The sequence below is a fragment of the Streptomyces corchorusii genome (assembly GCF_001514055.1).
In the GTDB taxonomy this organism is placed as follows: domain Bacteria; phylum Actinomycetota; class Actinomycetes; order Streptomycetales; family Streptomycetaceae; genus Streptomyces; species Streptomyces olivaceoviridis.
On sequence record NZ_KQ948368.1, the window covers coordinates 1 to 57,350 of the forward strand.

The 57,350-nt window shown below is 69.6% G+C and carries 46 protein-coding genes and 8 pseudogenes (1 of these 54 running past the window's edge); 22 read left to right on the top strand and 32 right to left on the bottom strand.

Going from position 1 to position 57,350, the window contains the following annotated elements:
• Positions 1 to 4: 4 nt before the first annotated feature.
• Both AQJ11_RS35560 and AQJ11_RS35565 read right to left on the bottom strand, forming a co-directional pair.
• Positions 5 to 184, bottom strand: a pseudogene (locus AQJ11_RS35560) (non-reducing end alpha-L-arabinofuranosidase family hydrolase); the annotation flags it as partial.
• Positions 185 to 526: 342 nt separating this feature from the next.
• Complete coding sequence (locus AQJ11_RS35565) at positions 527 to 1,723, bottom strand: alpha/beta hydrolase family protein (RefSeq protein ID WP_059266019.1); 1,197 nt, start codon at positions 1,721 to 1,723, stop codon at positions 527 to 529.
• Positions 1,724 to 2,065: 342 nt separating this feature from the next.
• On the opposite strand from AQJ11_RS35565, the gene AQJ11_RS50095 reads away from it, so the two are divergent.
• Positions 2,066 to 2,236 (top strand): hypothetical protein, encoded by a 171-nt coding sequence (locus AQJ11_RS50095; RefSeq protein WP_167360895.1) that lies wholly within the window; start codon positions 2,066 to 2,068, stop codon positions 2,234 to 2,236.
• A 421-nt stretch (positions 2,237 to 2,657) separates the two neighbouring features.
• Here the strand turns inward: AQJ11_RS50095 and AQJ11_RS35575 are convergent, their stop codons facing one another.
• A complete protein-coding gene (locus AQJ11_RS35575; protein WP_059266021.1) occupies positions 2,658 to 3,221 on the bottom strand; it encodes a GNAT family N-acetyltransferase in 564 nt (187 codons plus the stop codon).
• Between the two features lie 262 nt (positions 3,222 to 3,483).
• Between AQJ11_RS35575 and AQJ11_RS35580 the strand changes: the two genes are divergently transcribed.
• The 3 genes and pseudogenes from AQJ11_RS35580 to AQJ11_RS50510 form a co-directional block, all read left to right on the top strand.
• The gene (locus AQJ11_RS35580; protein ID WP_059266022.1) at positions 3,484 to 3,969 is read left to right on the top strand and encodes a DUF3761 domain-containing protein; all 486 of its coding nucleotides are present in this window, start codon (positions 3,484 to 3,486) and stop codon (positions 3,967 to 3,969) included.
• 461 nt (positions 3,970 to 4,430) lie between these two features.
• On the top strand, positions 4,431 to 5,849 hold the full coding sequence (locus tag AQJ11_RS35585; protein ID WP_244218520.1) for an FG-GAP-like repeat-containing protein: 1,419 nt from the start codon (positions 4,431 to 4,433) through the stop codon (positions 5,847 to 5,849).
• Between the two features lie 215 nt (positions 5,850 to 6,064).
• Positions 6,065 to 6,243: pseudogene (locus AQJ11_RS50510) on the top strand (Tn3 family transposase); the annotation flags it as partial.
• 139 nt (positions 6,244 to 6,382) lie between these two features.
• Here AQJ11_RS50510 and AQJ11_RS35590 read toward each other — a convergent pair.
• The gene (locus tag AQJ11_RS35590; protein WP_079082549.1) at positions 6,383 to 6,955 is read right to left on the bottom strand and encodes a TetR/AcrR family transcriptional regulator; all 573 of its coding nucleotides are present in this window, start codon (positions 6,953 to 6,955) and stop codon (positions 6,383 to 6,385) included.
• A 145-nt stretch (positions 6,956 to 7,100) separates the two neighbouring features.
• Here AQJ11_RS35590 and AQJ11_RS35595 point away from each other — a divergent pair, with 145 nt between their 5' ends.
• The 3 genes from AQJ11_RS35595 (at position 7,101) to AQJ11_RS47105 (ending at position 11,752) form a co-directional block, all read left to right on the top strand.
• Positions 7,101 to 7,838, top strand: coding sequence for an SDR family oxidoreductase (locus tag AQJ11_RS35595; RefSeq protein ID WP_059266023.1), 738 nt, complete (start codon positions 7,101 to 7,103; stop codon positions 7,836 to 7,838).
• Between the two features lie 468 nt (positions 7,839 to 8,306).
• Positions 8,307 to 8,843 carry a GNAT family N-acetyltransferase gene (locus tag AQJ11_RS35600; protein WP_059266024.1) on the top strand — a complete coding sequence of 179 codons (537 nt, stop codon included), beginning with the start codon at positions 8,307 to 8,309 and terminating at the stop codon, positions 8,841 to 8,843.
• A gap of 182 nt (positions 8,844 to 9,025) precedes the next feature.
• A complete protein-coding gene (locus tag AQJ11_RS47105) occupies positions 9,026 to 11,752 on the top strand; it encodes a lamin tail domain-containing protein (protein WP_244218521.1) in 2,727 nt (908 codons plus the stop codon).
• Between the two features lie 785 nt (positions 11,753 to 12,537).
• Here AQJ11_RS47105 and AQJ11_RS35610 read toward each other — a convergent pair.
• Complete coding sequence (locus tag AQJ11_RS35610; protein WP_014669727.1) at positions 12,538 to 13,197, bottom strand: response regulator; 660 nt, start codon at positions 13,195 to 13,197, stop codon at positions 12,538 to 12,540.
• The gene (locus AQJ11_RS35615) at positions 13,194 to 14,507 is read right to left on the bottom strand and encodes a sensor histidine kinase (RefSeq protein WP_079082551.1); all 1,314 of its coding nucleotides are present in this window, start codon (positions 14,505 to 14,507) and stop codon (positions 13,194 to 13,196) included. Before AQJ11_RS35615 ends, AQJ11_RS35610 begins: the two co-directional genes overlap by 4 nt.
• Before the next feature lie 133 nt (positions 14,508 to 14,640).
• Between AQJ11_RS35615 and AQJ11_RS35620 the strand changes: the two genes are divergently transcribed.
• Complete coding sequence (locus AQJ11_RS35620; RefSeq protein ID WP_208616698.1) at positions 14,641 to 15,549, top strand: ABC transporter ATP-binding protein; 909 nt, start codon at positions 14,641 to 14,643, stop codon at positions 15,547 to 15,549.
• Positions 15,546 to 16,406, top strand: coding sequence for an ABC transporter permease (locus tag AQJ11_RS35625; protein WP_059266026.1), 861 nt, complete (start codon positions 15,546 to 15,548; stop codon positions 16,404 to 16,406). The genes AQJ11_RS35620 and AQJ11_RS35625 overlap by 4 nt, the downstream gene beginning before the upstream one ends.
• A 1,067-nt stretch (positions 16,407 to 17,473) precedes the next feature.
• On the opposite strand, the gene AQJ11_RS35630 is transcribed toward AQJ11_RS35625, so the two are convergent.
• On the bottom strand, positions 17,474 to 18,007 hold the full coding sequence (locus AQJ11_RS35630; protein ID WP_059266027.1) for a 2'-5' RNA ligase family protein: 534 nt from the start codon (positions 18,005 to 18,007) through the stop codon (positions 17,474 to 17,476).
• A gap of 49 nt (positions 18,008 to 18,056) precedes the next feature.
• Entirely contained in the window at positions 18,057 to 18,998 is a 942-nt protein-coding gene (locus tag AQJ11_RS35635; RefSeq protein ID WP_059266028.1) for a LysR family transcriptional regulator, read from the bottom strand.
• Positions 18,999 to 19,082: 84 nt separating this feature from the next.
• On the opposite strand from AQJ11_RS35635, the gene AQJ11_RS35640 reads away from it, so the two are divergent.
• A complete protein-coding gene (locus tag AQJ11_RS35640) occupies positions 19,083 to 20,003 on the top strand; it encodes a PhzF family phenazine biosynthesis isomerase (RefSeq protein WP_059266029.1) in 921 nt (306 codons plus the stop codon).
• Positions 20,004 to 20,087: 84 nt separating this feature from the next.
• Here the strand turns inward: AQJ11_RS35640 and AQJ11_RS51670 are convergent.
• The 5 genes and pseudogenes from AQJ11_RS51670 to AQJ11_RS35660 all read right to left on the bottom strand — a co-directional run.
• Positions 20,088 to 20,207, bottom strand: a pseudogene (locus tag AQJ11_RS51670) (transposase); the annotation flags it as partial.
• 50 nt (positions 20,208 to 20,257) lie between these two features.
• Positions 20,258 to 20,422: pseudogene (locus AQJ11_RS52530) on the bottom strand (universal stress protein); the annotation flags it as partial.
• 578 nt (positions 20,423 to 21,000) lie between these two features.
• Entirely contained in the window at positions 21,001 to 21,336 is a 336-nt protein-coding gene (locus AQJ11_RS35650; RefSeq protein WP_059266031.1) for a carboxymuconolactone decarboxylase family protein, read from the bottom strand.
• Positions 21,336 to 21,890: a hypothetical protein gene (locus AQJ11_RS35655; protein WP_059266032.1), complete on the bottom strand. Its 555-nt coding sequence runs from the start codon at positions 21,888 to 21,890 to the stop codon at positions 21,336 to 21,338. The genes AQJ11_RS35650 and AQJ11_RS35655 overlap by 1 nt, the downstream gene beginning before the upstream one ends.
• Positions 21,891 to 22,287: 397 nt before the next feature.
• A complete protein-coding gene (locus tag AQJ11_RS35660) occupies positions 22,288 to 23,502 on the bottom strand; it encodes an MFS transporter (RefSeq protein WP_244218522.1) in 1,215 nt (404 codons plus the stop codon).
• A 70-nt stretch (positions 23,503 to 23,572) separates the two neighbouring features.
• Between AQJ11_RS35660 and AQJ11_RS35665 the strand changes: the two genes are divergently transcribed.
• The gene (locus AQJ11_RS35665) at positions 23,573 to 24,460 is read left to right on the top strand and encodes a LysR family transcriptional regulator (RefSeq protein ID WP_244218523.1); all 888 of its coding nucleotides are present in this window, start codon (positions 23,573 to 23,575) and stop codon (positions 24,458 to 24,460) included.
• Positions 24,461 to 25,157: 697 nt separating this feature from the next.
• On the opposite strand, the pseudogene AQJ11_RS47130 reads toward AQJ11_RS35665, so the two are convergent.
• Together AQJ11_RS47130 and AQJ11_RS35675 are read right to left on the bottom strand one after the other, a co-directional pair.
• Positions 25,158 to 25,916 (bottom strand): annotated as a pseudogene (locus AQJ11_RS47130) (IS5 family transposase); the annotation flags it as partial.
• Positions 25,917 to 26,009: 93 nt separating this feature from the next.
• Complete coding sequence (locus AQJ11_RS35675; RefSeq protein ID WP_059266135.1) at positions 26,010 to 26,537, bottom strand: DapH/DapD/GlmU-related protein; 528 nt, start codon at positions 26,535 to 26,537, stop codon at positions 26,010 to 26,012.
• A 113-nt stretch (positions 26,538 to 26,650) separates the two neighbouring features.
• Here AQJ11_RS35675 and AQJ11_RS35680 point away from each other — a divergent pair, with 113 nt between their 5' ends.
• Positions 26,651 to 27,580, top strand: a complete 930-nt coding sequence (locus AQJ11_RS35680; protein WP_059266035.1) for a LysR family transcriptional regulator — start codon at positions 26,651 to 26,653, stop codon at positions 27,578 to 27,580.
• 30 nt (positions 27,581 to 27,610) lie between these two features.
• On the opposite strand, the gene AQJ11_RS35685 is transcribed toward AQJ11_RS35680, so the two are convergent.
• From AQJ11_RS35685 to AQJ11_RS35700, 4 genes are all read right to left on the bottom strand, one after another.
• Positions 27,611 to 28,060, bottom strand: coding sequence for a hypothetical protein (locus AQJ11_RS35685; protein ID WP_059266036.1), 450 nt, complete (start codon positions 28,058 to 28,060; stop codon positions 27,611 to 27,613).
• Positions 28,061 to 28,320: 260 nt separating this feature from the next.
• Positions 28,321 to 28,887, bottom strand: a complete 567-nt coding sequence (locus AQJ11_RS51675; RefSeq protein WP_244218524.1) for a hypothetical protein — start codon at positions 28,885 to 28,887, stop codon at positions 28,321 to 28,323.
• Entirely contained in the window at positions 28,884 to 29,240 is a 357-nt protein-coding gene (locus AQJ11_RS35695; protein WP_159061740.1) for a hypothetical protein, read from the bottom strand. The genes AQJ11_RS51675 and AQJ11_RS35695 overlap by 4 nt, the downstream gene beginning before the upstream one ends.
• Positions 29,241 to 29,427: 187 nt before the next feature.
• Positions 29,428 to 30,183, bottom strand: a complete 756-nt coding sequence (locus AQJ11_RS35700; RefSeq protein WP_059266038.1) for a hypothetical protein — start codon at positions 30,181 to 30,183, stop codon at positions 29,428 to 29,430.
• Positions 30,184 to 30,942: 759 nt separating this feature from the next.
• Between AQJ11_RS35700 and AQJ11_RS35710 the strand changes: the two genes are divergently transcribed.
• Positions 30,943 to 31,434 (top strand): nucleotidyltransferase domain-containing protein, encoded by a 492-nt coding sequence (locus AQJ11_RS35710; protein ID WP_208616702.1) that lies wholly within the window; start codon positions 30,943 to 30,945, stop codon positions 31,432 to 31,434.
• A 925-nt stretch (positions 31,435 to 32,359) separates the two neighbouring features.
• Here AQJ11_RS35710 and AQJ11_RS50520 read toward each other — a convergent pair.
• Together AQJ11_RS50520 and AQJ11_RS35720 are read right to left on the bottom strand one after the other, a co-directional pair.
• Positions 32,360 to 32,569, bottom strand: coding sequence for a hypothetical protein (locus AQJ11_RS50520; protein ID WP_063807723.1), 210 nt, complete (start codon positions 32,567 to 32,569; stop codon positions 32,360 to 32,362).
• Between the two features lie 83 nt (positions 32,570 to 32,652).
• The gene (locus AQJ11_RS35720) at positions 32,653 to 32,841 is read right to left on the bottom strand and encodes a hypothetical protein (RefSeq protein WP_059266041.1); all 189 of its coding nucleotides are present in this window, start codon (positions 32,839 to 32,841) and stop codon (positions 32,653 to 32,655) included.
• 626 nt (positions 32,842 to 33,467) lie between these two features.
• On the opposite strand from AQJ11_RS35720, the gene AQJ11_RS35725 reads away from it, so the two are divergent.
• The 4 genes from AQJ11_RS35725 (at position 33,468) to AQJ11_RS35740 (ending at position 36,019) form a co-directional block, all read left to right on the top strand.
• Positions 33,468 to 34,193, top strand: coding sequence for an alpha/beta fold hydrolase (locus AQJ11_RS35725; RefSeq protein ID WP_041664824.1), 726 nt, complete (start codon positions 33,468 to 33,470; stop codon positions 34,191 to 34,193).
• 215 nt (positions 34,194 to 34,408) lie between these two features.
• The gene (locus AQJ11_RS35730; RefSeq protein ID WP_059266042.1) at positions 34,409 to 35,011 is read left to right on the top strand and encodes a sulfite oxidase-like oxidoreductase; all 603 of its coding nucleotides are present in this window, start codon (positions 34,409 to 34,411) and stop codon (positions 35,009 to 35,011) included.
• Positions 35,008 to 35,706: a ferredoxin reductase gene (locus AQJ11_RS35735; protein ID WP_079082555.1), complete on the top strand. Its 699-nt coding sequence runs from the start codon at positions 35,008 to 35,010 to the stop codon at positions 35,704 to 35,706. The genes AQJ11_RS35730 and AQJ11_RS35735 overlap by 4 nt, the downstream gene beginning before the upstream one ends.
• 37 nt (positions 35,707 to 35,743) lie before the next feature.
• On the top strand, positions 35,744 to 36,019 hold the full coding sequence (locus AQJ11_RS35740; protein ID WP_059266044.1) for a DUF6510 family protein: 276 nt from the start codon (positions 35,744 to 35,746) through the stop codon (positions 36,017 to 36,019).
• Positions 36,020 to 36,076: 57 nt separating this feature from the next.
• Here the strand turns inward: AQJ11_RS35740 and AQJ11_RS47150 are convergent.
• The 5 genes and pseudogenes from AQJ11_RS47150 to AQJ11_RS35760 all read right to left on the bottom strand — a co-directional run.
• Positions 36,077 to 36,409: pseudogene (locus tag AQJ11_RS47150) on the bottom strand (leucine zipper domain-containing protein); the annotation flags it as partial.
• Positions 36,406 to 37,626: pseudogene (locus AQJ11_RS35745) on the bottom strand (relaxase domain-containing protein). The pseudogenes AQJ11_RS47150 and AQJ11_RS35745, both read right to left, overlap by 4 nt.
• 200 nt (positions 37,627 to 37,826) lie before the next feature.
• A complete protein-coding gene (locus tag AQJ11_RS52230; protein ID WP_279616969.1) occupies positions 37,827 to 37,955 on the bottom strand; it encodes a hypothetical protein in 129 nt (42 codons plus the stop codon).
• A gap of 349 nt (positions 37,956 to 38,304) precedes the next feature.
• Positions 38,305 to 39,408, bottom strand: coding sequence for a PP2C family protein-serine/threonine phosphatase (locus AQJ11_RS35755; RefSeq protein WP_059266137.1), 1,104 nt, complete (start codon positions 39,406 to 39,408; stop codon positions 38,305 to 38,307).
• Positions 39,409 to 39,673: 265 nt separating this feature from the next.
• Positions 39,674 to 40,501 (bottom strand): helix-turn-helix domain-containing protein, encoded by an 828-nt coding sequence (locus tag AQJ11_RS35760; protein ID WP_059266047.1) that lies wholly within the window; start codon positions 40,499 to 40,501, stop codon positions 39,674 to 39,676.
• Positions 40,502 to 40,612: 111 nt separating this feature from the next.
• Between AQJ11_RS35760 and AQJ11_RS35765 the strand changes: the two genes are divergently transcribed.
• A complete protein-coding gene (locus AQJ11_RS35765; protein WP_059266048.1) occupies positions 40,613 to 41,389 on the top strand; it encodes an alpha/beta fold hydrolase in 777 nt (258 codons plus the stop codon).
• Between the two features lie 150 nt (positions 41,390 to 41,539).
• Here AQJ11_RS35765 and AQJ11_RS51685 read toward each other — a convergent pair.
• Positions 41,540 to 41,765 (bottom strand): annotated as a pseudogene (locus tag AQJ11_RS51685) (3-hydroxyacyl-CoA dehydrogenase family protein); the annotation flags it as partial.
• A 368-nt stretch (positions 41,766 to 42,133) separates the two neighbouring features.
• Here AQJ11_RS51685 and AQJ11_RS35775 point away from each other — a divergent pair.
• A complete protein-coding gene (locus tag AQJ11_RS35775; RefSeq protein ID WP_244218525.1) occupies positions 42,134 to 42,631 on the top strand; it encodes a nuclear transport factor 2 family protein in 498 nt (165 codons plus the stop codon).
• A gap of 194 nt (positions 42,632 to 42,825) precedes the next feature.
• Entirely contained in the window at positions 42,826 to 43,866 is a 1,041-nt protein-coding gene (locus tag AQJ11_RS35780) for a LacI family DNA-binding transcriptional regulator (RefSeq protein ID WP_059266050.1), read from the top strand.
• Between the two features lie 109 nt (positions 43,867 to 43,975).
• Here the strand turns inward: AQJ11_RS35780 and AQJ11_RS35785 are convergent, their stop codons facing one another.
• The gene (locus AQJ11_RS35785) at positions 43,976 to 45,058 is read right to left on the bottom strand and encodes a DUF1996 domain-containing protein (RefSeq protein WP_059266051.1); all 1,083 of its coding nucleotides are present in this window, start codon (positions 45,056 to 45,058) and stop codon (positions 43,976 to 43,978) included.
• A 129-nt stretch (positions 45,059 to 45,187) separates the two neighbouring features.
• On the bottom strand, positions 45,188 to 47,356 hold the full coding sequence (locus tag AQJ11_RS35790) for a discoidin domain-containing protein (RefSeq protein WP_059266052.1): 2,169 nt from the start codon (positions 47,354 to 47,356) through the stop codon (positions 45,188 to 45,190).
• Between the two features lie 1,408 nt (positions 47,357 to 48,764).
• Between AQJ11_RS35790 and AQJ11_RS35800 the strand changes: the two genes are divergently transcribed.
• Positions 48,765 to 50,654 (top strand): ABC transporter ATP-binding protein, encoded by a 1,890-nt coding sequence (locus tag AQJ11_RS35800; RefSeq protein WP_059266054.1) that lies wholly within the window; start codon positions 48,765 to 48,767, stop codon positions 50,652 to 50,654.
• A 729-nt stretch (positions 50,655 to 51,383) separates the two neighbouring features.
• A complete protein-coding gene (locus AQJ11_RS35805) occupies positions 51,384 to 51,944 on the top strand; it encodes a GNAT family N-acetyltransferase (RefSeq protein ID WP_059266055.1) in 561 nt (186 codons plus the stop codon).
• Positions 51,945 to 52,238: 294 nt separating this feature from the next.
• On the opposite strand, the gene AQJ11_RS35810 is transcribed toward AQJ11_RS35805, so the two are convergent.
• The 3 genes from AQJ11_RS35810 to AQJ11_RS35820 form a co-directional block, all read right to left on the bottom strand.
• Positions 52,239 to 53,549, bottom strand: a complete 1,311-nt coding sequence (locus AQJ11_RS35810) for a ricin-type beta-trefoil lectin domain protein (protein WP_015493140.1) — start codon at positions 53,547 to 53,549, stop codon at positions 52,239 to 52,241.
• Between the two features lie 73 nt (positions 53,550 to 53,622).
• A complete protein-coding gene (locus tag AQJ11_RS35815; protein ID WP_059266056.1) occupies positions 53,623 to 55,605 on the bottom strand; it encodes an alpha-L-fucosidase in 1,983 nt (660 codons plus the stop codon).
• 68 nt (positions 55,606 to 55,673) lie between these two features.
• A protein-coding gene (locus AQJ11_RS35820) for a ricin-type beta-trefoil lectin domain protein (protein ID WP_059266057.1) crosses the window boundary here: on the bottom strand, positions 55,674 to 57,350 show its 3' portion. Its footprint extends 732 nt past the window's final position; the window shows 1,677 of its 2,409 coding nt (coding positions 733–2,409); the start codon falls outside the window, past its right edge — the gene reads right to left on this strand; it ends in the stop codon at positions 55,674 to 55,676.

A 57,350-nucleotide genomic window follows, 5' to 3' on the forward strand; every position in this document is an offset into this window, starting at 1 on the left:
TCTAGGACGCGGCCAGCGGGCTCCGGCTGCCGGCCAGGCCGCCGGCGGTCCAGGACCGGAAGGAGCGCCGCACGTCGGAGCCGATGGCCTCCACGAGCAGCAGGTACTGGTCGCTGCCTTGCACCTCGTAGACGTTGCTCGCCTCGAACAGGGCGTACGTGTCGGAGCCTTGGGCGGCGATCACGAAGAACTGGCGACGCCGGTGAACACGTGGTACTTGCCGTTGCAGTAGACGCGGATTCCAGCAACCGCTTGGTCAGCTGCTGCAACAGCCCGCCCTCGCCGGTCAGCTGTAGGCCACTGGTCATCGATGCATCTTCCGGGATCGGGAGTTACACCGAACGTTTTACCGTCCCAGGCGACCAGGTCTGGGTCGACAGTGGCGGACTTTCCTGGGAGTCGCCGGAGCGGGCGCTGGTCAGACCGAGTCGGTGCGAAGCAAGAGCTTGCGGGAGCATGTACCGGACGCGAAGGTGTATGACACAGCGTGCCTTCGCGTCCGGCATGTGCTTTGTGGCCGATATCGCTACCGGAGGGTCTTGGCCAGGTAGTTGAAGACTGTCTGGTGGAGCAAGTACATCGCCCCTTCGTGGCAGTGTTCCCCCGCGCCGTCGGCATCGCGCATCACGACGTGCTCGTGCGGTGCCCGCAGTTCCGCGGCGAGCTTGGTCGCCTGACCGGCGAAGACCTTGTCGTTCTCCCCTTCGAGGATCAGAACGGGTGTCTGGATCTTATGGGCGTCGTCGACGGTCAGGGTGTAATCGCGGGTACTGCGGACGTATTCGGCGAAGTTGGAAACCCCGTTGACCCAGACACCGTTCTGCAGGCCCCAGCGAGCGTTGGTGTCGTCCTTGGCCATTCCTTCCAGAAGAGGGAGCGCCTCGGCATCCCGCCCCTCTTCGACGAGGCTCAACGTGGCGGACGGAATCGGCGGGTAAGAGGCGTAGAAGGTGAGCAGACCGTCGTTGCACACGATCGCCGCCGACCGGTGGTCGTAGGCCGCATACCGTGCCACGAGGTATCCGCCCAGGCTGTAGCCGAAGTGCACGATCTTGTCGTTGTCGATCTCGGGTACGGTCAACGCGTAGTCGACCACAGGGCCCAGCACGTTCTCCCAGTCCGGCCGGTACGGAACCTTCTTCTCCCGGATCATCCAGCCCTGTCCGGGCCCGTCGTAGGCCAGGAAGTTGTAGCCGCGACGCAGCGCTGCCGCGCCGATGACGAAGTAGCCCTCCTCGCGGGTGGAGTCGAAGCCGTTGGTGTATATGACGGTGGGACGCGGCTGCCCGCTGTCGTCCACGAGGTACAGGTAGCCGGGGATCTCACCGTCCTCGAACGGGATGGTCACCTCGCGGAACGGACCGTCCAGCAGAGCGCCGGCCTTGACCATGTAGTCCTTGGACAGCCGTGACAGTTCGAGGACCTGCGGATCGTTGAGCGGATCCCGGCGGCGGTAGAACTCGGCCGACCGGTAGTAGCTGGACGCGCGCAGGAACGCTTCGCGCGCACTGATCGGGTCGCCGGCCTCAAGCGAATCCTCGCCCCGTATCGCGGTGCGCTCAGCGGTCGCCTTCCAGGCCGCGGTCCAGGCGTCTTCGTCCCCCTCGGGAATCTGTGCCGTGGTCACAATGACCTCACCGATGTCGGCACCGGCGTCCCCCGCGAATCCCGCAGCGCGCAGGGTCTCGAACTTAAAGGCTTCGTCCTTGAAGATGAATTCCATGGAAAGTCCCTTCACTGAGGCGGGCTTGGCTGCCCGGTTCTGCGCTCGGCGTCCATGCGTCACCGAAGTGGGCGCAGTGGCGGCGCGTTCTCGGGGAACTTCACCGCCGTTGAAAACCGTAGCCACCGCCGATGCGCTCCGCTTGGTGAGGATTCGCCCCGCTGAACCTCCGGAAGCAGCAGTCCAGAGCCTGGATTTCTGGCCGATCGGAAGGTTTAGCCCCTGGTCATGAATGAAAATGACGCCGTCAGAGTCCGATTGAGTCCCCTGGGGGAACGGGTTTTGAGTAGTGCGCTGCCGAACATCGCACTGTGCGCTTCTGTGCAAGGCGATCCCTCACAAATGACTTCCAAAGAGGCGTGCCGTCGTACGGTCGTCGCCCTGACGGCGCTGCCCGTCGGCTTCCGCACCGGCCTGGTTCGCCGCCGCGCCCTGGACCCCTTCGAGGCGATCTCCGTGCAGCACCACCGCGAGCGCGCTGTACGGGAACCAAGGGTCGTCGTGGCCGGCTGACGACGACTACGCCCACAGCAGGCGGCCACGCCCGGTCCGTCGCGGTGGAATCGCGGGCCGCCCCCTGGTGTGCCGCGTCCCGCAGGAGCCAGGTGAGGCTTGCCAGGTGGGCGTACAGGGGCAGCTTCTGCCGCACTCCGATCGCGACTTCCAGCGCGACGTCGGGTACGGGTGTGTACGAACCGATCCCATCGGGCCCGGCGAGGTCGCACATCACCGTGTCGATCACTGCGGCTCAAGCAGGACCTGAAATCCAGGTCACCGGCACCGCGCCGGCGCTGATCATGCTGTAGCCGCGCCGGAGCGCTGCCGCGCCGCTTTACGGTGGGCGTGGCGTACCAGGCCGGGCCCTCGGGACGGTCGCCCTTCGGCGTGAACGGGCTCGGGAGACGGTCTCCGTCGTGTGCCGCCTGCTGTCGGCTCAGAGGCAGGGCATGCTCATGTAGAGCGCCTGCTCGCCCTCGGAGGGGGTGCCGTCGTAGAGGGACGTGTCCAGCCCGCAGAAGGCGAAGCCCATCCGCCGGTACGCGTGGATCGCCGGCGCGTTGATGTTGCTGACCTCCAGCCAGAGGTGCCCGGCCCCCCGTTCACGGGCGAACTCCACCGCGAGCCGCATCAGCGCGCGGCCCACCCCCCGGCCCCGGTGCTCCGGGGCGACCTCGATGTTCTTCACGACCAGCCGGCGGTTCCAGCCGGAGTACGAGACGGTGATGAATCCGGCCAGGTCGCCGGCGGCTCCCTGGGCCACGAAGGTGCGGGCGTTCCCGTCATCGCCCCCGCCGCCGTCGCCGTCCGCCTCCTCTTCGGGGAACACCTTGGTCAGGGGCGGGTCCACGGGCATCTCCCGTAGTGCGAACCCGTCGTCGTCGGCGGTCACCCGGAAGACGGTGCGGGTGGTGAAGGAGCCGTCCAGGGCCTCGATGGCGTCCGTGTCCTCGGGGACGGCTCTGCGGTACCGGTAAGCCGTGTGGTCAACAGTGGTCACACCACGACGCTAAGACCACTGAGGCCACATCAGGACACCTTTCGGCCGACCACGCCGCGAACCCGGAACAGAGGACCTCGGATCGGGAACCGTCGCTGATGAGGCTGCGGCGCAGCGGCAGCGACTGCCGAGGACGACGCGGTGAAAGACCTGGCACCGCGGCTGGTGGATGTCACGAATAGATGACACACGCACACAACTAGCACGCCTGGCTCACAACTGACGCTAGCGTTCGTGCCCTTCAGATGTCCTGGGGGGACACATGACCAACCCGTACACCACGCCGCAGCCGCCGACCGCCCGGATAGCCCCGAAGTGGGCACGCAAGCGATACGTGCTGCCCACGATCGGCCTCGCCTTCTTCCTCGGCATCGGCGCCGGCGCCGGCGAGCAGAACACAGACAGCGATGCAAAGCCGGCAGCCGACAAGGTGCGGCCGACCGCCACGGTCACCGCGACGGCCACCACCACGGAAACGGCGACGCCGGAACCCGCGCCGACAGTGACCGAGACCAAGACGGTCAAAGTGAAGGTGACCATCACCGCCCACGCGGTCGCGGCGGGTTCCGGGAGCAGCGGCAGTTCGTCAGGCGGTTCATCCGGAGGCGACAGCACAAGCTCCTCAAGTGGCTCCATCGGAGCCGGAAACGGCGCCACCGCCCGCTGCAACGACGGCACGTACTCCTACGCCGCACATCACCAGGGCGCCTGCTCGCACCATGGAGGCGTGGACGTCTTCTACAAGTAGTTCGGATTGTGCTCTCCGACTAGCCAGTGCGGTGGCTGGGCCGACTATCCCGAGGGTGGGCAACGGCCCGGTGGGAGGTGAGGAAGCCAGGGGGAGGGCGTGGCCGTGGCCGTGGCGACGAGCCGGGCCGCCGGACGACGAGTGCGTCGCAGGGCGGAACATGTCGGCGGCTTTCGACGACGACTTGGCCAGTGAGGTCACCCGCGGCCAGAACCGTCTGCGCGGGCTGCTGACTTCGCGGCGCTCTGGAGCGGGTCTTGCCCACCTCTCCGACCGGTCACAGTCCTCGTGCGGGTGGGACCGGTGCATGGTGGTCGCGGTACAACCATCGGTGGTGGTGGGGTGTCTGTTCTTCGTCACGCATCGCGTGATCGAGCCGCTGGCCCGCCAGACACGGGGTTGCCGGCCATCATTCCGGTTCGCGGGTGCCGTCGGCGTCCGCGGTGAAATGGGAGGTCTTCGTGCGTCACTCCGTCCGTCTTGCCGTGGCAGCGGCCCTGGCGGCTTGTCTGACCGGCGGTCTGGTGGCCGTCTCGGCCGGCCAGGCCGTGGCCGCCGGGTCCAAGCTGGCCGATGACTTCAACGGTGACGGATACCGCGATCTGGCCATCGGCATGCCGAGCAAGACAGTCAGCGGGAAGCAGAACGCCGGTGCCATTCTCGTCACCTTCGGCTCCGCCCACGGCCTGACCGGCAAGCACGTCTACATCACGCAGAACTCCGCCAACGTCCCCGGCACGCCCGGGTACCAGGACTACTTCGGAAGCAGCCTCGCCAGCGGCGACTTGAACCGCGACGGGTACGCCGACCTGCTGGTCGGCAGCGAAGGCGATGGGTCGGGCAATGGCTCGGTGACCGTGCTGTGGGGTGGCGCCTCACCGTTCGGCAGTGCCCTCGCGCTGCCCTCGGGACCGTCGTACCCTTCGCGCCTGTTCGGCTCCGACATCGCCGTGGGCGACTTCACCGGCGACTCCCGCCCGGACATCGCCGTCAGCGGGCAGACCTCCCTGCGGCTGTACTCCGGCACGTTCACCCGCACCAAGGCCCCTGCCGGCGAGGACGTTTACGGCCCCGATTCCACCAGCAGCGGCCGCCTTGCGGCCGGCGACTTCACCGGCGACGGCAAGGACGAACTGGCCGTCGTCCAGCAGAAGACCACCCTCGTCTACGGCCAGGAGCCCGGCACCACCGACACCGACTCCTTCACCGCCCGGGCCCGGCTCGCCGGCGGAGACCGCGTGGAGGCCGGGGACCTCAACGGTGACGGCCGCGACGACCTCGCCATCGCCCTGTCCAACCCCCGCCTCAACCCCAACGGACTGGCCGATCCCAGCAACGGCTCGGGCTACGTCACCGTCCGCTACGGCGACCCCCGCATCAAGGGCGGCCTCGCCCCCTCAGGCCGCGTCTACCACCAGAACACCGCCGGCATCCCCGGCGCCAACGAGAAGGAGGACGAGTTCGGCGCGGCGATGTCCATCGCCGACATCAACGGCGACCACCGCGCGGACCTCGCCATCGGCATCCCCTACGAGTCCCTCGGCCGAGCCTTCAGGGGAGGCGACGTCCTCGTCCTGCGCGGAAGCGCCGGCGGGCTCACCACCACCGGCGCGGCACGCTACTCACAGGACACCACCGGCATTCCCGGCAGCGCCGAGTTCAACGACGTGTTCGGCTCCCAGGTCCGCCTCGCCGACTTCAACCGCGACGGCAAGGCAGACCTCGCCGTCTCCGCCCCCGGCGAAAACGAGGACAGCGGCGCCGTCTGGCAACTGCGAGGCAGTTCCAGCGGCCTGAGCACCAGTGGCGTCAGCGTCTACGGCCCCAAGGAATACGGCGTCTCCTCCGGCTCCGGCATCGGCGAAACCCTCCTCGGCTGAAGCCATATCACGAAGAGCCGGCTCAGCCCTCGGGTACGTCATCGGCCAGCCGGCTGCCCACGATGCCACTCAGCACCACCGCCGGGACCCGTTCCACGGGTCCCGGTGCGTTGAGCCCGCGCATCATCCCGAACCGTCAATCCGAGGGTGAGCCTTGGGGGCCGCAGACATTGGTCTTGTCGGTGCCCTGTTGGGTACGGCCACAGTTCGGATGAGACCAGCTCGGCGCGCTCGGCCTGGTCCTCGACGCCATCGTCCTCTGGACGAAGAAGTACATCGACGCCGCCATCGCCCGGCTCCGCGCCGACGGCCACGAGATCCGCGACGAGGACATCGCCCGCCTGTCCCCGCTCAAGCACCGCACCTGAATCTGCTCGGCCGCTACAGCTTCACCGCCGGTGTCCCGGCCGTCGGCGCCCGGCGCCCTGCGCCCGCTGCGCGACCCTGACGGGCCCGAGTCGGACGAGGACGACGGCAGCGAGGAATGACCGCCCGAGGTCCTGCGGTGGTGGAGCGGACTCACGCACGAGTCCTCACGGGCGGACCATGAGGCCGTCCAGGGTGAGGTCGAGCAGGCGCTCCGCTTGCTGTCGGTGTTCAGCACCCGCCGAGGTGAGGGCGATGCCTTCCAGGGCGGCGCCGATGTCGGTGGGCTGGATATCGGTGCGGATCACCCCGGCGGCCATGCAAGCCTCCATGAGTGAGGTGATGGCGGCCTGGATCATTTCCCGGCTGTGCCCATAAGGATTGCCTCCCGTCGCGGCGATGGCGCGCAGGGCGTCGATCATGCCGTACTTGGCGGTGACGTAGTCCAGGAAGAGGCGGGTCCACGCGCGCAGGGCCTCGGCCGGCGGCTTCTGCGTAAGCAGTGCGGGGGCGGCATCGCACAGCTGGGCCACCTCGTTGCGGTAGACCGCCTCGATCAGGGCCTCCCGGGTGGGGAAGTTGCGGTACAGGGTCGCGCTGCCCACGCCTGCCTCCTTGGCGATGCGTTCCAGGTGCGCATCCAGCCCCTCCGCCGTGAAGACGCGTACGGCGGCCGTAAGGATCTTCTCCCTGTTCCGCCGTGCGTCAGCCCGCAGCGGCCGAAGCGTTCCATCGGTCATCAGTGCTCGCCATCCCCTCTTCGAAGCCCTCCGAACTTGCTAACCGGATACGCCCCCACTTATGGTGAGCTAACTGGGGACACCTCCGGTTTTTACTGTAGGTCACTGCACTGGCCTGCACGCACCCCAAGAAGGGAAGCCGATCATGTCGGGCATCCAGGGCAAAGTCATCGCCATCACAGGTGCCAGCAGCGGCATCGGTGAGGCAACTGCGGCCTACCTCGCCGAAAAGGGCGCCCAACTCGTGCTCGGAGCCCGGCGCGAGGACCGACTGAATGCTGTCGTGGACGGCATCACGGCGAAGGGCGGCACCGCCACCGGCGTCATCGTCGACGTCACGCGCCGCGAAGACCTCCAGCGCCTGACGGACACGGCCCTCAACCAGTACGGTCGACTCGACGTCCTCGTCTCCAACGCAGGCACGATGGCCGTCTCACCGTTCGACGACCTGCGCCAGGACGACTGGGACGCCATGGTCTCCACCCACATCACCGGCCTGCTCAACGGCATCGGGGCGGCTCTGCCCATCTTCCGCCGGCAGCGCTTCGGCCAGTTCGTCAACGTCGGCTCCACTGCGGCCTACGTCGTCAAATCCCCCCTGGCGGTCTACGCGGCCACCAAAACGGCGGTGAAGGTGCTTACCGAGGGCCTACGCCAGGAGTCGGGACCCGACCTGCGCGTCACCCTCGTCTCACCCGGCTTCACCCATACCGAAGGCATCGGCAAGGGAGCCAGCCCTGAAGTCGCGGCCGCGATGACCCGGCAGCGGGACGAGATCGCCATGCCGCCCTCGGCGATTGCCTCCGCCATCGGCTACGCCATCGAACAACCCGACGGCGTCGACGTCAGCGAGATCGTCGTCCACCCCACCGCGCAGGCCTGATAGCGGCGAGTCGGGCTACTCGAAACCGGTGCAGGCGCTCTCACCGACACACGCCGAAGCCACCGAGAGCAACCGGTATGAGCTGGAGCAGACCGCGAAGAAGGCCGTGCGGCACCCTCAACAGGATCCGCCGGCCGAACAGTCGGCGCGGACCCCTACCGGTCGTCGGGCCAGGAGGCCAGCAATTCTCCCGGCGTCCTCGTCAAAGAGGCTGACCCGAGCGTCGGGCATGCCGCCGTACGCGCCGATCAAGCGGCGAACTTGTGCCGCGCCTCCTCGCGGTGCCGCCAGCCGTGCTGCACCGGTCGGCCGCCGGAGGCGAGCAGCAAGTGGTAGCGGCCAGCGCCGATCATGCGAGGCGGATCCACCGTGACCGCCCCGGCTCGCGTTCGAGTGGGCGGTGGCCTTGGGGCTGGTCCGCGCAGCACTTAGCCTGCGAGGAGTCGTGGACATTGCGGGAGCGGCCTCATGGAGATCACGTGGCGTCGGATCGAGGAGCGGGACTTCCCGCTGTTGCGGAGGTGGCTCCAGCAGCCCCATGTGAAGCGTTGGTGGAACCACGAGACCACCGTGGAAGCGGTGGCGCGCGACTTCGGCCCCGCCGCCCGAGGTGAGGAGCCCTCGGAAGACCTCCTCGCGTCCCTCGAAGGCCTTCCGGTCGGTCTCGTACAACGTTCACGCCTGTGCGACTACCCCGACTATCTGGCCGCGCTGGCGGCCATCGTCCCCGTACCTGACGGCGCGATGACCATCGACTACCTGATCGGCGATCCGCGCCGGACCGGCCAGGGCATCGGGACGGCGATGCTCCACTCGGTCATCGCGCGCACCTGGACCGAGCACCCGGCCGCCCCGTGCATTCTCGTCCCAGTGGTGGCAGCCAATCAGCCTTCGTGGCGGGCGCTTGAGCGAGCAGGGCTGCGCCGGGTCGGCGTCGGAGACCTGGAGCCGGACAACCCGGTCGACGACCGGACCCACTACCTCTACCGCGTCGATCGGCCGTGAACCTGGCGGCTGACGGTCTCACCGCCCGCCAACCAGAATGCTCAGCCTGGCCAATTCAAGCGAACATCCGCCAAGTGGAGCGCTCAGGGCGTCGGTGAGGTAGTCGACGCGGCGCATCATGCGATTAAGGCGCTTGTTCGACCTTTCGAGCAGGCGAAGACACGGCAGGCCGGGAGGAGCAGGTGGGTGGTGAGACGCCGCTCTCGCGTCTGGACGCATTGCGCCGCGCCCGGCGCGTCGTCGAGCAGCAGGCCGTCCGGCGGCTTGGGCTCATCGACCGCTGGATCGCCGAGGAGGAGCGGCGGGAGGCGGAGCGGCGCCGGGGTGAGGAGATGCGGCCGACCTCGTCGGATTGGCTGATCCAGTACGGTCTCAACCGGGCCTCGCGGGGCGGGGACGGCAGCCTGCTCGCGACCAAGCGGTACACCGGCCAGCCGGTCGGTGCCGGGGCCGTACAGCGCGCGCTCGCCGTTGACCGAGGATCCGGCGACGCCCGCCCGCCTGACCCAACGAACACCCGCCAGTACCGGGGCGCAGACGCCGCCCACACGTCAGTCTCAGCCGCTTCGGGCAGGGCCGATCCCCATCCCCTTAACCGCCCGGCTGAAGAGGGAGTGCAAGGCCGGCGCTCATGGTCGAGAGGGTGGCCTGGACCGGGCCGACCTGCTTGGGGGCCGACATCATCGAGGCCGCCGCGTACATGGTCCGCGCCCACGGCCGGCGCAACCTCCACCTCCACCCCTGCGACGACCCGGCCGCAGTCGTGGGGCGTTTTGCTGGTCGGGGGGCAGGCCGGTGCTTCTGACTCTCTTCGGCAAGGCTGTCGCAGTCGTGTGGCGGCGATGTGTGCCTGGCGTTCCAGTGGTCAGCAGGTGGCATTCAGTCGAAGTACACGCCGTTTCAACGTCGTTTCACCAGAGTTCCGCCTCGTGCCTACTTCACACTCACGCGTCGGCGTCGCCTCGGTATGTGCCGCGGCTTTCACGTTCTCAGGGCTGGTTGCCACCGTACTGCTCGCCGCTCAGCCCGCGGCTGCCGCTGACCCGGCCGGCTACCAAAATGTTCGCATCAACGAGGTCACCTCCTCGAACAATGACACCGTGGAGCTGTACAACTCCGGCTCCACCGCGGTGAACCTCAGCGGCTGGAAGATGTCCGACGACAGCTTGTCGCCGCAGTCGTTCACCCCGTCCGCCACCACGATCACTGCCGGGGGGTTCGTCACCTTCAACTCGCCCAAGGGGCTTGGTGATTCGGACAAGTTGGTGATCTACACGGCCGGCGGCGCGGTGGTCGACCGCGTTGAGTGGGCCACCGACAAGGCGAAACCGGCGATGGCACGCTGCGGGGGCGACGGCACCGGCGCGTGGGTGACCGCGACCTCCGCAACCACGTTCGGCGCCGCGAACGCCTCGGACTGCCCGTCGTCGGTCCCGTCGGCGAGCCAGGTGCGGATCAACGAGGTCACCTCCGACGCCTCGGACACCGTGGAGCTGTACAACGACGGAACGAGCGCGGTCAGCATCGGGTCGTGGAAGTACGTCGACAGCGACACCAATCACTCCCCGGTCTCGATCTCGTCCTCCTCCCCGAGCGCGACGAGCATCCCCGCGCACGGCTACGCCACGTTCAACTCCGCACTCGGTCTGGGCGACAACGACTCGTTCTTCCTCCTCGACAGCAACGGCACCACCGTCGACTCGGTGACCTGGGCCACCGACGGCGCCAAGCCGTCCGATGAGCGCTGCACGAACGGCACCGGCTGGTTCCAGACCTCCACGACCGCGACGCTCGGCAGCGCCAACTCCTGCTCCGGCGGGGGTAGTAGCGGCGGGGGTGGCGGTCAGGTCGGCCATCTGCTGGGCGGCGGGGGCTCGCTGACCAGCGGCTGCACCCCTGAGGCGCCCTCCGACACGAGCTCGACTCCGACGGGCACATCAGCGTGGCCCGGCGGCTTGGACGTCACGATCACCGACAACGCCTGCGCGTTCACCACGTCCACCGGCCCGGAGGGCCGCGACGTGAGCGGGCTGGCGTTCGACCCGGCGAACCCGTCGGTGCTGTGGGCCGCCAAGAACAAGAACTGGCTTTACAAGCTGGTCAAGACCAACGGCAAGTGGGCTCCGGACCCGTCATGGAGCGCGACCGGCAAGCAGATCCGCTTCGCGGGCGGCTTGGGCCAGCCGGACTCCGAGGGCCTAACGGTCGGCGGCAACGGCCACATCTACGTGACGTCCGAGCGTGACAACGCCAACAACACGGTTCCCAAGGATACGATCATGGAGTTCGACCCGGCCGCGACCGGATCGACGCTGACGCCAGTCCACCAGTGGGACATGACATCGCAGTTCCCCCAGCTCAACACCGGCAGCAAGGACGACGCCAACCTGGGCTTCGAGGGCGTCGGCTACGTACCTGACAGTTGGCTGACCGCGAACGGCTGGGTCGACCCGCTCACCGGAGCCGCGTACAACCGGGCGAACTACCCGCTGCACGGGTCGGGCCTGTACTTCGCCGGCCTGGAGTGGGACGGCACGCTGCACGTCTACGGTCTGAACTCCGACGGCACGTTCACCACGTTCGGCACCATCTCGACCGGCAAGGCGTCCGTGATGGACGTGATGTTCGACGCCGGAACCCAGCGCATCGTCGCGACCTGCGACAACACCTGCGGCGAGACGCACACCTTCATGAAGGTCAACGCATCCGGCACGATCGTGCCGGATGTGACCTACACGAACCCGGCCGTCATGCCGATCGACAATCTGGAGGGCTTCGCCATCGCGCCTACGTCGACCTGCGTCAACGGGCTCCGTGAGGCGGTCTGGACCGATGACGGCATCTACGGCTTCGGCTCCGGAACCTCCTCCTACGGACACGCCCTCTACAGCGGCACGTTCCCCTGCTGATCCCCCCCGACCGCGGGAGACGGCTCACGCACGGGGCCGCCCCAGGTGAGACGGAGCCAGCGTAAAGAAGGCTCCCAGCCCGTAGGCAACGATGAAGCTCCCGGCAGACGGTGTCAGGACCGCCCACCGACTACCGGGAGCTTCGTCGTACTCGTCTCTCCTCCCGCTCTTCGACCAGCTTTCCCGGGTGCGCTCCCGCCGGTCGGTGAACAATCGCTCGCCGACAGGGCGGGCAGCGTCGCCCGGGCTTGCAAAGGGATGCCGACCGCCTCTCTGCCTTCTGGTGATGCCCCGAACACGAGGAGGGACATGCGGGTGTGCGAGGCGGCACTGTCGCTTCGACGTCGAGGCGGACGAGAGACGAGAGCGGGATCGGGGAGTACGCCGACTGGCCCAGACAACTGCTGCCGTGGGAGGTCATCGAGCAGAAGCTGCCCACCCTCCTGGCGGAGGTCGTGTTGTGCGAGGAGGGTGAGACCGACGGGCTCGACGTCGTGTCGTTCTGCCGGCAGTCAGCTGGAGGACCGGCGGCGGTTCGTCGCAGCGGCGGCGGACGCCGATACCCGGACAACGAGTGCCTGGTGATCGACCCGGCCATCGGCCATCCCCTCGCTCAAGCCGCATCGCTCGGAGGGGCAGCGCTCGTCGACGAAGGGGCTGGGGCAGGAGATCAAGGCGAGGATGCCGGAGCGCACGCTGATCGGGATCTGTGCCCGGAGCGCGTACTGGGTGGAGTGGTGGCGCCGCTTCAGCCCGCCTCGGGCAGGGACTGCGAAGGAGTTCGCTCAGTGGGACCGTGCCACCAGCCCCGCTTCGTAAGCGAGGATCACGAGTTGCACCCGGTCACGTGCGTCGAGTTTGGCGAGCAGCCGGGTCAGATAGGTCTTGGCGGTGGCAACGCTGATGGAGAGCTGGTCGGCGATTTCGGCATTGGACAGGCCCTTGCCGACGAGGGTGAGCACCTCACGCTCCCGGTCGGTGATGCGTTCAAGTTCCGTCCGCTGTGGCAGCGTCGCTGTAGGGCGGTCGGCGAACTCCTTTATCAGTCTGCGGGTGACACTCGGTGCGATGAGGGCGTCACCGGCAGCCACGATACGGACTGCGGCGAGGATGTCGTCCAGGGCCATGTCCTTGACCAGGAACCCGGATGCGCCGGCGCGCAGCGCTCCGTAGACGTAGTCGTCGTCATCGAAGGTCGTCAGTACAACAACGCGTGTGGCGCCGGCGCCCGTGGTGATCAGGCGGGTGGCTTCGATGCCGTCCATGCCGGGCATCCGGATGTCCATCACTACTACGTCGGGGGTGAGTTCCCCGGTCAGCCGGACCGCTTCGGCGCCGTCTTTGGCCTCGCCGACGACCTGGACGTCCGCGGTGTCGGTGATGACCATCTGCAGGGCAGCGCGGACCAGGGGCTGATCGTCGGCGAGTACCACGCGGATGGTCACCTGGCTCCAGCCTTCGCTGCGGGTTCGGTCCCTGCCGCTGTCGGCACCGGTAGCCGGGCGGCCACCCGGAAGCCGCCCCCGGGACGCGGCCCGGCGGTGAAGCGGCCGTCCAGTAAGGCGACTCGCTCCCGCATGCCGACTAGGCCGAATCCGGTGTCCGTGTTCTTCGTGTTCGTGCCGCTGCCCTTCCCTCGGTCGACGACCTCAACGACGAGTTCGTCCTCGCGGTATTCGACTTTCACCCGACAGTGATCAACAGCCGCGTGTCGTACGACGTTGGTCACCGCCTCCTGGACGATCCGGAGCGCCGCGAGGTCTACGTCCGCGGGGAGCGGGCGGCGTTTGCCCTGCCACCACACTTCCACACGGACACCGGCGGCCGTGGTCGTCGCGGCGAGCCGTGCCAGATCCGCCAGACCGACGGCCGGTTGCGGAGGAGCCTGCGTGCGCCCCTGGTCGTGGCCGGTTGGTTTCTGATCCCGGGTGGCGGGTTCCTGCTCCTGGTCGGCCTGCCGCAGTGCGCCCAGCATCCGCCGCAGTCCCGCCAGCGTCTCACGCCCTACGTGTTCCACGGTGATCATCGCCTCGCGGGCCCTGGCCGGCTGTGTCTCCACCACGCGGGCTGCGGCCCCGGCTTGCAGGGCGATGATGCCGATGCTGTGGGCGACCGTGTCGTGCATCTCGCGGGCGATGCGCAGCCGTTCGGCGGTGACCGCCTGGGCGGCGACCCGGGCGTGCAGCTCAGCGGTGTGGGCACGGGCCTGGTGCACCGAGTTGCCGACGAGCCAGGCGATGATGACCGTCAGGGCGACGAACGGTTCGGAGGCGGTGCCGGATTCCCCACCCGTGATCCACCGCAGGACGAGGTATCCGGCGAGCACGCCCAGCGTTCCGGCGGTCGCGGTGATCGCGATGCGCCGGGGCCGGGTGGCCGCGACGTAGCAGAGGGCGACATCCACCGCCAGAAACTGCAGGGGCAGAACTTCGTCCTGCCGCCAGGCCACCGTCGAGACGACCGTGCCGGCGATCACCAGACCGTACGCCAGCGCGGCCCTACGGCGCAGCAGCGCGCTGCCGGCCAGAACCATCAGGAAGGCAAGGGCGAGCAGCGCTCTGGCTGCGAGCGGGTCAAGGCCGTCTCGGGGATAGCTGAGGGAGTATTCATGCCGCGGCGGCATCAGGACGTACTCCACGACGGGCTGCCCTGCTGCCACGACCCACACCAGCGCCGTCCACAGGCCCGGCGGTACGCGCTTGAGCAGCGGCAGCGGCAACGGCGGTGGCAGTGGTGGTGGCGGTGAGGCGGACATGCCGAGATCGTAAGCGCGTACACGCCACGGGGCATCGGCCTGCGGTCGTACAACCGGGGGCGACACCCGCGCCCGGCGATTGTCAGCACCGGTCCGACGACGAGCGGGGGCGCCGGACGGCACCGTGGGCGCCGTGATCCAAGTCGACGAACTCACGAAGCGATACGGCGGCACGACAGCTGTCAAAGACCTGACCTTCACCGTGCGCCCCGGTCGGGTGACCGGGTTCCTCGGGCCGAACGGCTCCGGCAAGAGCACCACGCTCCGGGTGATCCTCGGCCTGCACAAGCCCACCAGCGGCACGGTCACCATTGCAGGCCGGCCCTTCCGCGACCGCCCTCGCGGCCTGCGTCATGTCGGCTCCCTCCTCGATGCGCAGGACGTGCACGACGGGCGCAGTGCGGCGGCGCATCTGTGGGCGCTGGCACGCAGCAACCGCATCCCGCGGCGCCGGGTGGACGAGGTGCTGCGGGAGGTCGGTCTCGCCGAGGTCGCCAAGCGCCGCATCGGCGGATTCTCGCTCGGTATGAAACAACGGCTCGGCATCGCGTCCGCCCTGCTCGGCGACCCACCGGTGCTGCTCTTCGACGAGCCGCTCAACGGCCTGGACCCCGAGGGGGTGAAGTGGGTGCGTGAGCTGTTCAGGCAACTTGCCGCCGAGGGCCGTACCGTGTTCGTGTCCAGCCATCTGATGTCGGAGATGGAGCACACCGCCGACCAGCTGATCGTGATCGGCCGTGGCGAACTGCTCGCGGCGGAGAGCCTCGCGGAGTTCTCGGCCCGCGGCGACCGGCGGAGCGTCACCGTGGCCACGCCCGCCGCACCTGCTCTGAGGGACCTGCTGACGGCCGAGGGCGCGGCCGTGCACGTGGAAGGCAAGCAGCTCACCGTGACAGGCCTGACCGCGGTGCGCATCGGTGAGATCGCCCGACGGCAAGGTCTGCCGCTGCACGAGCTCAGCACCCGCTCCGCCACGCTGGAAGAGGCATTCATGGAGCTCACCGCCGACCGTGTCCAGTTCTCCGGAGGAGAGCCCCGTTGACCGCGACCACCACCACGACAACGGACGTTCCCGGCGGCGAACGATCCGCCCGCGAACCCCGCGCCCGGTTCCGTGACCTGGTTACCGCCGAGTGGATCAAACACCGTTCGCTGCGCTCGACCTGGATCGCTTACGGGGCCACTGCCCTGGCCGTCATCGGCTTCAACGCCGGCACTGCCTATGACACATACAGTCACTGGAGGCTGCACGTGCCGAAGGAGCGCGCCGCGTTTGAAAGGGACGGGATAGCGTTGCAGGAGGCGTTCACTTCGAACGCGGCCCTGCTCATGGCCCTCGCCCTCGGCGCCATCGGTGCTCTGGTGATCGTCGGAGAGTACAGCACGGGCACCAACCGGACGACCTTCGCGGCCGTCCCGGCCCACCGCTCGGTGATGGCGGCCAAGGCGGCTGTCGTCAGCGTGGTCACGACCCTCTTCGGCATGGTCGTCGCCGGGGTCTCGTTCGCTGTGACGCAGGCCATTCTCGATCGCCGGGGCGCGGGCGTCTCCATCGGTGACCAGGGAGCCTTCCGTGTCGTCCTGGCCTCCGCACTCCTCTCACCGGTGTGCGCGCTCGCCGGCCTCGCGCTCGGCGCCGTCATCCGACAAACCGCGTCCACCATGATCCTTTCAGCGGTGGTCATCCTCGTGCTGCCACTGATCCTGACCGAGGGACGCCATTGGTCGGCGGTTGCCGGGCACACCCTTCCCTACCGTGCGTGGCTCCGGCTCGTCGATGTCAACTACTCTCCGACCGCTTTCCCGTGGAGCATCGGCGGAGCCTGGACCGTCTACGCGGTATGGGCGTGCGCCGCATGTGCAGTCGCCGTCACCAGCGTCCACCTGCACGACCAGTGAGAGGTCGAAGAGCACGAAGTGCTGATGCGGATCGCGGTAGAAGCCGCTCCACCTCCGGGTCGGTCTATGGGGACTTCGGCCCGCCGACGAGCCGCCAGTGTGGTGCCGCAGCACATGCCGGATCCGGATTCACTGCGGCAGCACGTAGGGGGACGTCGCGTGACGATCGAACAAGTGACCGAACTCGGGGGTAGGAGCGCTTCCGGGCTGCCGCGCCCCCGGGTAGTGCCCCTGGCCGTCCCGCCGTCGTCCTACACCGCGGCGGTCGAGCGGTACCTCACCGGCGCGGGCATCGCGAAGTCCTCCACGCTGATCTACCGGATCTCGCTGACGACGTGGGGATGGATGCTCACCGACGCCCCGGCGCCGACCGGGCCCGCCTACCGGGGCGCGAAACCGTCCGTCTCCCCCGTCGCCGCGATCGACGACCCGACGCTTCCGGAGATCGCCTGGCCGACGGGCGGCGGCGCGGGCGGACGCGATGGACGCCGACACCGTCAACCGTTGAGCTGTCCATCACGCGCAAGGCGATCGGCTGATGGCAGCGCCAGGGCTGGATCGAAGGCGACCCGACGAACGGCATCGAGGGACGGCCGGCACCGCTGGACCGCGCCAAGACCCTCGCCGACAGCCAGATCGCCGCCCTGTGGCGCGTGGACGTCAGGCTCAGGGTGAAGACGTTCTGGAAGCTCCTCTACGAAAGCGCCGCACGGGCCGATGAGGTGCTGTGCCTGAACGTGCAAGACCTGTACCCGCAGGGCATGCGCAGCAAGATCACCGCCAAGGACGGGGCGACGGAGTGGATTCACTGGCAGCCCGGCACCGCCCAGCTCCTGCCCCGGCTGATCGCCCGCCGCACCCGCGGCCCGCTGATCCTCACCGACCGCAAGTCCCCGGCCGGCACGCCGACGCTCGACGTGGGCCCGAAGACCGGCCGGGCCCGGCTCTCCTACCGCCGGGCCGAGGAGACCTTGTACGGAAGCGCGGGCGCCGAGACCCGCGGCGGACAGGGTGAAGTCGACGGGCAGCGACAAACCAGCGTCCGTCGACTGCAACGACGGGTGCGCTCAGGAGCGGGGCTCCAGCACTTCCAGAGCGCCGGTCCGGGTGTCGTAGCTGCGCAGGGTGGTGAGCCGGAGCGACAGCGGCGGCGCCGGCAGCAGCTCGGCAACCCGCCGGTCGGCGAAGGCACCGGCCCGTCGGGTCCGACCGAGGGTGATGTGCGGGCTCCAGCGCCCAGGTTCGTGCAAGGGGTTGAGGGTCTCGGGCGGGCTGTCGGAGGCCACCGCGTCCCACACCCGGCGGTGCAACCCGGCCAGCGCGGAGTCGAGGTCCAGCGCCCAGGCCAGTACCGAGGTGGGCCGCTCGAAGCGGACCACGCCGGTGCACCGCACCGGCAGCGGCAGGGTGGCGGCCGCTTCGGCGAGTTCCCAGCGGATCGCAGCGGTGAGTTCCGGGCAGGCGGCCAGAGTGAGGTGGGGACTGTTGGTCGGTGAGCGGTGGCGTGCCTGACTGGGCAGCCCCGCGTCCGCCAGCCGCCGCCAGGCCTTCCTGACCGCCAGATCCGCCGCCTCGTCCAAGAGGAGCTCGACCGTGCGCACCGCCGCAGACTACCGGCGATCGCCCGCGGTTCCGCCGCCGGCCGGCCCGTCAGACCGGGGGCGCGTCGGCCGCTTGGCGCCCGCCGTCCCCGTTCCCGGCCTGTGCGAGGTGCCGGACGAGGGCGCGGGCGACCTCGCGCGCGGCGGGCGCCGCCCAGCGCCGGCGGTGCCGGGCCAGTCGTACGGGTATGTCGGAGAGGGGCGGGCCGTCGAGGGCGATCCCGCGCAGCCGTCCGTCGCGCAGGTGCTCGGCGACGGTCGTCGCCGGCAGCAGGGTCAGGCCCAGGCCCGCCGCGGCGCAGGAGCGGGCCGCGTCCACGCTGCCGAACCGGGTGATGCGCGGGTTCGCGCCGGGCGCGGCGCGCAGCCGCTGTTCGAAGGCGTCGCTGTAGGCGCAGCCCTCCTCCAGGAGGAAGAAGTGCTCGGCCGCCAGATCGCCCCAGGCCGCCGGGCGGTCTCGGCCGGCCAGCGGGTGGCCGGGGGCGGCGACGAGGGTGAGGGCCTCGCGGGCGACCGGTTCGGTGGCGATCTCGGGGGACTCGGCGTCCTCGTTCATCAGCAGCGCCAGGTCGAGGTGGCCGGAACGCAGCCCTTGTACGCACTCCTCGGTGCTGGCCGCGCGCAGGTCGACGTCCACGTCGGGGTGTTCGGTGCGCAGGGCGGCGATCACGGCCGGCAGCCGGGTGGCGCACAGCGATTCCGGCGTGCCGACCACCACCCGGCCCGCGACGGGCCCCTCCTCGCCCGCCGCGGAGCGCAGTCGCGCCACAGCGTCGAGCACCTCCTCGGCCTCCGCGAGGAGCCGTCGGCCGGCCTCGGTGAGCGGGGCGCCGGTGGGCAGCCGGTCGAACAGCGGCACCCCGAGGTCGCGTTCGAGTGTGCGGATGTGCACGGTGACTGTGGACTGGGCGAGGTGGAGTGCGGCCGCGGCGGCGGTGAAGCTGCCGGTGCGGGCGAGCGTGGTGAAGGTCGTCAGCAGTCGCGTGTCCACCCGTGCAGCTTATGCGGAATGCCGATGGGGTGCATCACAATCCATCGTTGGACGCGATAGGGCCGGGGGTGCCAGGGTTTCCCCATGACCAACGACACGACCACCGCCGCCAACGACACCGCGACCACCGCCCCGGCCCACGGCGGCTCCGGCGCGGCCCCCGAGATCCTGCGCTACTCCGCGTTCACCCGCACGCCGGACGGCGGCAACCCCGCCGGGGTCGTGCTCGACGCCTCCGGGCTGGACGCGGCGGCCATGCTCGCCGTCGCCGCCGAGGTGGGTTACTCGGAGACCGCCTTCGTCACCGCCGCCGACCAGGACGCCCGGCGCTTCACGGTGCGCTACTTCAGCCCGCTGGCCGAGGTGGCCTTCTGCGGGCACGCGACGGTGGCCCTGGCCGTCGCCCTCGCCGACCGGCTGGGCCCCGGCGACCTCGCCCTGGACACCCCAGCGGGCACCATAGCGGTGACGACCGCCACCGACGGCGCAGGCGCGGTGCAGGCGACGCTCACCAGCGTGCCGACCCGGTCCCGCCAGGCGCTCGCCGAGGAGTTGGAGGCCGCCCTCGCGGCCCTCGGCTGGAGCGCGTCGGACCTCGACCCCGCGCTGCCGCCGCACGTCGCCTTCGGCGGCAACGACCACTTGGTGCTGGCTGCGGCCTCCCGCGAGCGGCTGGCCGCGCTCGACTACGACTTCGACGCGCTCGCCGAAGTCATGCGCCGGTACGGCTGGACCACCGTCGACCTGGTGTGGCGCGAGTCGCCGCGCCGTTTCCACGCGCGCAACCCGTTCCCCGTCGGCGGTGTCGTGGAGGACCCGGCGACGGGCGCGGCGGCGGCTGCGTTCGGCGGCTACCTCCGCACCCTCGGGCTGGTCACCGAGCCTGCGGAGATCACGGTGCGGCAGGGCGAGGACATGGGCCGCCCGAGCGATCTCGTCATCGGTGTGACGCCCGAGGACGCCCGGGTACGGGTCACCGGCGCGGCCGTGCTTCTCCCCCGCTGACGGCCCGCCGGCGGTACGTCGCGCCGGGTCGGCCTCCTCGATGGCCGCCGGGCGCACGATCGTGGAGTCGACCGACACGTCTCAGTCGATTTTGCCCACCGCATCGACCATGGCCCGCACGTGCCGCAGCGAGCGTTCCCGGGTGCCGTCCGCCGACCATGACCGGTGCCGCTCATAGATCGTCTTCCACGGCCCGAACCGCTCGGAAGGGGCGTGCTCGGCGCATGCGGCACTGACCGATCCGATCCCAGCAGGAGACCCGCGAAACCGCCGTGGCCCCTGCTGCCGAGCACGAGCATCCGGGCGCCCACACTCGCGCTGATCAGGACGGCCTCGGCGGCGCCCTCACGAGCCGTGATCCGCAGGTTCTTGGGCGGGACGTAGCCCGTTTGGAGGGGGCGAGCCGTCGACGCCCACAACGATCACTCCGGCAACGATCGTCGGCAGGCCGAAGCCGAGATATGAAATCACCGGCCCCGAACCCGGCACCGGCGATCGCCGTGCCCACGAAGAACAGTCCGGCGGAGCCCAGCGTGACAGACAACCGAGCGTGACAGACAACAGGGTGATCCCCACACCACCGATGAGAGCCAGGGCCCCCACCCGCATGGTGGCAACGGGGGCGGCACTGCGTAGCAGGAGGACGGTCAGGGCACCGCAGGCCGTCAGCGTGAACAGGGCCAGTCCACCCGGCAGCGCGCCCTGGCCGGGGACGACACGATGGACCAGTGCCGGGCCCAGGGAGCCGTAGAAACCAGGAGCCCTGATCCCACGGCACCCACGACCGTGCCGGTCGCGAACCCCTGGAGAATCCTGCCGCACACCAGATCGGGCACAAAGAAGACCCAGGGGGCCAACTGCCGGAAGGGGCCGGCCGCCCGTTCCTCGTCCGTCGTCATCGGACCTCCTGCTGCGCGGGACGCGCTGGTGCGGTCCTCGACGTACGTGGAAAGACGGGAACGGGCGGTGGCCTTTGGGACACGAGGGGTGTGCGTTCTCAGTCCGGGAGGGTGCGGGCCGCGATGGCCGAGGCGCTGATGGCCGCGGGGAAGCCTGCGTAGAACGCGATCTGTGTGATGAGCGCGCCGAGTTCGGCCCGTGTCACCCCGTTGTCGACGGCGCGCCGCAACTGCGCGGGCAGTTCTTCGGGGCGGTACAGCGCCACGACCGCGGCGACGGTGGCGATGCTGCGGTCCCGCGGGCTGAGAGCGGGATCCGCCCAGACCTCGCTGTACAGGGGGTCCTCCACCAACTCGGTCAGGGCCGGGGTGAAGGCGCGGGCCATCTCGCGCGGCGACAACGGCGTGGAAGGTGTCTCGGACTGCGTGGTCATCACGAGCTCCGTGCGAGGGCGTGGCGTGCGATGCTCGCGGCGAACAGCGGGGTTTCCCGCCGGTTGTGGTCACCGGAGGCGGCCTGCCGTGCGGCTGCGGCCTGCTCGAAGGTGCCGCCGGTCTTCTCCAGGAAGTCCATGAACTCCTGGGTGGGGTGGCTGGTGACCTGGTTGGTGTAAGTGACGGTGCCGTCGCCGTTGTCCTTGGCCGACAGGTCCCAGATCACCTGGACCGTCGTCCAGCCGTGCGGGGTGAGCACGTCGGAGGTGGACACCATGTGGCAGTGGTGCTTCTCGGCGATCTCGGCGACGTAGTGCTGGATCACCAGTCCGGTGCCGATCATCTCCACGTTGATCGACATCGGCCGGCCGTCGTCGGTCGTGGTGTAACCCGCCGCCTTGTGGTCGGGCGGGGCGCAGCGCTGATACTCCTTGTCGGGCAGGTTCAGCAGCCAGTCGGCGATGTCGATCGCGTCCCAGGGCGCGTCGAGCGGGGCGTGCTCCGTCGAGGCGGACAGCACCAGGTCGGACAGGACCTTCTTCGGATCACTCATTGTCTGCTCCTTCGGTGAAGGCCACGGCTGGAACCGGGCCGGCTTGTGCGGGGGAAGGCCGACCGGACACTGCCGGTTCGACCGCCCTCGGTCATCCGTCGACCGCTTTGCGGCCCAGGACGGGGGCAGGGTGAGGAGGTGGGACGGGCCGGGCCGTCGCCGCGGGTTCCAGCACCGAGATCACCGGCGCGAGGGCGTCGGTTCGGTTTCTTCGGATGCCGCAACCCTAGAACCGGTGCACCGGTGGCGCTTGTCCGTCAGCGCACCGCCGATGTCGCCGCGACGCACTGTGTACGGCACCTCCCACGATGTGGGTCATGAGCCTGCTGGTCAGGGCGGATCCAGGACGGATGTGCCGACGGTCGCACCCGCCTTGAGAAGACTGTCGAACGCTTCGCTACGCTCTGGCTGCGAGCGTGGCACCGAGCGCGGCCAGGGCTGCGGCGGCCAGGGTGGTCAGGGTCCAGCCGATGTGTGCGAACAGCAGCGCTCCTGCCGCGGAGCCGACGGACCCGGCTGCGAAGTAGGTCGTCATGTAGAGGGTGTTGAGACGGGCGCGCGCTTCGGGACGCTGCCTGAGGGCGTGCGTTTGATTGGCGACGTTGCTCACACGTGCACCGGAGTCCAGCAGCAGTGCCCCGAGAATGAGCGCGCCGGCCGACAGCCCCCACAGACCGGCGATCAGGAGACCAAGAGCCATCACACCGGCGGCCGCCACGGCGAGGCCCCGCTGCATCCCCCGGTCGAGGAACCGGCCGGTGGCCAGCACCGTGGCGGTGCCCACGACGCCCACCAGTCCCAGCAGGCCCGCACCGGTCGTCGACCAGCCGTGCGTCGGGCCGGTCACATACAGCGTGACCGCCGTCCAGAAGATGTTGAACGCGGCGAAGCCGGCAGCGGCGGTGAGCGCCGCCCGTCGCAGACCACGCTCGCTGCGCAGGAGCGGAAGAAGCGACCTCAGGAGGGCCCGGTAACCCAGCGCGTGACGCAGGGGCGGCTCCGGCAACCGTCGCAGAGCAAGGTGCACGACCAGCGTCGCGAGCGCCGACAGCGCGTACACCGGACGCCAGCCGAGGAGGCCGTCGAGTGCCCCGGCGATGACGCGGGCGCCCACGATGCCACCGAAGAGGCCGGCCGTGATGCGCGCCGTGGTGCGCCCCACGGCCTCTGGCGGCACCAGTGAAGCAGCCGCCGGCATCAGGATCTGTGCCAGCACGCTCGTTGCTCCCAGCAGCACCGATGCCGCTGCGAACACCGGGTAGCCCGTCGCGAACGCGGCCAGAGCCAGGGCGATCAGCCTGCCCGCGTTCAGCCAGCGCATCAGCCGGTGCAGCCCGGCCCTTTCCAGGACGGGCACGACCAGGAGCAGCCCTGCGGCGTAACCCACCATGGTGATCATCGGCAGCAGTCCGGCGAGTGCGTCGGAGACCGCGAACGAGGTGGCCAGCGGTCGCAGCAGCGGCTGCACGTAGTAGATGTTGGCGACGCTCACGCCGGCCGCGATCGACATCCATGCCACGTGCCTGCTGCCGAGTCCGGCCCGGTCAGAGGTGTCCGCGGTCTTCGGACCAACCCCGTCGAGGCGCTTCGGCGCCTGTCTCACATCCGCCATGCCTCTAGAGTGAAGATAAACAGTATCGAGGTCAAAGACCAATTTTCGATGTCAGTAATAAATGAGGTGAATGATCGTGGAATTGAGAACCCTGCGGTTCTTCGTTGCCGTGGCCGAGGAGCAGAGCTTCACCCGCGCCGCCGAGCGGCTGTCCGTCGCACAGCCCGCCGTAAGTCACCAGATCCGCTCCCTGGAGAAGGAACTCGGGGAAGCGCTCTTCGAACGCAATCCACGCAGCGTCCGCCTGACCGAGGCCGGCCGGGTGCTGCTTCCCCTGGCCAGCCAGACCCTCGCCGATGCCGACAGGGTGACCGCGGAGTTCGCCTCCCGCACCGCGCTGGTCACCGGCACGCTCCTCCTGGGCACCGTGGACGGGGTCCAGCACACCCGTCTGCCCGCGCTCCTGGGAGCCTTCCACCGCCGGTACCCGGGTGTCGCCGTGCAGCTCGTCGAGGGGCGCAGCGCCGGGCTCATCTCGCGCGTCGAGAACGGCGAGCTGGATGCCGCCGTGGTGGCCCTGCCGGAGCATCCCCTGCCCCAGGGCATGCGCAGTGTGGTCATGCTCGAAGACGAGATCGTGGCCGTCGTCCCGGCGGACTCCCCTCTGGCAGGCCGCACGAGCATCCCCATCGAGCTGCTGTCCGGAAAGACCCTGATCAGTTACGGCCATGACAGCGGACTGCGGCCATGGCTGCAGTCCGCGTTCGATGCCGCCGGCATCGACTTCGCCACCCGGTACGCGACCAACGACGCGGCCCTCCACGTCGCCCTGGTGGAGGCCAGCATCGGCGTCTCCCTGACGGTGGGCACCGACCGGGCTCTCGCCGGTAACCCCCGCGTCAGCGCCGTCCCGGTCAGCCCCTCCCTCACTTACCGCAAGGCACTGATCTGGCGGGGCACACCGCAGCCCACCCGACCACTGCGGGCCCTCCTGGCCCTTGGCCCCGCGGCTCCATGACGCCGTACCTCACCAACACGGTGGGCGCCGGTCTCCTGGGCGACCTCGCCTACCGGGCCGCCTGGCGAGGCGAGCACACCACCGCGACAAACATCCTCAACCACGCCCTGACCGCGCCCAGAACCCCGCCGCCCGCTGCCTGCCCAACCACGCCTCGCCAGCACCCTCGCCGCACAGGGCGCCCGGGGCGAACGGCGCGCCGTGCTGCGCGCCCACACCGCGGCGGAGAAACACCTCAACGACGCCGGCACCGACCGGCCCGCCTGGTGCGCCTGGGTATGCGAAGCCGATCTCGCCGTGGACTCCGGCCAGCCCTCCTCGACCTCGGCGAGACCGGCCGCGCCCACCGGCTGATCACCGAAGGTGAAAGCCTGCTATCTCCGGCCCGGGACAAGACCCGCGGGGTGTTTCTCGCCTGCCGTGCCGCTGGCCACCTCGATCTGAGAGAACCCGAGCCCGCCGAAGCCGCCACCGCCGAATCCCTGCTCCTGGCACGCCGCATCGGAACACCCCGCTGCGCGCAGCTCGTCAACGACCTTCTCCCCCGCTTCCAGCACTACCAAGACGCCCAGGACGTTCCAGAACTCCTCCAGTTCACTGCCGCATGGCAGGAAGGGACGGATCCGACCACCACCGCTGGGCTCCGTCGATCAGAAAGTGGCCACAACTCATGCTTCGGGCAGGTCAGGCTTTTGAAGAGTTCGATGCCAGCGACGGCCGGGGCAAGGGCCGCGGCCGAGCGGTAGACGATCGCGAGTTTGTCGAACCTCGCGGCCAAGCCCCGCCACTGCTTGAGCAGGGCGAAGGAACGCTCGACCACGTTGCGGTCCTTGTAGGCCACCGGATCGAACTTCGACGGGCGCCCGCCCTGCTGAACCGCGGCGACGACGGTACTCCTGCTGGTCACGCCGTTCGGGAATAACTGCGGTGACCCTGCTGGCCTTGAGCACCGCTCGGGTCGGATGGGAGGAGCAGGCCTTGTCCCCGAGCAGCATGGTCGGGGTCATGCGCGGGCGGCCTGCTCCGATCCTGGGAACTCGCAGGTCGCCCAGCAGCAACAGCAAGGACTGGCCGTAATGTGCCTGCCCGGGCAATCACGACGACGGCCAGCAGTCGGCCCTGACCGTCCACAGTGTGGTGGATCTTCGTGGTCAGCCCGCCGCGGGAACGGCCGATGGCGTGCGGGCGGGCTCTCAGTGGACGTCGAGGCCCTGCTCTCGGGCTGCGGCCCGGCACTTCCTCCATCGTCATCCGCGCGGGCGAGCAGGACGCCGAGCACGCGGTCCCTGGTGTCGTCGGCGGCCCAGCGGCGGTGGCGGGCCCACACGGTCTTCCAGAAACCGAACCCGGCTGGGAGGTCCCGCCAAGCCATACCGGTGCGGTACCGAAAGACGATCGCCTCCACAATGCGGCGGTGATCGGCCCACGGCCCGCCACGACGACCGGCGCTTTGGGGGCAGCAGGGGTCGGATGCAGTCCCGCTGGCGGTCGGTCAGCCTGGCGTGACAAGGCATCAGGATGAGACCCCAGAGGTGCAGCGCGGCCGGACTCAGTCGACCTTCTTGATCACCCGGGCGGGCACTCCCGCGACAACGGTGCCGGCAGGGACATCACGAGTGACCACCGCACCGGCAGCGACCACCGCACCGGCACCGATGGTTACCCCCTGCGTGATCACGGCAGCCGTCCCGATCCAGACGTCGTCCTCGATGACGATCGGGGCGAAGGAGAGGTACTCGCGGCGCTCGGCCAAGGGCAATGGATGGCCTCCGGTGATGAGGCTGACCTTCGGAGCGATCATGACGCCGTTCCCGATACGGATGCCTCCCCTGTCCATGAAGGTGCATCCCTGGTTGACGAAGACGTTCTCCCCGAACGTCGTGTTCAGCCCGTGCTCGGTGAAGAACGGCGGGTAGATCACCACCGACTCCGGCAGCGGGCCACCGAACACAACGGAAAGTAGATCCGCGCGACCTTCGCTGTCGCTGAACGGAAGCATATTCAGTCGAGACGTCGCATCGGTGACCTCCTCGATCCGCTCCGCATGACGCGCGAACTCCGGCGTTTGGACATACATAACCTGCTCTGTGCGGGTAGACATGCGCTGATCCCAACACCGCGCAGTACTTTCGATCAAACAACCCGGACCACACCAGACACAACCTTCGGTTGTGGAAGTAGGGTGATGACGTGGATGTTGAAGCGCTGCGGACGTTCGTGGCCATCGCCGAGACCGGCCAGTTCCAGGCTGCGGCCGACGAACTGGGGATCAGCCAGCAGGCAGTCTCCAAGCGCATCGCGGCCCTGGAGAAGCACATCGAGGTCACGCTGCTGGTGCGCACCTCCCGAGGCTCCCGGCTGAGCCTGGACGGGCAGGTCTTCCTGCCGCACGCCAAGAAGATCCTGGCGGCCATCGAGCAAGCCGAGCAATCCGTGCGCCCCGGAAGCCGTCCTTTGCGCGTCGATGTCCTCAATCGGCGCATCTCCCCGGCCCAGGCTGTCTACCGGTTTTACCGCTCCCACCCCGAGACGGACCTGGACGCGGTCACGCTGAGCAAGGAGAACGCCGCCCAGGCCGCCCAGGCGGTGCTCGAAGGGACCATCGACGCGTCCTTCCGCGCCCTGCCGGCAGACCAGGTCCCGGCCGGGATCAGCACCGAACGACTCCTGGACGCGCCCCTGGAACTCCTGGTCGGACCCGGCCACCCACTGGCTGACGCACCCTGGGTCAGACCTGCGGACCTGGCCGGCCACCGCATCTGGATCCCCGGGATCAGGCCAGGCACGGAGTGGGCGGCGTTCTACCAGGCGCTGTCCGAGGCCTTCGGTCTGAGCATCGACGCGCTCGGCCCCAACTTCGGTGACGAGGCCCTGATGGACGCGCTGGCCGACTCGGCCTCGCTGGCCACCCTCGTCGGCAACGGGGACCGGTACCTGTGGCCCCAGACCCACGACCTACGGCGCATCCCGTTGCACGACCCGACCCCGGTCTACCCGCACGTGCTGCTGTTCCGCAGCGGAGACCAGCACCCCGTGCTGACCGCACTACGCGACCATCTGCGCACCACAGCCCCGCGAGCCACGCACGACGTGTGGGCACCGGACTGGGTAGACCGCTGAACAGGCGACCAAATGAACAGACATGCCCTATTAGTCGCGCGGCGGCGGAAACGTCGCCTGCGGAGCGGCGAGTGCCGCGTCGATCGCGAGCTTGATGTCCCAGTCGAAGCAGTCGTCGAGATCGCGGAGCAGCTCCAGCGCCCGCACAGTGGCTTCGCCGAGCGGGCGCGCCATCCGGTTTGTTGCGGACGGAACCTCCACTGGCTTGAGGCATGCCATCTCCATCGCGTGGTCGGCCCGTTCGTGCAGACCGAGCGAGGTGTAGCCCGCGGCCAGAGCGACCCACTTGAGGTGGCCACGGGTGTTCGAGGCCAGCGCTACGGTCCCGTACAGCGTCTGCATGGGGCTGCCAGCGGTGCCGTCCCCGCTCGGTGCCGGTCCGTACTGTTGTTCCAGGCCCTTGCAGTCGCTCTCCAGCAGTGCGAGAGCCTCGTTCAGCACACGACCAGCGCGGGCCAGACCGTTGAGATCATGGATCATCCGGTGCTTCCTCCTCGTCAACTGCCCTTGATGACCCTGCTGATCCCGTACCTCCTCCGCCACCACGAGCAGCGGCTCCAGGATTCCCCGGCGTGTGCTGGTAGCCGGCTCGGACACCGAGGGCGGCGGCCGGTGATGAGCCGAAGCACGATAGTTGTCACATAGGCAGGCTTGGTCAGTTGCGAGGTAAGGGACGCATCCAGTGCACTTCAGGTGAACTGATCCCTCGTGGTGTCGGGATCTTCGAAGCTCCACCGTCATCAGATCCCGGCGTGCCTCATCCTCGTCTCGGCTTCGTCGCGTCCCAGCGCATCGAAGGTGTCGAGATGGAACTTCTTGGCGTTGAAGGTACGCACCCACAGGCCCGCTGCCCAGCACAACTGCAGTTCGTTGCTGGTCAGCACCCCTCTGCGCGCCATTTGGTACTCCTCCAGGAAGGCCGCCGTCCGTTCGACCGAGGCGCCTGCACCAGTGGGCCCGCCCTCGAACATCGCGGCGGCCTGGCCGATGATCACCACCTCGGGCTCATCGACCACGCTGTCCCAGTCATGGACCACGAGCGGCCGGCCGTCGCGAAACTTCACGTTGCGGCCGTCCCAGTCTCCGTGTCCGAGCACGCAGGCAGCGTCGCGGACCTCTTCCAACCGCTCGCGTACGGCCGCGCCGAGTTCGTCGAGCCACGCCGTGGCAGAGCACCGTTCAGCATTGAGGTCGACGTCGCGGTCATCCGGGACCGGCCAGACGCCGTCCTCCTTGTGGTACCAGTGGACCCAAGCGGGAGCTGGTCGTAGCAGCGGCTGCGGATCCAGATCCTCTGCGCGGGTCACGAAGTCGGCCAGAAGACCGGCGAACTGTCGGGGAGCACCGGCGGCCGCGGTCCCTTCCCCCCCCCTGGCAGGGGAGTCTCGGCGCTGGCGACCTTCGTGCCCAGCGGTAACGGACCGGCCAGTGACTCCGGGCATGGGTAGCCCGCCTGCCACATCCGGTGTTGCACCCAGGTACAGGCTCCGAGCCGCGGGTCTTCGTCGCGGATCTTCAGGACCACCTCGCGGCCGTTCGTCAGCCGCAGGCCGTGGACCACGGACAGGTTCCCTGCCGTGAACGTGCGCTCGGCAACCGGACAGCCCAGGTGTTCGATGCACCAGTCGTTCACTGCTCGATCGTCGGAGTGTTCAAGCATGGCTTTCCTTTCCATGAGTGGTTTGGCCCTCCCCGTCTGGGCCGGGATGGTGGCCTGAAGCCGTGGGGACCGGATCGGCGCGCCCCGCGCCGCAGTGCCCTGATTGATCCGGTGCACTGGGCCGCGGGCTCAGCCCGGCATCGGAGCCCTCCCGGGCGGCTCCGATGCCGGGAGACGAGGGCAGAGCTCAGGCAGTGTCGCCTGCCTCTTGCGGTCGCATGAGGTCGAGGTCGTCGCCCCATGCATCCAGCACCTCGCCGTGTCCGGCTTCTCGGGCTGCGTTCTCGACCAGGGTGAACAGCTGCCGTTGCAGGGCTACGTCGCCTGCTGCCGAGATGCGGTCCACAGCACGCAGCAGCACGTCGGTGTCCCAGCCCGGCAGCGGGTACCGGGCGAGCTCCCACTTCAGATACTTGTTGTAAGGGCGAGGGCGACGGTGAAGAGCGAAGAGCAATTCGAGCAGGAACCGCATGCTGTCGGCCGCGTCGAGACGGGCGGCCAGAGCCAGGCCGTCCCGGTGATTCTTGACCGAGCGGTAGAGAGAGTTGGCGTAGGCGTCGAGCCATCGGCCGGCGTCCCGGAACGCCTCATCGGCATCCAACCGGGCCCAATCGGCAAGGGCGCGGGCGATGCCTCCGTCGAGCCGGTCGAGAACAACCCGAGCACGGGCGAGGGCATAGCGTTCCCAGCCGGGGATCCCGGTTCCGCGGAACTCGGAGAGAGTGACGATGACGAGGTCGAGCTCGGCACTGCGGTGCCCCGCGAACCGGGACAGGTCGGTCGTGGCGTCATCGGCAACGACCACGTACAGGTCGTGGTCGGAGTGCGGGGTGATCATGCCGTCGTGGGCCTGGGAACCTTTGAGGACGAGACCGAGGACGGCTGGGTCGGCGGCGGCGAGTTCGACGAACGCGTCGTAGGTGAGCGGCTGCTGAGCACTCATGGTGTGGAGCTCCGGTGTGGCGATGACGGGTATGCCTGCCGGGGCGACCCCGTGACGAGGCGCCCTGCACCGTCCGCGACCGCACGTGGCAGCCGCCCGGAAGATCAACGCACATCTGGACCCTATCGCTCTGCCTGGCCATGCGGGTACGGCTTTGAAGCCGTCAGGGGCCTGGTAATGCGACCGACAAGCTCACTTCAGGAGAGCCGCACCGATCCCGGAGGAGGTGTGGTCCATCACTTGGCCAGTTGCTGTGCGTGGCCTCGTGGCCTGGCCCTGCCCACCAATCAGGCCGAACGGCTCGGCGCCGGGCGGCGCAAGCGCCGCATCGGTGCCGTTCCCACCCCCCTCAGGCCAGCCGTAGCCGCCTTCGACACCCCGCATGCGGGCCCAGGACCGCCCCAGTCTCGGCCAGCAGCGCAAGCTCTACCGTCGATGGACGACCGACGATCACGTTCACCCCCACGAGGCTCTGCTCGGCATGCTCGCTCTGCTGCATGGAGTGGCGGCGGCGCCGGCGGCCCGGCCCGGCCCGCGGTCGGCTCTCGGCCAGCCGTCCAGCACCGAGGTCCGGACTTTGCAGATCACCGACATCGACGCGGCGGCCCAAACGTCCAGTTCGGCAAGCGCCCCCACCCCGTCCCGCAGGCCACCCTGATCTGTCTCGCCGACCACGTCGACCGGAAAGCGGAACCGGTCTCCCGCACGACGGCAAATCCACTCGCCCACCCCGATGATCAACGCTAGCCTGCGCGGGTGATGACGGCCGACGACGTACTGTCCATCCTTGCCGTGCTGCGGAATGCGGACGTCGACTTCTGGATCGGCGGTGGCTGGGGCATCGATGCCCTGGTCGGTCAGCAAACCCGCCAGCACCGCGACCTGGACCTGATGCACCGCAAGAGCCAGGAACCGGCTGTCGTGTCGACTCTCGCGGATGCCGGATTCACCGAGACCCTCGACTGGCGCCCCGTGCGTTTCGTCCTCACCGATCCCCGTCGCCGGGAGATCGATCTACATCCTCTGATCTTCGCTGAGGACGGATCCGCCCTGCAGGCGTCCACAGAGCCTGAGCACCCGTTCTTCTATCCCCCCTCGTGCTTCGTCACCGGCACGATCCTGACGACCACCGTCCCATGCCTGTCCCCGGAACAGCAGGTCTACTTCCACCAAGGCTACGAACCGGCTGATCGCGACCGTCACGACATGGCCCAACTTCGGCAGGCATTCGGCATCGCCACCCACTTCTGACCAGATCTCCATGGGCACCCTCCCACCGCATTGAGCCCATCCAGCTTCGGCAGCACCTCGCACAAGTTCGCCGGAACATATGCGCTTCAGCGATCCCGACATTCGTCGTCGAGATCGTCGCGGACTTCAGATACCGCTGGCTGATCACGTGGAACAGGGCGGAGGCGCCATCCTCGGGCAGCGGACGGACGGGGCGCAGCAGCACGGCGGCACGACCTCCGCCGAACGGCGGCGCGGCACGGGCGACGAACGCCCGGTGGGTACCGCAGGGGCGGGCGCCACACGGGCGGGGGCGGCCCGACGCCGCGCGTGGGAATGGCGGTGCGGTCGGCGCACGAGCGGAGGGCCGACGCGGCGCCGACAGGCGGGCGCACGGACGACCGACGACGCGGGTGCGGCCGGCGCACGACCGGGAACGGAACAGCGGACGCAGGCCCAACCCGGCGCTGCCCGGGCACGGCGGGACGACGGGGCACCGCAGGCGGACGACGGGGCGCCTCAGGCGGACGGCGGCCTCAGTAGAGCCGGCGCGGGCGCGCGGACAGCGGCACAGCAGGACAGGGCACGGCAGGACAGGGCGGCGAGCACGGCGTTGCCGGCAGACACGACACGAGTGCGGCCGGGGGGGCGGCGAAGGCGAGCGGACCCGGCCGTCTGCCAGGCACTGCCCGCCTACCTTCGCAACGCCCTCGCCTGACGTGGAGGCCGTGAGGTGGCCGTGACGCCGCCGGCGCAGGTCTGCTCCGTCTCCTCGGCCAGTCCTCCTTCGGCCAGCGCGACGCATTCCCGGGAGGCAGACCCGCCAGCGCGCCTCGAACAGCGCGCCTCGAACAGCGCGCCTCAGACAGCGCGCCCGCCCCAGGGCGGAACGCCAGCCCGTTGCTCGTTCCGCCCTGGGTCGAGCAAGGCGCCTGTTCGCTGGTGTTCAAGGGCTCGAAGCGATGGCGGACCACAACTGGCCAAGTTTCGCCGCCGCCTGGCGGTGCTGTTCGTCGGTCATCTCGTGGCCGTCGGCCGATGCCGACTCGCACGCTACTGCGGTGCAGTCCTGCGACAGGCGGCGGATGGCCGTACCTGCCAGCACCGGGCCCCGGCCTCCCCTGCGCCATTCGGGTACGAGGATCACCCGGTCCATGACCAGCAGGTCACTGACCGGGGGCGAGCGCCTCCTCGGAAGCAGGGGCGTACTCGCTGCGGCCCACGTCCAACAGCGTCTCATCAATACGGGAGACGTCCCCGGTGTGAGCGTCCGTGGCCTCGAAGGGGTCGTCGGGCGAACATGCGCACGCGGACGAAGGACAAACGGCCGACCGTCACGTCCTGTACGGCCTCCAGGGTGTCCTGGTCGACGCCACCGCGGGCGGCCATGCCCTCGGCCAGGATGTCCGCGTCGATCCGCGCGGTCACCGTCCAGACCTCCAGCGTGTCGTCGAACTCGAACGCTCGCAGCGGGTGCTCGTGGTGGTGGACGATTCTGCGCCTACGCAGACCGGCACCTCGGCGAATCGGAGCTCGGACCGGGTCGCATCGCGGCGACGCACAACATGTCCGTGCGGTCGCTCCACAAGCTCTTCGAGGCGGAAGGAATCACGGTCGGGCGGGTGATCCAGCGCCGTCGGCTACAAGAATGCGCCAGCGATCTCGCACGCGGCGACAACCGCCCGGTCAGGCGGTCAGGTCCGGATCAGCCAGTCGTCGGTACAGGCAAGCAGTGCGCCGAGTACCCCTTCGCTTCCACCTGACAGGGTGCTTCTTCCATCTGGTGATGCTTACCCGGCAGCCTGGAGACAGACTCAGGAGCCCAGGCATGGCGCCCCCGGAGTCGAGTGTGTGCACACACAGGCAAGTCCGGCCTTGGTCTCGGTCTAGTGTCGTTCGTGTTGGGTTTCGATGACACTTCCCGGGGTGTTCCGACTCCCTGCGATTCCACGTCGGCGACAAGCCGACTGGTTGCCGGCTGATGGGCACAGCGCGTCGGACTCTTCTGGTCGAGTCCCGCGACCAGCCCTGAATCACTGAACGAAAGAGATGTCATGTCCCGTTCCGAGAGTCCGACTGTCGTCCTGGTTCACGGAGCATTTGCCGACGCTTCCAGTTACGCCAGTGTCATTCCCGAGCTGCTGAAGCGTGATGTGAAGGTGGTCGCTCCGGCTGTGCCGAACCGCAGTCTGATCGGGGACGCCGCCTATATCGCCTCGGTGATTCGTCAGATCGAGGGACCGGTGGTCCTGGTCGGCCATTCTTATGGTGGTGCCGTCATCACGGTCGCCGGTGTGGAGGAGAACGTCAAGGCGCTGGTGTACTTGTCCGGTTACGCCTTGGAGGAGGGTGAGAGTCTGGGTGAGCTGCAGGGGAAGTTCCCTGACTCCGACCTGGCGGCGGCCCTTGTCTATACGCCTTTCCCGATCGAGGGTTCGGACACGCCGGGCACCGACGTGTCGGTGGAGATCGACAAGTTCCCGGCCATCTTCGCCGCCGATGTCGACCCCGACTTGGCGGCCGTTCTGGCTGTGTCCCAGCGTCCGCTGGCCGCGCAGGCCTTCGCGGACGCCGCTCCGGCCGCGGCGTGGAAGACCAAGCCGTCCTGGGGACTGGTCTCTTCTTCGGACCACACCATCAACCCCGATGTCGAGCGCTTCGGCTACCAGCGAGCCGGCATGACGACCATCGAGGTCGACTCCTCCCACCTCGTCATGCTCGCCCACCCCCAGCGCGTCGTGGCCCTGATCGAAGAGGCCATCGAGGCCACCGCCAAGTAGACCGGGGCAGTCCGCGCGCTATGGGAGGAGTGCTGGTACGCGGCTCAGGAAACACGGACCCGCTCGCGTCGTGGATCGACCGACCACTGCCCCTCGCCGATGGCATCCTGCAAGATGACGCGCACCAATTTCGTGTACGGCCTATATCTCCCGAGCACCGGCCGACGTTGATGCGCGGCGGACGCAATCCGAACTGAACAGAAAGAATGAACGGCATGGGCAATTTCTCTCCTGGATTCCAGGGGCGCACCCATCGATTCGAGGGTCGGCTGCCTCCGGGGCAGTATCCGACAGAATCGTTCCCCGTACTGTCCGTCGGCCCCTCACCCCACGTGCCGACCGAGACGTGGTCGTTCACTGTCACCAGTGAGGACGGGCAGAGCCGTGTGTGGACCTGGGCAGACATGATGGCCCTGCCGCAGGACGAGCCCACCGCCGACATCCACTGCGTCACCCGGTGGTCGAAGTTCGACACGACCTGGCGCGGCGTCTCCCTGGACGTGTTCCTCGACGAGGTGGAGACCGCCGCGGACTTCGTGGTCGCGGAGTCGTACGACGGCTACACCACGAACCTGCCGTTGGAGGACATCATCGACGGCAAGGCGTGGCTCGCGCACACCTACGACGGCTCGCCCCTGTCACCCGAACACGGCGGACCCGCCCGTCTGGTGGTTCCGCACCTGTACTTTTGGAAGTCGGCCAAGTGGGTCAGGACGCTGCGGCTGACGTTGGAGGACGAACCGGGATTCTGGGAGACGGCGGGCTACCACAACTACGGCGACCCCTGGCGCGAGCAGCGTCACTGGGGTGATCAGTGAGCGGCTGGCAGTCGGCCCGTCTTGTACGCCGTACGGACCTGACGGCGACCGGCCGCTCGCTCACGTTCGCGGTGCCGCGCTGGCCCGGACACCTAGCAGGGCAGCATGTTGATGTGCGGCTCACCGCTGACGACGGATACCAGGCGGTCCGCAGTTACTCACTCGCCGGCCCCGCGCGCGACGGCACCATCGAACTGGGCGTGGAGGCGGTACCACGGGGCGAAGTGTCGCCCTATCTCGCGGACGCTCTGCCTCTTGGTGCGCAGGTCGAGGTCAAGGGGCCGCTGGGCGGCTGGTTCGTGTGGCGGCCCGAAAGCCGCGAACCCGTACTGCTGATCGCCGGGGGATCCGGCATCGTCCCCCTCATGGCGATGCTCAGACAGCGACAGTCGGCACAGACGGACACCGCCTTTACCCTGGTCTACTCCGTACGCGATCCCGAACAGGTCTGGTACCGGGCGGAACTCGACCGCGACAAGACCGTCCGAACGCGCTATGTGTACACCCGGCGCGCACCGAAGGGCGAAGACCGCCCCGCCGGACGCATCACCCCTCAAGATCTGGACGGCCTGCTCCCTACTGAGCAGACCCGCTGCTACGTCTGCGGTCCGACCGGCTTCGTCGAACATGTCGCCGACCTGCTCATCACCGCGGGGTATCCGGCCGACCACATCCGAACGGAACGCTTCGGGTGAGCCCCTCGCCGCCCGGTCCCGATGTCTAGGAGTCCTCGTGCACCAGTCCTCCCCTCGTCACCTCGATGGCAACGCCCTGGCCGGACCGCTGTCGGAGATCTTCGCCATCGACCCCACCACGGCTTGGCGGCTCTGCCCCACCTGTCGTATGCCGTACACAGTGGCCCAACTCCACGTCTACGGACCCCAGCCGGGGCTGACCGCCCGCTGCCCGGGATGCTCCGCAATCGCCCTGCGGCTGGTACGACAGCCCGAGCACCTGTGGCTCCAGCTCGGAGACAGCGGCGGCTCCTTTCGCTTCACCCTGCCGTGACCCCGGCCCGCACAACCCATGGCTTGAGCAGGCCCTGTCCAGGTCATCGCTGAGGACTTCGCTGTAGGCCAGGCGGCTGAAACCGTGCCGGGCCAGGACCCGGTGCACCATCGAGGCGGGCAAGCCCAGGATCGGACCGATGCGGGCCGGCCCGAGCTTGCGCTCCTGCCGCACGCGGCAAATACGGCCCGCGACCGCTGCCGTCGTGCGGTGCGGCGTCCTGTGGGACCGGCTGGACCGGCCGTGCAGGCCGACCGCGCCCTCTGCTCGCCGGCGGCGCAGCCACTTGTGGGCCGTGGCCCGCGAGATACCCATCTCGGCAGCGACATGCGCGACGGGGCAGCCGGAAGGATCACGCTCGACCAACAGTCGCCTGCCGTGAACGGTCAGCCGGGCATTACGGTGGGAGACGAACCGGCGAGGGCGGCTCGCTCGTAGTTCAGCGGGAGGCGGTGCCGGGGCGCAGCCGGCGCGCCGGGATCGGCCGGGGGTTGCCGGTCCGGGTCGGGCGCGGGGGTGGGTGGGCGGCGGGCCGGGAGGTCGGACAGTGCCCAGCGGGCGGTGTAGAGACGGTAGCCGGGCTCCAGACCGCGTGCGGTCTTCGGTTCGCTGATGTCCAGGCAGTGCGTGGTGATGGCGGTGGCCACGATCTGGTCGTCCAGGCCGGGGTCGCGGCGGCGGCCGCGCAGGACGAGGGCGAGGTGGCGGCGGGCTTCGGCGAGCAGGTGCCGGCGGTGGAAGCGGCCGCCGTCGTTCATCACGAACACGGTCGCGGTGACGTCGACGGCCGCCAGGGCGACGTCGGCCACGGCTGTGACCCGGGCCCGGATCGCGGCTGCCGCGGCGCGGGCGTGCTCGTGGAAAGAGTTGATGACGCCGACGGCCGCCCAGGAGGTGAGGATCGCGCTCGCCTTCCACCACGCGCGTAGCTGGGCGAGCGGCTGGGTCTTCCGCTTGGGCGGGCGGATCTTGCGGGCGGCGATCTGGCTCAGCGTGGCGCGGGCCTGCTCGGAGATGACAAGCAGGAACTTCGGCTCGCCGTCGTCGTCGACGGCGGTGACGTGCTCGTCGTCCAGCTCGGCCAGGCAGGCGGTGATCTGGTCGCTGCGCCGGGAGGTCCAGCGGATCAGCTCGTGCGGCACCCCGGCAATCTCCATCACGGGCCGACGCCCGGGGGTGACGGTGCGCGGCTCGGTCGCCAGTCCCAGCGCCTCGCAGACCTCAGCGGCCACGAGCTCGTTGTAGAGCGCGGAGGCGGCCACGGTGTTCTCGTGCAGGGCCGTGGCGTGGTCGAGCCCCACTTCCCGTGCATGCACCGCCCCTTCACGGACAGCAGCAGACGCTCATGGAGCGAGGGTCCGCTCGGAACGCGCCTCATAGTGGCGGAAGCCGGCGACGACCAGACCGCCGGGCGACCCCACCCGGTAGCTGCCGTCCTTGCCGCACCGGACCGCCGCCACCTCGTCCTCGATCCACTCCAGCACCCGCTCGATCACGCGCTCGTGCGCGACCTCGATCACCCACCGGGTCTCCTCGTCCCCCAGTGCCAAGAGCAGGTAGATCGTCGGCTGCGGCCGGAAGACGACGCCGACGCCCGTGACCGTCACCCGGCGACGCAGGGCGCCGGCCTAGAACGCCTTCTTCGGAGACTCGCCCTTGGCGAGCAGGTCGGCCTCGACTCGGACCGCGTACGGGTGCCGACCCCGCACACCGAACAGGTTCCGCAATTGCGCCTCGGTGACCTCCTGGCACCAGGGCCTACAGGCCGCCCGCATGGCTCAGATCAGCGGGCGGATCATGGCTACCATCACCATGCCGGCGACGAACAGCGCCAGCCCGCCGCAACCATCAGCCGCTCGTCGCGGTAATCGATGTCCTTGCGGGCTCCGGTCTTCGCTCGCGACAGCTTTTCCGGGTCGTAGATGACAGGGACCACATCGCCAGGCGACCCGACCGGCTCCCGCATCCACACCGCCCGGTTTCCCCACCGAGAGTCTCCCCTGCGGTATGGGTGAAGCGCACGAGTGGAGTCCTCTCGAAGACCACAGAGCAGTTGTCTCGGCGATCTTGGTCAGCAGGGTGTCCGGGGTGCGTGCTGATCTTGTTGCTCCCGAACGGCGCCACCGCTATCCCGGGCGGCTGCGTCTTCCCGATCGAGTGGCACTGGCCGGTGTCGTGTACGTGTACGTGCTGCGGACCGGTGTCGCGTGGCGCGATGTTCCCGCAGAGACCCTGGGCTGCTCCGGAGTAAACGCGTCGCCACCGCGGTCTCTCGACGGGAGCGGCTAGCAGGGGTTCTGGTCGGCCGTGTGCCGGCCCCCGGTGCCCACCAGCTCGCCGTCGGGGCGCCCGGTGTGCGCGACCGCCGTGCGCCGCAGGGCGAGGATGGCGGCGTCGTCGCGGAGGGCTCCGCCGGTGTGGGCGAGCAGGTCCTGCCGGACGCGTTCGATGAGCATCTCGGGACCGCAGTGCGGCCAGCGGGCGAGCCGCCGTTCCAGTGGGTAGAAGGCGCCGCCGGTGTCGCGGGCCTCCACCAGGCCGTCGGTGTAGAGCAGGAGGGTGTCACCGGACTGGAACGCGAAGGTGTGAGACGTGCGGATGCCCTGCTCCAGCTCGCACATGCCCAGCGGCGGTGCCGGGGCGGTCGGGACAGTCGTCACCCGCCCCTGGCTGATGAGCAGGGGCGGCGGGTGCCCGCAGGGCGTCAGCCGGGCCACGAGGTCATGGTCGGGGATCTCCAGCAACAGCGCGGTGATGAAGTGCTCCTGCACCTCGTCGTCCGTCCCCGGGAACTGGGTCAGGTAGCGGCACAGACTGTGGTCCAGGGCGTCGGCGAGGGCCGGGAGCGTGGTGTGCTGGTGCGCGGCCTCCTGGAACGCGCCCATCAGCGCGGCCGCTTCGCCGACCGCGGCCAGCCCCTTGCCCCTGACGTCGCCGATGAGTACGCGCGTGCGATCGCCGGTGCGGGCCACGGCGTACAGGTCACCGCCGATGCGCGCTTCCTTCTCGGCGGCCAGGTACGTGGACGAGATCTCCAGCGGACCGATCCGGCGGGGCAGCGGGCGGAGCAGCGCCCGCTGCGCGGCCTCGGAGACCGATCGCACCTGGGCCAGCTCTGCCGTGCGCCGGTCACGTGTCAGGCAGACGACCACGGCCATGATCGACAGGACTGCCAGCCCGATGATCTGCGACAGGTGGTTGGGCGTTGTCAGACCCCCGTGGAGCACGGCGATGACCGCCTGTGCCGTCACCGCCAGTGCGCCGATCAGCCCGGTCAGCCATGCGGATCCGAACGAGACGGTGATGGCGGGTGCCACGACGAGCAGCGGGCCGAGGTGGATCGATTCCGGGGTCTGTACGTCCACGATGGTGATCGCGACGATCAACACCAGAGGGAGCACCACCAAGCCGTGGGTGGAGCGCCACCGCTGCCGTGTCAAGGCGAAGTGTTGCCGAAGGCGCATACGTCCACTCTGCGCCTTCCTCCTGCGAGGCGCGCAGGGAACCCTGGGTATGCGCCCTCACAGCACGCCCCGGACGCCACCGGCAAGCGCCACTGAGCACCGCCGCGCGCCAAGGAACGCGCACCGCCTACAGCAGCCCCCCGGCACCATGACGTCTTCGGCCCCGGCCTGCGCCCCGGTCGCCGCCTCCTCATTCGGCGGTCACCGACGCCTGCCACGCCCCCGGGCGTTTGCCTGTGGCCTTGTGGAAGAACACCGAGAAGTTGGATGCGTCGGAGAAGCCGAGTATGTCGGCGCAGCGGGCGGCGGTGAGGCGGTCGTGTGCGAGGAGCCGTTTGGCCTCCAGGGTGATCCGTTCGACGATGTATGCCTTCGCGGTGCGGCCGGTGGCCTGCTGCACCGCTCGCGAGAGGGTTCGGGGCGCGTATCCCAGCGCACGGGCGTAGTAGCCGGCGTCGTGGTGGTGCCGGAAGTGCGCTTCGACGCTGGAGCGGAACAGCCGGAACACCGGATGTGTGAGCCGTGCTTCGGCGTGCGGTGGGTGCAGCCGGGTGATGAGCGCGGAGAGCAGGATTTCGGGCAGCTCCGTCGAGGGGTCACTGGGTGGGGCTGAGGCTTCGAGGAGGAGATGGCTGCGCGCGGTGTCGACGAAGGGCCAGTCGGCGTCGGGGATGCTCCAGTGCGCGGCCAGGTCCGGGGAGGCGACGAGTTCCCGGGTGGCGTGGGTGACCGGCGCGGTCGGCACGAACAGCACGAGGTGCCCTGCCACTGCGGCGATGTCGTCCCACCGGTGCACCGCGCCGGGTGGAATCCACACCGCGGACCGATCTTGGAGCGGGTGGAGGTGGAAATCGACCGTGACTGAGCCGGGTCCGGCGTCGATGACGCCAAGGACGTGGAAGTCGGCGCGCTGCGTGCTGCCGTCGTTCAGCTCGCGAAGGCGGCCGAACGTCATCGTCTCAACCGAGGCGGCGCGGCGTCCTGCGGGCTGGTAGGTCATCTGCCGGATCACGCTCACGTGTCCAGTTTTCACCATCGGGCGACCAGTCACGCCGATGCCCCGTCCGGGTGCGGAAGTTTCAATGAACACACAGGGCAATCGCCCAGAGCATCGACCGGAAGATCCATCATGCACACGACGCAGCAGACGCTTCTGCCCGCTTACGACCATCTGCCGGGGACCGGGCCGACTCTTGTCTTCCTGCACTACTGGGGTGGTTCTGCCCGCACCTGGGACCTCGTCGTCGACCGCCTGGCGGGCCGTGACGTGCTCACGGTCGACTTCCGCGGGTGGAGCCGGTCGAGCGCTCTGCCCGGCCCCTATACGCTCGGTCAGCTCGCCGACGACACGCTCGGCGTGATCGCGGATGCGGGGGTCACCGACTACGTCCTGGTGGGGCATTCGATGGGGGGCAAGGTCGCACAGCTGGTCGCGGCCACCCGGCCCGCGGGCCTGCGCGGCATCGTCCTCGTCGGCTCCGGTCCGGCGAAGCCCGCGGCACAGGTCACTCCCGAGTACCAGAAAGCCCTGTCGCACGCCTACGACTCCGCCGAGTCCGTGGCCGGGGCACGGGATCACGTCCTGACCGCGACCGAGCTGTCCGCTCCGCTCAAGGCGCAGATCGTGACCGATTCGCGGGCGGTCGCCGACGCCGCCCGCACCGAGTGGCCGCTGCGCGGCATCGCGCAGGACATCACCGAGCACACGCGCATGGTCAGCGTGCCCGCTCTCGTCGTCGCCGGAGAACACGACCAGGTGGAGCCCGTCGGCGTGCTCCGCGACAACCTGGTGCCCTACCTCTCCCAAGCCGACGTCGTGGTGGTCCCCCACACCGGTCACCTGATCCCGCTGGAAGCCCCGGCCGACCTCGTCGACGCCATCACCGCGTTCGCGCCGGCAGCCTGACCGTCCCCGCGGCCCGGCGACGGGGTGTGCCCCTTGTACGGTCGCCACGACGGACGGGTGGCGGACCCGGCCGCTTCTATGTGAGCGTCGACGCGAGGAACACAGAGCCACCCGGCGAGCGGTGGCGGAAGGCGTGGCTGGCTGATCGTTCCGGCCGAGTTGGCCCGCCTGCACCATGCGGCACAGCAGCGGCGGTGGCGCGTAGAGGGCTCCTTGAACTCCGCGTACAAGGACTCGGCGACGGCCAGGGTGGCGTCGAGCCCGATGTGGTCGGCCAGCCGCAGGGGCCCATGGGGTGGGCGCAGTCGCGGACCATGCCCTCGTCGGTGTCGTGGGCGGCGGCGAAGCCGGATTCGAACATGCGGATCGCCGAGATGGCCAAGACCTTCGCCGACGCGGAAGTCCCGACGGTCGCGGGTTCCGACGCGTGCGGGGCCGCGGGCATCATCCCCGGCTTCGCCCTCCACGACGAGTTCGACCTCCTCGCCGAGGAGGGGCTGGACCCGCTGACCAGCCCGGGAACCTGGCCGGCTCGGTCGTCGTCATCCGCAGGATCCGACCTCGACGCGGTCCTCGAACGCGTCGCCCCCCGAGCCCGGTGCCCACTGATCCCGCGTCGTCACCCGGACCGTGCTGCCCGAGCGCCAGGGACGCGGCCGAGGGTGGTGGGACCAGATGCGGGCCTGCTACCGGCCTGATTCCACCGTGGCCCTCAGCTGGTACCGAGGAGACGGGCCGGGCTTCGTGGCAGCGTCGGAAGCCATGTCCGGGCGGGGCGACAGGAGCGTCCACCGCCTGTCCCCGCCCGTCGGCGGCACGGCGCACCGCGCGGATCAGCTCCAGACCGCCCGGATCGTGGGCGACCGCGCCTTCGCCGAGACGCCCACCGGTATCGAGGTGAGGACGGATGTCGACGGTGTCACCGCCGACCTCGTCTCGTACACCCGTCTCGTACACCCGCCTCGTGCACCGCCTCGTGCACCGCCTCGAACGACGCGACGCCGCAGGGGCATTGTGGCGCTGGACTGCGTCTACGAGCGCCACACCCTCCCACCGGCCGCGCCGGGCCGCGCCGGGCCGGGCCGGCACATCGCCCTCGCCCCCGAGGACCTCGCTCCTCACCGGCCGCCGTACGCGCTCCTCACATGGCACCCGGCCCGGCGCGGCTACGCGGTGGCCGCCGACCTGCTCGGCGACGACCAGCTCGAACGCACGGCCGCGTTCTACGCCGCGACGCTGTGATGGCTGCGGGGCTGACCCGGCCGGCGCCCGTGGCGCGGGTACCGGCCTGTTCGACGACAGCTCCGGCCGCGCGTGACCTCGACTGCCGGCGGGGCGAGCGGGCAGCTCGGCCGGGGCGGGACTGCGGACGGGGAGCCCGAGGGCAGGAAACGGCGCTCTACTCGGTGTCTCCGGCGCGCGGTTAAGGTGCGGGCATGAGCAACCAGGCCCCGACCTTGGAGGACGTCGCCCGTGAGGCGGGCGTCTCCCGGGCGACCGTCTCCCGGGTCGTGAACGGTGTCCGCAACGTGGACCCGGCGATCCAGAAGCTGGTCCACCGGGCGATCGAGCGGACCGGTTACGCCCCCAACCGGGCCGCCCGGTCGCTGGTGACCCGGCGTGCCGAGACGGTGGCGCTCGTGGTGTCCGGAGCCGGGGACCTCTCGCAGGAGACCCAGGAGGCCTTCGTCGCCCGGGCCTTCGCCGACCCCTTCTTCGGAAGGGTGGTCTCAGGGATCGTCGGATTTCTGCGGCCACGCTGCATGTACCCGGTGCTGATGTTCGCCGAGTCGCCCGAGGACCGGCAGGAGGTGCTGACCTACCTGCGGCAGGGCCGTGCCGACGGCGCGCTCGTCGTCTCCACCCACGCCGACGACCCGTTGCCCGCGCTGCTGGCCGAGGCGAAGCTGCCCACCGTGCTGTTCGCCCGCCCGGCACGCGAGGTCCCACTGAGCTACGTGGACCTGGACCACCGGCACGGCGGACGGCTCGCGGCGGAGCGCCTCCTCGCCCGCGGTTGCCGCAGACCGGCCACCGTGACGGGCCCGCTGGCCCTGCCTGCGAGCCGGGAGCGGCTGGCGGGTTTCCGCGACACGCTGGCCGATAACGGCCATCCGCACGTGCCGGTGGCCGAGGGCGGCTTCACCGTCGACAGCGGTGTCGCCGCCATGGAGCGGCTGCTTGCCGAACAACCTGGCGTGGACGGTGTGTTCGCTGCCAACGACCTGATGGCCCAGGGCATCTGCCAACTGCTCCGGGAGCGGGGCAGGCGGGTGCCCGAGGACGTCGCGGTGATCGGCTTCGACGACTCGGGGGTCGCCCGGTCCTGCACTCCGCCACTGACGACGGTTCGCCAGCCGGTCGAGCAGATGGCGGCGGAGATGGCCCGCCTCCTCGACGAACTCGTTCGCCAGAACCGTACCGACCCGACGCGTGTCCTCTTCGAGCCGGAACTGGTCGTGCGGGAGACCGCGTGACCGGGGCCGGGGCTGGGGCTGGGAGCGGACCGAGGACCGGGAGCGGACCGAGGGCCCGGCCGGCCCCGCGGTGCGCGGGACCAGCCGGGCCGAGGGACGGGGCCGGTGGTCAGGGCAGCCGGTAGTCCGTGTTCAGGGCCGCACCCGCTTCCGGGTGTGTCTGGTCGTAGCCGCGGGCATCGCACTGGAGGCCGCCCACGATGCAGTGGTCGACCAGGGCCTTGAGCGTGCGTTCCTCCCACGCGTTGAAGAAGTCGTAGTGGAAGGAGTAGCCGCGCCCGCTTGCCAGGTGCACCTGGGACATGTCGCCGTTGACCGGGAAGGCCATCTTGAACTCGATCATCGGCAGTGCGACCGGATGGTCGTCGGGGCACATGTTGTCGTTGGTTCCGGGTTTGACGACCGGGTAGGCCATGTGGCTCTTGTGGTCCGGTGTGTCGAGGTACTTCCCGTCCCAGCAACTGGGTGCCTGGAAACGGATGTTGAGCTGTACGTCGGCCCGGTCCGGGCAGCTCGTGGGGATGTCGGTGTTGAAGTAGCTGTCGCCGCACTCCCAGCCTTCGACGAAGCCTCGGTGTTGGCGGAACTGGTCGGCGCTCTGCATCGGATCGCCCACCACGAACCGCAGGCCCTTGGGGAAGGGCCGCACACTGGTGTAGTCGGTGACGCCGGCCTTGTAGTAGATCGTCTGGGGGCCGACGGGCAGGATCTTCTGGTCGCCCTTGAACAGCGAGGGCATCCAGTACGCCGAGGCGTCGGCGGGTGCCTTGCAGGTGGTGGCGCCGCCGTAGAGGGAGGCCGTGGTGCTGCCCGCGTGGGTCGAGGTGTTGCCCATGAAGGTGTGGTCGTGGGACTTGCCGGGCTGGCCCGGGTAGACGATGGGGTCGTCCGCAGCGGTGTGCGTGACCGAGCAGTTGGCCTGGAACTCGTGGAAGTAGCGCGGTGGCGGGGTCTTCGTGGACGGTGTGACGCCGGTGACCTGCGGCACGGCCGGTATGTAGCCGTCGCCGTCCGGGTCGTCGCCGGACGCCTGGGTGGAGGCGGCCATCACGTGCCCGGTGTGCGCGACCGCTGCGGCGGGAGCCTCACGGCTGTCACCGGCGGCGGAGGTGATGGTGCCGACGCCGAGGGCACCGGCGAGGAGGGCGGTGCCGAGGAGGAGTGCGGGGAGTCGTTTCGGACTCGATCTCATGGGGGTCTCCTGCCCGTGGGGTGGGAAGAGGGCCCGCGCGCACGGTACGTGACACGCGGGTGGTGCGTTCGGTGCGGTGGTGGCGGAACGCCGCGGAGGGTTCCGCCACCGTCGTCCGGGGCACAGCCGTCAGCTGTAGATCCCCAGTTCGTGCAGGGAGTAGCCCCAGCCCGTACCGCGTGCCGTCAGCTGGAGGCGCACGTAGCGGCCGGTGGCCGAGACGTCGAGGGTGTCGACGTCACCGTCGCCGGCGGTCGTGGAGTACACCGGGCGCCAGGTGTTCGCGTCGTCGGACACCTGCACCTCGTAGGACGCGGCGTAGGCGGGGTCCCAGACGAGCTGGAGCCTGCGCAGCGTCTTGGCGGAGCCGAGGTCGACCTGGAACCACTGCGGGTCGCTCCAGTCGCTGGCCCAGCGGGTGTCCGCGCGGCCGTCGACGGCCAGCGCCGGGGTGCAGGGGCAGTCGCCGTACGACTGCTGGAAGGAGGAGGCGGTCGCGGGCCGGTTCAGCGCCAGGTTGGTCCCGCTCACCGGCGGGGCGACGACCTTGACGGACCTGGTCTCGATGCCGGCGTTGCCGTGCCCGTCCTCGGCCTGCACGTAGACCTTCCACACGCCGAGTTTCCGGGGCGCGCTGACGGCGAAGTTCCCGTTCCCGGTCGAGCGCCACTGCGCCTCGACGAGTCGCTTGTCCCCGTTCGCGTAGTTGCCGCTGAGGAAGACCTTGTACGTGACCGCGTCACCATCCGGGTCACGGACGTCGGCGTGCACGGTGAACTCGCCGCCGGCCGGCGCGGAGGAGACCGGGGAGACGGTCATGCCGCTGATGACCGGGGGCGTGTTCCCGACGGACGCCGAGCCGGTGTAGGCCTTCTTGACGGCGTAGTACGACAGCCGCTTGAGCCCGTCGGGCAGGAGGTTGAACCAGACGCCGCCGAAGTCGTGTTCGGTGCCGTAGTGGAAGAGGGTGGCGCCCAGGGCCACGCCCTGGTGGGCGGTGACGCAGTTCCAGGCCTTGGTGTACCCGTCCGCCTTCTGCACGTCGGTCGGCTCGTCGGGGATGCCGTTGGCGTCGTCGGGCACCTCCCACTCGCCGGCCGGTCCGGTCTCGGTGATGATGTACGGCTTGGTGTACCCCCCGTCGATCCAGTCCTGGCGGACCTTGCACACGTTGCTGTACGAGTTCATCGCGTACAGGTCGAGATCGGGCGCATTGCGCTTGTAGTACGACCAGGCGCCGGTCCACGCGTCGGTGGAGGTGACCGGGTGGTCGGGATCGATGCCGTGGATCTTCCTGGCGACGTCGTTGACGAAGCTGGTGTAGGCGTTGCGCTGCGCCTCCAGCTCCGCTCCGCTGTAGCAGTTCTGCAACCCGAGGACCGACTCGTTGCCGACGTTCCACATCAGCGTCGCCGGATGGCTCTTGTAGGCGTCCACCCACTTGGCGAACTCGGTGAGCATGGTGTTCTTGTACGTGGTGTCGGTCACGTAGTCGACGCAGCCCCCGGCGCCCGGTCCGCCGCCGGGCTGGAGCCAGAAGCCGTTGATCACGCGAATCCCGTTGGACGCCGCGGCGTCCAGCAGTGCCTTGCTCGATGCGTCGGTGCCCCAGGTGCGGATCGTGTTGGCGCCCATGGCCCTGACGTCCGGCAGGTACCTGGGCGCGTCGGAGACCGCCGGGCCCCAGGTGACTCCCTTGACGGTGTACGGCTGACCGCCCACGGTGAGGCGCCAGTTGCCCTGGCCGCCCTCGACCTTCACGGCGCCCGAGGCGGGGGGCGGTGTGGTGCCGCCGGCGGAGCCGTAGACCTGGAACTCCCACAGCGAGTAGCCGTACCCGCCGGACCGGGCCAGGCCCTGCATCCGGACGTAGCGGCCGGTCCCGGAGACGGCGAGGTCGTCGGTGCCGCCGTCACCGCCGGTCACCTTCTTCAGGGTGCGCCAGTCGGTGCCGTTGTCGGACGCCTGGATCTCGTAGTCCTTGCCGTACGCCGACTCCCAGGTCAGGACCACACGGCTGAGGTTCGACACCTGGCCCAGGTCGACCTGGAGCCACTGCGGGTCGCTCCACTGGCTGGCCCACCGGGTCCCGGTGAGGTCGCCGTCCACGGCGGCGGCCGCGTAGCCGTCCCCCTCCTGCGAGGAGGCGGTGGCGGGCCTGCCCTGCGACAGGAGGGCGTCGGCCGCGTGCGCGCCCGGGGCGAGCGCGACGGTGAAGGAGGACGCGAGGAGGGCGCCGAGGGCGACGAAGGGAACGGCCGCACGGCGGCGGAGGGAGGTGGTGGTCGGTCCGGACAACGGGGGCTCCTGACGGGTCGGGCCGCCGAGAACAGGACGTGGTGCCGGAGGGGGCCGGTCCGCGACGGTGTGGGGATGCGTCGGCCACGCTCCGGCGGAGGAGGCCGTCCATGTGCGCGTCGTGCGGGGGCTGCTGTCCCCTCCGGGCCGCGGTGCGGGGCAGGCTGGTCCGGCCCGGAGGGGAGTCGTTGCCGGTCCGCGTACGGGGTGACGCGGGTCCGGGCGGGGGGCAAGGCTGGGGGCAGGGCTGGGGCAGGGCTGGGGACGACGGTCGACGGGTCGGTCTAGGTACCCGAAGCGTGTGCACCCGCGTCGTGGTTGACGTGTTCGTATTGGCCGTTGCCACCCAGGGGGGCCACCAGGACGTCGTTCGCTGGAAGCCTGAGCGGGGTGGCGGCATCGCTGCGCTGGTACCGAGAGCGGACACGAAGTCGTCTCCTCACAAGCGGAGTTGAGACAGGGCGCGAGGCGAGGGAGCGGGAGAGCGCTCTCCCGACCATGCCCGGCAGTCATCCCGGGGTCAAGAAGTTGGACCCCCTTTTCTTTCGGCTTTATTTAAGAGATCGCCCGATGGCTCGGTGGGCGGCGTCGGCGCCCAGCCGAGCGAGCCAGGGGTGCCGGAGCCGGACCGACACCCCGTCAATGCGCCGCCACCAGGCGACCCGGGTCCGGTCGCCCCGCCCGCCGTCCGTACCCCCGCCGCCAGGGAACCCTGAGAGCGCGCCCGCCGCCGGGCGCTTCGCCTTGTCCGTCTGGAGCACTGCGGCTACCTCGAACAGCGGGCGCTGCCGCGCTCGTTCCACACCGACGCCGTCCGCGCGCGCTTGGAAGAGATCGAGCGGCACGGGCGCCGCCGCACACAGCCGTACGCCCGCGAGGTGGAGCCCACCCACGGCGTGCATCGGTCCCAGATGGAGCGCGGCGGCCGGCACGCGGTCAGCGACTGACGTTACGGCGTCTGAGGTCGCCCGGGCTCGTGCAGGTCTTCGTCGATACGGCGATACGGCGCTCGCTGTGCAGGAAGGCCGGCCGTCTCCCGGCGACGCATGGACGCTGGGTGACCGGCCTGCGGGGACGTCGTTGAGCAGCGCCGACCGGAAGGGCCACTGCGGCGTTCGGATGGAACGAACCCGAACCGCGTAGCGGATCCGGGGACCGGCTCCATGGCTCCCGCAGCTACCTGACTGCACCAACGCGACCATCCCGGCAGCCGCGAACGTCAGCATCGGCGTTTCGGCCAACCACCTTCCTTCGCATACCCGTTGCGGCGCAAGGGTCCATGCATCCGCCACACGCCGACGCGCGCTGCATCTCGGGGATCCGGACCCGACCGAAACACATGTGTTCGATATCCCGGGGCGGTCGTTGAGCCTTGCGACCACGCCGGACAACCGTCAGGGGGACCACGTTGACCTCGGCCGCCACGCATGAGCACCAGTCCACCGCGCCACCTCCCCCACCGCCGGCGGAGATCACGTACAGCGGGCAGTACTCCGTCAATCCGCTCGCCGAGGTCTCCTTCCGGAGGATGTGTGCGCAGATCCCGGCCGTCCTGGGCCGCATCGCGCGGCTTTCGTGGCGGACGGACCGGCGAGCCGTGCAGCTCCTGCTCGGCTGCCAGTTGCTCACGGGCGTCTCTGCCGCCGTGGTGCTGGCCGCCACCTCCCGGGCCATGGCACCGGTCCTCGGGGACGGCACCGCCGGCGAACGGCTGCGCGGCGCCCTCCCGGCACTGCTGGTCGTGGCACTCGCCGCCGCGCTGGGCCGCGCGGCGGGGGCAGTAGCCACCTACGCGGAGCGGCGCATCACCCCACGGCTGACTACACAAACGGACTCCGCGCTGGTCGAGGCGGTGTGCCGGGTGGAGGCCTCGGCGTGCGCGGAGGACGGCTTCTCCGATCGGCACGAGGCAGCCGAAATGGGGGTGATTCGCACACACGTCATGGTCACCGACGCTCAGCGGTTCCTGTCCGCGCTGATCCGCATGGTCACCGCCGGGAGCGTACTGTCGGTGCTGAACCCACTGATGCTGCCGCCCCTCCTGCTCGCGGTACTGCCCGCCGGCGTCGGCGCCGTGCTGACCGCCCGGGTCGACTACGAGATCCACTACGCCAACATCGCCGACCGCAACGTGCGCGGCATGATGCGCTGGTGGGCGACCGAGTCGAAGTACAGCGACGAGGTCCGCGCCAACTCGATGACGGATTACCTCATCTACTGGTACCGGGCCCTGTCCGACCGGTGCGACCGGCGCAGCCTGGCCGCTGCCCCGCGCACCCTGCGGATCGCCCTGCTCTCCGCGCTGGCCGGCGGAGTCTTCCTCGTCGCGACCTGGGGCGCGCTGGCGTGGCTGGCAGTGTCCGGCCGGATCCAACTCGCGGTCGCGGCAACAGCGGTCATCGCCGTGCAGACCACGCTCGCCGCGCTGTCGCAGGTGGTCGTCAACGGCGCCGCGGTCTTCCGCACCAGCTTGTACCTGGGCGACATGCAGGCCTTCCTCGATGACGCCGCCGCCCGCGCCCCCAAGCGCGGCGCCCTCAAGCACATCGCGCCGACCGAGGAGATCCGGCTTGAGGAGGTCGTCTACCGGTACCCGGGCAAGGACAAGCCCGCCGTGGACGGTGTCTCCCTCGCGCTGCGACGCGGCGAGATCCTTGCGATCGTCGGCGCGAACGGGTCGGGGAAATCCACGCTCACCCGGCTGCTGACCGGGATCTACCTGCCGGACAAGGGAAAGGTCACGTGGAACGGCGCCGACCTCGCCGAGGTGGACCCTGCCACAGTGTGGGCGAACACCGGTCTGGTGCCGCAGATCTTCGCGCAGTGGCCGCTGCGGGTCCGCGAGAACGTCACCCTCGGCCAGCCCCGCACCCACGACGACGCCCCCGTGTGGGAGGCCGTCGACGCGGTCGGTCTGCGCGAGGCCGTCGACGACCTCCCCGCGGGCCTGGACACCCTGCTGGCCCGCGACGTTTTCGGCGGCTCGGAGCTCTCCGGCGGGCAGTGGCAGCGCGTGGCGTGTTCGAGAGCCCTGTACAGGCGCCCGGGGCTGCTGATCCTGGACGAGCCCACATCCCAGATGGACCCGCGCGGCGAACACCAGATCTTCGAGCAGATCAAGGCCATCGCCGCGGACCGCATCACGATCGTGGTCACGCACCGCCTGGAGAACACCAAGATCGCCGATCACATCGTCGTGATGGAGCACGGCCGGATCACCGAACAGGGACGGTACGACGACCTCGTCCACGCCGGCGGAACCTTCGCCGAACTCCTGGAACTGTCGCAGGACCGCTGATCCTTCGCCCCCGTCCCGCCCCTCGGCGGGGCGGGCCCCATGAAGGAAGACCCGTGCCCCTATCCCTGGTGGCTGCCCGACGGCTTCGTCCCTCGTTCCTCACACGCTGTGCGCCCGAGCACGATGCCGCCAGGAGGCTGAGCGCAAGCGTGCGAGCACGCCGGTCCTGACCCGGCCGTACGCTCCGTGCTCGTCGCGTTCTCGCGGATCCGGCATTACGGTCGCAGCGGTGGTGATCTCCGCCAGGGGTTCACCGCAGCCTGCCACCGGGATGTCGATCACTCGCGGATCGCTCAGCAGGATCACGCCGGGTGAGCCTAGCGTCTCCGCCCAGCAGCTACCTGGCACCTGGCCAGACGCAGTCAGGTCCCGGACGAAGCCGCGGCGACGCGGTGCCCGCAGCGCTCGTGCACGCGAGGCCCCGGCCGGCTCCCCTGGTCTGCCGCCCGGCCACCGGAAGAAGCCATCGGGCCGGGATCCGGCGCGCGTCCTACGCAAGGTCCAGCCCTGTACACCCGGTACGCCCTGCGTGGTCGCAGCCGGGCCGGAACCACGTCGACCCGGGGGCGGTTCCGTCCCCGTCGGCTGGCGCATAGCGTCGCTCACCGGGAGCCGTCAGCACTCCCGCACCAGCGCCGAGCCGCCGAGCCGTACCTGCTGCCGGGCGGGGAAACACCGCCTGCACATTCCGGCTTGATCGTTGCCGTGCATGCTGATTGGTTGGTCGGTATGACTGAACTCGGACCCGTCGCCTGGCCGCCTGCCCCCATCAAGACCGAGCGGCTCGTTCTCCGTGGGCCCGAGGCCCGGGACCGAGCGGCGTTCATCGAGCTGTACTCCTCGCCGGAGGTGCACACCTACCTTGGCGGCCCCCGACCGCGTGACGAGCTTGAGCGCGAGATGCCCGAGGTGCCCGGGCGGCGGCCCGGGAGCTTCGTCGTCGAGCTCGGTGGGGCGATGGTCGGCCAGATCCTGCTCAGGAGAGCAACGGAGCACCGTCGCCCGGCTGCCGTGGGGAAGGCCGACCTCGGCTACCTGTTCCTGCCGCGGGTGTGGGGCTCCGGGTACGCCACCGAGGCGTGCGCGGCGGCACTCGACTGGTTCGACGGCGTGCTTCCCGGCGAGCCCGTGGTGCTCACCACTCAGACCGCCAACGTCGGCTCGATGCGCCTCGCGGCGAAGCTGGGGTTCACCGAGGTAGAGCGGTTCCACGCCTGGGACGCCGAGCAGTGGCTCGGTTTGCGGCCCCCGGTCACGCCGCCCGCCGGCACGGACACGACCTGGCGATGAAGCTGCTGCGGGCACACATCAGCAGACGAGCCGCCGACGTGCGGCACAACCAGCTCCGGCCCTGAGCACGGTGGCCGACGCCGAACCAGGTGGTCCAGGACGGTCGGCCGATCGTCGGTCGGATGTGCGTCGCTGGTGCGCCAGGCGACGCTCGGCAGACCGGACCACGCCCGGCCGGCGAACTCCGCCGAGTCGCCGGTCACGCGTGCCGCCGCGCTTCGTCCTGCGCTCGCAGGTGTCCACGAGCGCAGGACCGGGCCCGGTGCCCGTGGCGGCGGCTTTGTCCTTCCGCTGTCAGTTCTGCAAGCGCCAGCGCTGGTTCGTGCCGCCCGTGCAGGTCCACAGCTGGATCTTCGTTGCGTTGGCGGTCCCCTGGCCGCTGGCATCCAGGCAGAGCCCCGAGCGCAGCGCTGTGATCGTGCCGTCGGAATTGATGTTCCATTGCTGGTCTGGCTGTCCGTTGCAGTCCCAGATCGCCGCCGGGGTGCCGTTGGCCGCTGTCTGGCCGGCGCTCAGGCACTTGTTGCCGTAGACGACCAGTTGCTTTCCGGAGGTGTAGGTCCACCTTTGGTTGGAGCCGCCGTTGCAGTCCCACAGTTGTGCCTGCGTGCCGTTGGCCGTGGTGGAGTTGTTGATGTCGAGGCAGCGCCCTGACTGCTGGCCGACGATCTCCTGGTTGCCGGTGGACGGCGGCGGATTCGAGTCGAACTGTGTGAAGAACTGCCACACCGCCGCCGATGTCCAGGTGCGCCAGCCGTCACCGGTGGAACCGTCTATGGGGCCGGGGTCGTGGCCCGCTCCGTCGAACGCGGCCCAGACGACGGGGTATCCCGACCGGCAGCCGGAGTAGGCGGTGATGAAGTGCGTCAGGCTGCCGTAGGCGGGCTCGGGCGGGTTCTGCGGGGTGCAGCCGTTGTTGCGGACGAAGGTGTCGCGCAGTTGCCGTCCCGACGCGATGGGCAGCACGTCGTCCCTGATGCCGTGCAGGCCCATGTAGGCGATGGGCTGGGTACCGCCCTCGCATCCGCTGAGGTTCGCCCCGGAGTAGACCGCGACCGCGCGGAAGACCGTGGCCCGGGAGCAGGCGAGGGCGTACGACATCGCACCGCCGTAGCTGAAGCCGGCGGAGAACAACTGCGTGGTGTCCACGCACAGGCCCGCTTCGATCTGGCTGACCATGGCGTCGACGAAGGCCACGTCCTGGCCGCCCGGGTTGGCCCAGCCGTTGCCGTTGCCCTGCGGGGCGACGAAGATGGTGCTGTTGTTCGCGTCCGCCAGGCGCCGCAGGCCGTAGTAGGACCAGTTGTACCCGTCCGTTCCGCCTGAGTCGACGTCGTTGGCCGTGCCGCCCCGCCAGTGGAAACCGAAGATCAGCCGGTAGGGGTGGTTGTTGTCGTAGCCGGCGGGGACCCGCAGGAGGTAGCTGCGGGTCTGGCCGCCGCTCTGGATGGTGTGGGTGCCGCTCGTCAGCGCCGGGGCCTTGCCGCAGCCGGCGGTCGCCCTGACGGTGCCGGTGGTGGCCGGCGCGGCGGTCACTGCGCGGGCGCTGCCGAACGAGATGCCCGCGGCCGACAGGACGAGGAGTATCGCAGCCGCGATCGACATCAAGAGTGGTTTGCGTTTCATACACTCCTTCTTCCGTGGGTGAGGAGGTGCGGGGGACGCGGTAGCCGGCGTTTCAGGTGCCGGTGATGGTCCATTCGTTGTTGCTGCTGGAGTTCGGCGTCCACATCACCGTGGTGGAGCCGACCGTGGTGCTGCCGCTGCCGTCGAGTGCGGTGCCGGTTCCGCGGTTGACGATCTGGTAGCGGTTGCCGCCGAGGCTGTTGAGCGACCACTGCTGGTTGTCGCCGCCGTTCCACGCCGCCTGGCGGGCGGGGGCGCCGTTGGCGGAGTCGCCCCAGCTGTCGGCGGCCATGCCGTTGGCGCGGTTCATGATGCGGTGGTAGCCGTTGCCGAGGTCGATCAGCTGCCACTGCAAGTTGGCGCTTCCGTCGTAGTTCCACTGCTTGAGGTTGGAGCCGGAGGCCACATTGCCCCCGCTGTCGAGCACCAGCCCGCTGGTCACGTTGGCGATCTTCACCCAGGTGGTAGAGCCGCCCGGCCCGCCCAGTGGGGGGATCCGGCCGGAGAAGGTGAGCTTGACCGTGTAGGCCAGGGCGCTGAACGGCGGGTTGGCCGAGGGCATGGTGAGGTGCAGGCCGGAGGCGTCCTGGACCGGTGCGGGCAGGTCGGTGTAACTGCCGGCGGTGTTGTTCAGCAGTTGGGCGCTCGTCAGGGTGCCGAGGCTGAACTGGTTGGAGTTCAGGGTCGTGATGGTCATGGTGCCGCCCTGCCAGCCCAGCGCGGTGGCGTAGAGGGTCCTGTCGTCCTGGCTGCGGGTGAAGCGGATGTCCTTGGCGGTGCCGGCCACCGGTCCGCTGAACGAGCCCCCGCCCATCTTGGTGGGGCCCTCGCCGTAGCTGGTCCAGGAGCGGGTGGAGTAGACCGCCTCCCCGAAGCGGCCGAGCCAGTCGCCCATGCCGAGCAGGATGGACTGCTGCCCGGAGGGGATGACGCCGGCGGCCGTCGGTGCGATGTTCAGCAGCATGTTGCCGCCCTTGCTGACCCGGTCGATCAGCGAGTGGAGCAGTGCCTGCGTCGAGTAGTAGCCGATGCCCGTCGTGTAGCACCAACTGGAGGAGGAGATGCTGTCGTCGGTCAGCCAGTAGGGGGTGAGCAGCCCGGCCGGGCCGCCGCGTTCAAAGTCGTAGACCTCGCCCTTGGCGTTGAGGCCGTCCTTGTAGGTGGCGACCACGTCCTTGTTCCAGGAGACGGCCCGGTTGTAGTAGTGCGCGAGGAACTGGAGGCGGTAGGACTCCTGCACCAGGCCCAGGTCGAAGTCCTGCCAGATCAGGTCGGGTTGGTAGCCGTCGATGACCTCGACCAGCTTGTCGAACCAGAGTTCGTTCTCCGCTGCCGTGCCCTGCTGGCCGTAGAGCACGCGCAGCGTCGCGTCCGACTGGGACGGCACGTGGTCGTAGTAGCCGTTGAAGTGGTAGGCGTGGTGCAGCGAGGCCATGAACTTCAGCCCCTGCCCGCGGATGGCTTGCGCGTGCAGCCCCACGAGGTCGAGCCGGGGGCCGTGCTGGACCGAGTTCCACGGGTTGGCGCGGCTGTTCCACATGGAGAAGCCGTCATGGTGTTCGGCGACCGGGCCGGCGAACCTGGCGCCCGCGGACTTGAACAGCCGGGCCCAGGCGTCCGGGTCGAAGTCGCCTCCCTTTGAGGCCAGTTGGGGCGCGAACCGCACGTAGTTGCCGGCCTTGTCGCGGGCGCCGTCGATGAAGTTGTGGTACGGCCATACCGAGGGGTCGCCGTAGGTGGCGATGTGGTGCCTGTTCTCGTTCGAGCCGCCGATGTACATGTTGCGCGGGTACCACTCGTTCCCGAACGCGGGAACGCTGAAGACGCCCCAGTGGTAGTAGATGCCGAACTTGGCGTCCTGGAACCAGGCCGGGGCCGGGGGGTGCTGGTCCACGGACGGCCAGCTCGCGGTGTAGCTGCCGGGGCCGTCGGTCGCGGCGGCCTCGGGAGCGAACCGCAGCAGGCCGAAGGCCGTGGCCGCGCCGGCCGCCGCCAGCAGCCGACGGCGGCTGACCGGCAGGGAGGAGGAAGACATGTGGAGACCTCTCGGGGGTGGTCGACTGGGGTGGTGCGGGAGCCGGTGGTCGTCGGCCGGTCACCGGATCAGTCGCGCGTCCACTGCTGGTTTCTGTTGCCGTTGCAGGTCCAGAGCTGGAGGAGGGTGCCGTTGGCCGTTCCCCCGCCGGTCGCGTCCAGGCACAGGCCGGACTGGTCGCCGGTGATCGTGCCGTCGGAGTGCAGCGTCCACTTCTGGTTGCCGCCGCCGTTGCAGTCCCAGATGTCCACCTTGGTTCCGGGGCTGGTGCCCTGGCCCGCGGCGTCCAGGCAGGCGTTTCCGTAGACCCGCAGCTCACCGGCCGAGGTGTTCGTCCACTGCTGGTTGGTGCCTCCGTTGCAGTCCCACAGTTCCACCTGGGTGCCGGCCGTCTGCGACTGGTTCGGCACGTCCACGCACCGGCCGGATGCGGCCCCGACGATCGCGCCTGTCGTGCCGTCGTCGTTCCCGCCGCTGCCGGGGGTGATGGACAGGTTGTCGAACTGCGCCGTCTCACCCTGGCTGGTCGCGTAGCCGATCTGTCCGCCGGCCCAGGTTCGGTCGTTCACGGTACCGACCGTGGCACCGTCGATGACGGCGGTGATGGTGGTGCCGGAGAAGGTGAGGGCCAGGGAGTGCCACCGGTTGGTGCCCAGCGCCGTGGTGGTGCCACGGGCGAGGGTGGAGACGGTGCCGTTGGTGTTGGAGTTCAGGACCGACCAGGCGCCGGTGTCGCTCACCCGCAGGTGGTAGGCGTTCAGTCCTCCGGTACTGCTGTAGTCCTGTGCGCCCGCGCGGCCGATCAGCTCCGCGTATCCGGCCTGTTCGAGCATCACGTCCGACGAGACGGTGTAGTTGCTCCAGCTCATGTCACCGAGCAGGGCGTGCGGATCGGACAGCGCGTCCCAGGTGATCGGCTTCTGCGGGCTCATCTGGCGCACGCACCTGCCACTGCGGCCGCCGCCGCAGCCCACTTCCTCGAAGGCGCCCTGCCAGTCCATGAGGTACCTGGCCTCGGTGCCGGTGGCGTAGCCGTCGAAGGAGTCGCTGTAGGGCAGCTTCAGCGTGCCCTGGGCGGGACCGGTGGCGGTGCCCTTGCCCTGGCCGGTCGTGGTGGTCAGGGTGTACACGCGGCCCGGCTGGACGGTGAGGCTGAAGCCGCCGCCGGACGGGGTGATGTCCGCGGTGTGCACGAAGTAGTCGGCCGGGTTGCCGGAGGTGACGTCGGTCGACCAGACGTGGACGGTCTTGGTGGACAGTCCCCCGGTGACGTTGAGGTTCAGCGTCTGGGCGCTTGCGGCGTCCATCGTCTCGATGACCGTGGAGTAGTCGGAGCCGTTGGTGGACTTCAGCGAGACGTAGCTGCCGTTGTTCCGGTTGCCGCCGATGTAACCGCTGGAGGCGTCGAGGTAGTGCCAGCCCGGGGCGGTGAACTGGCTGGTCTGCGCCATCACCCAGGCGTTCTTGCCGATCGCGTAGTGGCCGGACCAGGGCTGCGGGGCCAGGGCGAGCCCCATGGTGGGGTACGGCAGGTTGGGCGTGATCGAGGCGACGACCGGCCAGTTGAAGTACGCGGTCATCCGGCCGTCAATGTATCCGCGGTTGATGCCGCGGGCCACGGCCTGCGCTCCCCCGTTGTAGTCGTCCGAGCCGTTCTCGCTCGCCCACAGCGTCTTGCCGGACGACGTGGCGGCCGACGGCACCGAGCAGTCGGACTGGGACGACCGGTAGCCGCAGGGGTAGTG

Bases quoted from the DNA above. Each gene is read 5' to 3' on its own strand.
- AQJ11_RS35565 (WP_059266019.1), bottom strand. From the start codon at position 1,723: ATGGAATTCATCTTCAAGGACGAAGCCTTTAAGTTCGAGACCCTGCGC.
- AQJ11_RS50095 (WP_167360895.1), top strand. From the start codon at position 2,066: ATGACTTCCAAAGAGGCGTGCCGTCGTACGGTCGTCGCCCTGACGGCG.
- AQJ11_RS35580 (WP_059266022.1), top strand. From the start codon at position 3,484: ATGACCAACCCGTACACCACGCCGCAGCCGCCGACCGCCCGGATAGCC.
- AQJ11_RS35590 (WP_079082549.1), bottom strand. From the start codon at position 6,955: ATGACCGATGGAACGCTTCGGCCGCTGCGGGCTGACGCACGGCGGAAC.
- AQJ11_RS35595 (WP_059266023.1), top strand. From the start codon at position 7,101: ATGTCGGGCATCCAGGGCAAAGTCATCGCCATCACAGGTGCCAGCAGC.
- AQJ11_RS35600 (WP_059266024.1), top strand. From the start codon at position 8,307: ATGGAGATCACGTGGCGTCGGATCGAGGAGCGGGACTTCCCGCTGTTG.
- AQJ11_RS35615 (WP_079082551.1), bottom strand. From the start codon at position 14,507: ATGTCCGCCTCACCGCCACCACCACTGCCACCGCCGTTGCCGCTGCCG.
- AQJ11_RS35640 (WP_059266029.1), top strand. From the start codon at position 19,083: ATGACCAACGACACGACCACCGCCGCCAACGACACCGCGACCACCGCC.
- AQJ11_RS35650 (WP_059266031.1), bottom strand. From the start codon at position 21,336: ATGACCACGCAGTCCGAGACACCTTCCACGCCGTTGTCGCCGCGCGAG.
- AQJ11_RS35655 (WP_059266032.1), bottom strand. From the start codon at position 21,890: ATGAGTGATCCGAAGAAGGTCCTGTCCGACCTGGTGCTGTCCGCCTCG.
- AQJ11_RS35660 (WP_244218522.1), bottom strand. From the start codon at position 23,502: ATGGCGGATGTGAGACAGGCGCCGAAGCGCCTCGACGGGGTTGGTCCG.
- AQJ11_RS35665 (WP_244218523.1), top strand. From the start codon at position 23,573: ATGATCGTGGAATTGAGAACCCTGCGGTTCTTCGTTGCCGTGGCCGAG.
- AQJ11_RS35675 (WP_059266135.1), bottom strand. From the start codon at position 26,537: ATGTATGTCCAAACGCCGGAGTTCGCGCGTCATGCGGAGCGGATCGAG.
- AQJ11_RS35685 (WP_059266036.1), bottom strand. From the start codon at position 28,060: ATGATCCATGATCTCAACGGTCTGGCCCGCGCTGGTCGTGTGCTGAAC.
- AQJ11_RS35695 (WP_159061740.1), bottom strand. From the start codon at position 29,240: ATGCTTGAACACTCCGACGATCGAGCAGTGAACGACTGGTGCATCGAA.
- AQJ11_RS35700 (WP_059266038.1), bottom strand. From the start codon at position 30,183: ATGAGTGCTCAGCAGCCGCTCACCTACGACGCGTTCGTCGAACTCGCC.
- AQJ11_RS35710 (WP_208616702.1), top strand. From the start codon at position 30,943: ATGACGGCCGACGACGTACTGTCCATCCTTGCCGTGCTGCGGAATGCG.
- AQJ11_RS50520 (WP_063807723.1), bottom strand. From the start codon at position 32,569: ATGGACCGGGTGATCCTCGTACCCGAATGGCGCAGGGGAGGCCGGGGC.
- AQJ11_RS35725 (WP_041664824.1), top strand. From the start codon at position 33,468: ATGTCCCGTTCCGAGAGTCCGACTGTCGTCCTGGTTCACGGAGCATTT.
- AQJ11_RS35730 (WP_059266042.1), top strand. From the start codon at position 34,409: ATGGGCAATTTCTCTCCTGGATTCCAGGGGCGCACCCATCGATTCGAG.
- AQJ11_RS35765 (WP_059266048.1), top strand. From the start codon at position 40,613: ATGCACACGACGCAGCAGACGCTTCTGCCCGCTTACGACCATCTGCCG.
- AQJ11_RS35780 (WP_059266050.1), top strand. From the start codon at position 42,826: ATGAGCAACCAGGCCCCGACCTTGGAGGACGTCGCCCGTGAGGCGGGC.
- AQJ11_RS35785 (WP_059266051.1), bottom strand. From the start codon at position 45,058: ATGAGATCGAGTCCGAAACGACTCCCCGCACTCCTCCTCGGCACCGCC.
- AQJ11_RS35805 (WP_059266055.1), top strand. From the start codon at position 51,384: ATGACTGAACTCGGACCCGTCGCCTGGCCGCCTGCCCCCATCAAGACC.
- AQJ11_RS35810 (WP_015493140.1), bottom strand. From the start codon at position 53,549: ATGTCGATCGCGGCTGCGATACTCCTCGTCCTGTCGGCCGCGGGCATC.
- AQJ11_RS35815 (WP_059266056.1), bottom strand. From the start codon at position 55,605: ATGTCTTCCTCCTCCCTGCCGGTCAGCCGCCGTCGGCTGCTGGCGGCG.